The organism is Bacteroides sp. AM37-9, assembly GCF_003603455.1.
Classification (GTDB): Bacteria; Bacteroidota; Bacteroidia; order Bacteroidales; family Bacteroidaceae; genus Bacteroides; species Bacteroides xylanisolvens.
The window spans coordinates 38,417-79,113 of record NZ_QTNF01000030.1; the positions used below are offsets into that span (position 1 = coordinate 38,417).

Consider the following 40,697-nt stretch of genomic DNA (forward strand, 5'->3'; position numbering starts at 1 on the left):
ATTGGACTGCTTTTCGATATGAACAACTATTGGGAAATGGAGTTCCAGCGTCAGACAGACCAGTGGCGGACGATGCCACACATACATAAGTATTACAACCTGCTAAAGTCCTTCGCCGCTCCCGTCGATGTGATCTCGGAGAAGGAGGATTTTTCAGATTATCCCTTCCTGATTGCGCCGGCTTATCAGTTGCTTGATAACAATTTGGTAAAACGTTGGACTGAATACGTGAAGAATGGGGGACATCTGATTCTGACCTGCCGTACCGGTCAGAAAGACCGTGACGCCAAATTGTGGGAGGCTCCTTTAGCGGCTCCTATTCATCAACTGGCCGGAATAAACAGCTTGTACTATGACCATCTGCCTCACAGTCTCTACGGAAAAGTAGATTTCGGCAGTGAGGAATACGCCTGGAACAATTGGGCGGACGTACTAACCCCGGCTGCCGGAACAGATGTGTGGGCTGTCTATACAGACCAGTTTTATAAGGGAGCTGCTTCCGTGATACACCGTAGGCTGGGTAAAGGAACGGTCACCTATATCGGAACGGATACCGATGACGGCAAATTGGAGAAAGAAGTAGTACGTCGTGTATATACGGAAGCCGGCGTACCAACTGAAGATTTACTGTACGGAGTGGTGAAGGAATGGCGTGACGGTTTTTACATCGCCTTGAATTATACGTCGGACATTCAGGAAATAGTCATTCCCGATGAGGCAGAAGTACTGATTGGCAGTGCACGCCTTGAACCTGCGGGAGTAGTGGTGTGGAAAGAAAAATCGGACAACAAGTATAAATAACCCAATAACAAGAAAAATGAAGATAAGAAATCTTATATCTTGCGCCCTTTGCGGGCTTACTCTCTTTGCCTGCTCACCATCCGGGGGAGGGAAAGATAGGGAAATGGACCGTTTCATTACCGACTTAATGGACCGGATGACTCTCCGTGAGAAACTCGGACAATTAAACCTGCCTTCGGGCGGTGATCTCGTGACAGGTTCGGTGATAAACGGTGAACTTAGCGATATGATTCGCAAACAGGAAATAGGCGGCTTCTTCAATGTCAAGGGGATCCAGAAAATTAATGCCCTGCAACACCTTGCGGTAGAAGAAAGCCGGTTGAAAATACCTCTACTTGTAGGTGCAGACGTTATCCACGGTTACGAAACTATTTTTCCAATCCCATTGGCACTGTCCTGTAGTTGGGATACGCTGGCCGTCGAACGTATGGCACGCATCTCCGCCATTGAGGCCAGCGCAGACGGTATTAACTGGACATTCAGCCCGATGGTCGATATTTGTCGTGATGCCCGTTGGGGACGTATCGCAGAAGGGAACGGAGAAGATCCTTACCTGGGTTCTTTAATGGCAAAAGCGTATGTGCGTGGTTATCAGGGAAACAATATGCAAGGCAACGATGAAATACTTGCCTGCGTGAAACATTTCGCACTTTATGGGGCGTCCGAATCGGGACGCGATTACAATACAGTGGATATGAGCCGACTACGTATGTATAACGAATATCTGGCTCCTTATAAAGCTGCCGTTGACGCTGGTGTAGGCAGCATCATGAGCTCGTTTAATATCGTTGACGGTATTCCAGCCACAGCCAACAAATGGTTACTGACCGACCTGCTCCGGAATGAATGGGGCTTCGGAGGACTATTGGTAACAGATTACAATTCGATAGCCGAAATGTCCTCCCATGGTGTCGCCCCTCTGAAGGAAGCATCCATTCGCGCTTTACAGGCAGGAACGGATATGGATATGGTTTCATGCGGGTTCCTCAATACATTGGAGGAATCCCTGAAAGAAGCGAAGGTAACGGAAGAGCAGATTAATATGGCTTGTCGCCGTGTATTGGAAGCCAAATATAAACTGGGACTGTTCTCCAATCCGTATAAATATTGCGATGCCCTGCGTGCCAAAGAGAAACTTTATACGCCTGAACACCGTTCTGCTGCACGTGCGATTGCAGCTGAAACATTTGTTCTGTTGAAGAATGACAACAACCTGCTTCCACTTGAACAAAAAGGCAGGATTGCCCTGATCGGTCCAATGGCAGACGCACGTAATAATATGTGCGGTATGTGGAGCATGACATGTACGCCGTCTCGTCACAGAACATTGTTGGAAGGAATTCGTGCGGCAGCGGGTGACAAGGCTGAAATTCTATATGCGAAAGGCAGCAACATATATTATGATGCGGAAACAGAAAAAGCAGCTACGGGCATTCGCCCGCTGGAACGTGGAGACAACCGGGAACTGTTGGACGAGGCTTTACGCATGGCTTCCCGTTCAGACATCATTGTTGCCGCTTTGGGTGAATGTGCGGAAATGAGCGGTGAATCGGCTTCACGCACCAGTCTTGAGATACCCGATGCACAACAGGATTTATTGAAGGCTTTAGTGAAGACGGGCAAACCTGTCGTACTTCTTCTGTTCACGGGACGTCCTTTAGTCTTAAACTGGGAGGATGCGAATGTTCATTCCATATTGAATGTCTGGTTTGGCGGTAGCGAAACAGGGGACGCGGTTGCCGATGTATTGTTTGGCAAGATCACTCCAAGTGGCAAACTGACAACTACCTTCCCGCGTTCGGTGGGACAGCTGCCGTTATTCTACAATCATTTGAATACGGGTCGTCCTGATCCCGACAGTCATATATTCAACCGCTATGCCAGCAATTATCTGGATGAGAGCAATGAGCCTCTGTATCCGTTCGGATATGGTTTGAGTTATACGGACTTTGTTTATGGTGAGTTGCAGATTAGCTCGGAAACCTTGCCTAAAAATGGTGAGTTGACTGTGTCTGTCACTGTAACAAACAAGGGGAACTATGATGGTTATGAAACGGTACAACTGTACCTTCGTGATATTTACGCGGAGGTCGCCCGTCCAATGAAAGAGTTGAAAGGTTTTGAACGCATTTTCCTGAAAAGCGGGGAAAGTCGTGATGTTAAGTTTGTTATTACGAAAGATGACTTGAAATTCTATAATTCCGAATTACACTATGTTTACGAACCCGGAGAATTTGATGTTATGGTAGGGCCGAACTCCCGTGATGTACAAACTAAAAGTTTCCAAGCAGAATAAAGTAACACCTGATAAAAGTTGTATTGTAGGGAGTACTTATTATAATCGCACGAGCTTGCACTCATGACATAGTACAAGCCGAAGATATTGTTGCCGACACTATGATTTTGTTATGAGGAAAGTTCTGCAACTCGGAAGAAATCAGCGCGACGTTACCTTTAAATGAAATCAAGGTGTACCTTCTACTTTAATGAACAGATTAAATTATTCACTATTTAAAATAAAAAAAGATATGCATTATTTAAGAACACTGACTTATTTATGGAGTTTACTTACTCTTCTTTTAATGGTTGCTATCACAACAATCTGCTCCTGTGTCTCTACACCCCAAAGAAGCGGACAGTTGAAAGAACAAGATGAATATGATGTGGCAGCTTATATTTGGCCGTCGTGTCACAATGATCCGATGGGACGCGACACACTGTGGAGTGAAGGTACAGGCGAATGGGAAATTATCAAAAAAGGTAATCCCCGTTTCGAAGGACACTATCAGCCAAAGGTTCCTTTGTGGGGATACGAAATGGACGATGACACGCAGGTGATGGAGAAATGGATTGACGTGGCAACCGCTCACGGCATCAATACGTTTATCTTCGATTGGTACTGGTTCAACGGACAGCCTTTTTTAGAAAGCACCGTAAACAATGGATTTCTGAAAGCCAAGAATAATAAAAAAATGAAGTTTTACCTGATGTGGGCCAACCATAACGTGGCACACAACTATTGGAATGTACACCGTTACAAGGACAACAACTCGCGTCTGTGGACCGGTGTGGTAGACTGGGCCAACTTTAAAATCATTGTAGAACGAGTGATACGCCAATACTTTCACAAGCCCAACTATTACAAGATAGACAATTGTCCGGTATTTTCCATATTTGGTTTTCATGAACTGTTGGAAAGTTTCGGTAATGCAGACGGTGTGAAGAAGGCTATGGATTATTTCCGTAGCGAAGTGAAAAAGGCAGGATTCCCTGATTTGCACTTGCAACTCATCGGTGACGGGTCTCCCACCGACAAGTTTATAGAACTTGTTGTAAAGGCAGAAGTAAACAGTGTGACAAAATACAATTGGGGATGGCCATACGAAGAAGATTATCTGGCATGGGGTACAAAAGCCATGCAACGTCGCGATCAATGGACAGCGAAACTGGATTCATTGGGTGTGCCATTCTTCCCAAATGCATCAATAGGATGGGATGACACCCCGCGTTTCCCGAATAAAACAGCCAAAGAAGTGGTTCATTACAATGACTCGCCAGAAAGTTTTGCAGCTTTCTTGCAGAAGACGAAAGAATATGTAGACCAACGCCCCGACCGCCCCAAACTGATTACAATCAACTCGTGGAACGAATGGGTGGAAGGAAGTTATCTCTTGCCCGATATGAAGCATGGTTATGGTTACTTGAATGCCGTAAAACGGGTAATGAATGGTGAATATGATTACAAGCCCTAAAAATGCGAATTACTAAATAATGGAAAAATTGATGCTGTATAAAAAATGTCAGATAATAGTACTCATTCCTATTTTTCTATTCCATGTTGTCACATCATTTGCTCAACAACGTGATAGCCGTGTACGGGAGTATCTTTCTCCGATACGCATTGTTTGGCAACAGGAGAGTCAACTAATACAAGGAGCAGAATATTTACTCCGATCAGGGCATGGACAAGCAAATCTTGTGAATAATGAACTCTGTAAACTTTCGAGTACCGGGCAGCAACATCCTGCTATTCTTTTCGATTTCGGAAAGGAATTGCAAGGCGGCTTACAAATTGTCACCGGTATGCCAGCCTCACATGCTCCTGTTACTATTCGTGTTCGCTTAGGAGAGTCGGTAAGCGAAGCTATGTGTGACATAGACGAAGTGAATGGAGCGACAAACGATCATGCTATGCGTGATTTTGTTATTAGTGTACCTTGGCTTGGGGTCTTGGAAGTCGGGAATTCCGGTTTCCGGTTTGCCCGGATTGACCTTTTGGACGATTCTGCAGAATTGCACCTCAAAGAGATACGGGCTATTTCTATTTTTCAAGATATCCCTTACAAAGGTTCGTTCCGATGTAATGACGAACGCTTGAATCAGATATGGCAAACTGGAGCTTATACGGTGCATTTGAATATGCAAGATTATATCTGGGATGGGATAAAACGTGACCGCTTGGTTTGGATTAGAGACTTGCATCCCGAAGTGATGACAGTCAATACGGTTTTTGGGTATAATGAAGTGATCCCCAAAAGCCTCGACTTGATCCGTGACTCTACACCACTTCCCCAATGGATGACAATGTGTACGTATTCTCTTTGGTGGATATTGATTCAGAGAGACTGGTATCTTTATCAAGGCAACTTGGATTATTTGAAAGAACAAAAAGGCCATCTATGTGACTTGTTGCAACTTATAATGACGAGAATTGGAGAAGACGGACTTGAAAAATTCAATGATAATGAAGGTCGCTTTCTTGATTGGCCTTCATGTGAGAATCCACTTTATACAAAAAGTTTCCATTAGTAAACATAGAAAACACGTAATTTGCTATTATGATAATTATTAACAAAAGAAATCTGTTTTTCCTAATTTCCGTCTGGCTGTTGTCTACACTTCTGTCAGCGCAGAATGTCACCATATCTACTCCCCAGACACAGTTGCTCCTCTCGGTACCAAACGGCGGTACACCGGAACAACTGTATTACGGCTCACGCACCTCCGATGCGGATATCCGAAGCATTTGTGAAACAGCATGCAGAAGAAATGCTTATCCCGTCTATGGAATGGGGTATCCATGCGAAACGGCATTGTCTGTCCGCCATGCCGACGGCAACCTGACACTTCAAATGGCAGTCATAGGCGTAAAAGAAACACGCCTTACAAAAGAAAATGCCACTTTGACGGTGATAGAACTGAAAGACAAAGTGTATCCTTTCTTCGTCAACATCTGCTACAAAGCATGGCAGGATGCGGATGTCATCGAGACATGGACTGAAATCCGTCACGAAGAGAAGAAGCCTGTCCAACTTCAGCAGTTTGCTTCTGCCTACTTGCCTGTCCGCCGCGGCAATGTCTGGCTGTCACATCTTTCCGGTGCCTGGGCAAACGAAGGACAACTCTGCCAGGAAGCGTTGCAACCGGGTATGAAAGTCATCAAAAACACGGACGGGGTACGCAACTCCCAATCGGCACATGCAGAAGTGATGTTCTCGCTCGACGGCAAACCGCAGGAGAACACGGGACGCGTCATCGGCGCAGCGCTTTGCTACAGCGGCAACTACAAACTGCGTATTGACACGCAAGAAGACGACTGGCACCATTTCCTCGCCGGCATCAACGAAGAAAACTCCTGGTACAACCTGAAAAAAGAAGAAGTGTTCCGCACCCCCGCATTGGCACTAACCTACAGCGATGAAGGGATGAGCGGATGCAGCCGGAAATTCCACCAATGGGCACGCCTGCATAAACTCGCCAACGGGAACACTCCCCGCAAAATTCTGCTGAACAGTTGGGAAGGCGTCTATTTCGACATCAACGAACAGGGCATGGACCAGATGATGGGTGACATCGCTGCCATGGGAGGCGAACTGTTTGTAATGGACGACGGTTGGTTCGGCGACAAATATCCACGCAAAAACGACTCTTATGCCTTAGGCGACTGGACCGTAGACAAGACCAAACTCCCCGGCGGACTGCAATCATTACTTGACAACGCCCGGAAACACGGCATACGGTTCGGCATCTGGCTGGAACCGGAAATGGCTAATACCAAAAGCGAACTGTACGAAAAGCACCCCGAATGGATTATCAAGGCACCCGAACGGGAAGTGGTATGCGCCCGCGGCGGCACACAAGTCGTGCTCGACCTCTCCAACCCGCAAGTGCAGGATTTTATCGTACAGACGGTGGACGAACTGATGAATTCCTATCCCGACATTGATTATATCAAGTGGGACGCCAATATGTCCATCATCACCCAAGGTTCGCAATACCTGACCAAAGACAATCAAAGCCACCTGAACATCGAATACCACCGGGGTTTTGAGAACGTGTGCCGACGCATTCGCGCCAGCTATCCGCAACTGACGATACAAGCTTGCGCCAGCGGCGGCGGACGTGTCAACTACGGCGTACTTCCCTACTTCGACGAATTCTGGACAAGCGACAATACGGATGCACTTCAGCGTATCTACATCCAATGGGGAACTTCCTATTTCTTCCCCGCCATCGGCATGGGGGCGCATATCAGCGCAAGCCCTAACCATCAGACATCGCGTTCCGTTCCATTGAAGTTCCGTATTGATGTAGCGATGAGCGGGCGCTTAGGTATGGAAATACAGCCCAAGGATATGACGGAAGCGGAAAAGGCATTGTGCAGAAACGCCATTACCGAATACAAAACGATACGTCCCGTCGTACAGTTCGGAGATATTTACCGTTTACTTTCTCCGTATGACAAACAGGGCGCAGCTTCGCTGATGTATGTATCGCCGGAAAAGGACAAAGCCGTATTCTACTGGTGGAAAACGGAACATTTCTGCAACCAGCACTTGCCACGGGTGAAGATGGCAGGGCTTGATCCGGACAAATATTATAAGGTGCATGAGCTGAACCGCATCGACACTGAACCTTTGAAATTTGAAGGTAAAAGTTTCAGCGGTGCATATCTGAATGACAACGGACTGGAAATTCCCTCTACCCACAGAGTGGAATCTTCGAAACAAAACGAATATGCCAGCCGCGTGCTTTATCTGGAAGAAGTAACTCCCTCATTTTCCGACAACCGGATAGAACAACGCCCTCCGTTACGTGTTCTTTGCTTAGGCAACTCTATCACCCGCCACGAATATAAAGCGGACATCGAATGGTTCTCCGAATGGGGCATGGCAGCATCCAAAGAAGAAAACGACTATTGCCATCAATTGGAGAAGATGCTCTCGCAAAACCGTCCCGGCACAGTGGTTACCCCGCTGAACATCGCTTATTGGGAACGTAACCTGAATTGCAATATCGACTCGCTGATTGGCACTCATGTTACGGACAAGGATGTGATTGTTATCCGCTTGGGAGAAAACGTACAAGATAAGGAAGCATTCAAATCAGGTATCCTCCGATTGGTGGAATATTGCAAGCGGAAAGCAGACAAAGTAGTCATCACCGGTTGTTTCTGGAAGGATGAGGAAAAAGAACGTGCCATCATCAACGCTGCGCATATGCATGGACTCACTTTCATTCCGATTGACTGGATAGACCGCTTGTATGATTCACGTCCGAAAGTCGGAGACACTCTTTATGACATACACGGAAAGCCATATACTGTAACCAAGGATTTCATCATCGCACATCCCGACGACGAAGGCATGAAGAAGATAGCGGAAGCAATATATAGGGTTCTCTAATGCCCCCGGTGCTTCATTCTTCCATTATTTACAACTGTATAGTTTCCAATTAATGAGAAACTACAGTTGTATGAATAAAGAATTTCAGTTTAAACCCAAAATGGAGAGAACGCCTTGGCTTACCTCCAGAAGAGTCATGGAAAAACGTTCTGGAAAAACTCGCTCCTCTCCCCATGGAAAAAGGAGTATATGTGACTTATGAAGGAATACCTGAAATGTGGAAAAAATAGTCAGTTGCCCGTCATTGATAAACCTCACATCAATGGCGGGTTTCCTTTCAAAGAAACAGTATGCAGCGATAGCCGACAAGGAATTTGCAATAAAAAAGGAGAAAAGACTTACCAAGTCTTAGAATTCCTTTTACCAATATTCTTGAGGAGAAACAAAGATATGGAACTTTAGACAAATAAACTACACCATCAAAGAGTATAAAACACCAGTGCGACAAACAAATTTCTATTGTTTATCGCACTGATATTTAACTATTTAGCTTATCTGTGGATGTTAGTACTCCTCCTCGTTGAAGAAGAAATCCTCCTTACTAGGATAATCCGGCCAAATATCTTCGATACTCTCATAGATTTCGCCCTCATCTTCCATCTCTTGGAGGTTCTCAATAACTTCAAGAGGAGCACCCGAACGCATGGCATAATCAATCAATTCATCCTTGGTTGCCGGCCAGGGAGCATCTTCAAGTTTTGATGCTAGTTCCAATGTCCAATACATAATCTTGAGTATTTAAAATGAATACTAAATTTGTCTCTTTTTCTATTTTTCGGCAAAAGTATAATAAAATCTATCATTTCCAACTATTATCCCAAAATATTTCATTATTTTGTTCATCAAAATTAATTTTTCGGGATAATACAAACAAATAATCTGATAATCTGTTGACAAAAGCTAATACTTCAGGAGAAATTGTACAAGTTTCGGACAAAGCCAGAATGCGTCTTTCAGCTCTCCGACAAATCGTACGGCAAACATGGCAAACGGCTGCTCCACGACTTCCGCCGGGAATGATGAAAGCGCAAAGTTCGGGTAATTGCTCGTCCAGCTTATCAATCTCCCGCTCAATACTTTCCACATGTTCGGGGGTAATGATGCTGGCGGGTTTCAGTTGTGTTTTCTCCTGGTCGGTGGCCAGGTGTGAACCGATGGCGAATAACTTATGTTGAATACTCAAGATAAAATCCCGGTCGGACTCCTCCTGCAGATAAGTGTGCAGCCATCCCAGGTGAGAATTTAATTCATCCACCGTTCCGTAAGCTTCCAGGCGGATATGAGTTTTTGGAACGCGACTTCCGCCGACAAGACTGGTAGTTCCTTTGTCTCCGGTCTTTGTATATACAAGGCTCTTTTTCATAACTTTCTTTTTTACTATTATAGATGGTAAACGTACAAAGGTTCTTAGAAGTTGATGATATACTGCTGTTTTATCTTCGTTTTATCAAAAAATAGTAAACCGACGTCATATAGGTCGAAAGTTATTCCTACCCTTTCGTCAGCCTGCCACTTTTTCCAAAGCGCTTTCATCTCTTTGGAATAGCAGATTCCATGGACTACAAATACACTTTTAGGAGTAGTACGGTGTACGCAAACCCGAAATACTTCTTCCAATAAGTCCGGATTTTGGTAATCGTTCAGATACAGAAAATCGACTGAAGTATCCGCATCCAGAAACAATTCCGACAAGTCGGAAGCAAAGAGATAAGAAGCCGATGGTTTAGCAGACTGTAAGTACAAGGCTGTCGAGGAAGGACGCCCAACCTCAATAATCGTATCAGGCTGTACTCTATTTACCAACCGGAACAAAAAACGGTTTACCTTTTGAGAACCTTTGGTCCACCCACGCTCTCTTACCATCTTTTTTTGTTCTTCTTTCAAAGAAGAATAAGCATAGTAAGGCATCTTCTCATAAATTACATCGGTAATGAGACTGAAAGCAAATGGGGAATGGACACCATATCCGCAACGATGACGAAAGCGGGAAAGCCAGATAAAAGGTCTTTTTATACAGAGTAGAAGATTCATAAAACAATCATTCGTATTTTTATTCTCCCGACAAAGATATATTTTTTTATTGAAAAAGGGTTGGTTCTTTGCAGGAACCAACCCTTATTCATTTATTCCAAGTTACTACTGCAGTCTGAATGACACAGGCACAGTATATTTCACTCGAACTTTCTTACCATTTTGCACTCCGGGAGTCCATTTCGGCATAGAACTTATCACGCGGATAGCTTCTTTATCCAAATAAGGATCAACCCCTCGCACCACTTCAGGATTAGAAATCGTTCCGTCTCTATCTACTACAAACTGAACAATGACTTTTCCTTGTGAGCCAGTTTCTTGCGAAATCGTCGGATATTTGATATTGCTACCTAAATATTTCATTAAAGCAGCTGTACCTCCAGGAAACTCCGGCATGACTTCAACACTTACGTGAATAATGTCTTCAACTACCGTTTCTGTTTCTACCACTGGTGGTATCCAAATAACGTCATGAACTGCATTCATATCCTCTGACACTGTAGAAACGTTATCCGTCACCTCCATATTGTTTTCCACTATTTCGAACAATTCTGTTACCTTAGTTTCGGGAGGAGGAGGCGGTTCCAGTTTCTCTTCAGGGAATGTGATCGGAACTAGCTCTGTTACAAAGATGGATTCATCATCTGGTGATAGTGCTGCAACTCTGACATCATGTTGTGTCCATTCGAACGAAACGAACATGAAGGCTAGCGCAACAACCAAACCCATCAACAACCAAGAACCCCGTTGATTCTCAATTGCAGCCTTTTTTGATTTCTTGGCTTCCATAAAAAATGTGTTTAAGTAATTAATAATAGAAAATATATAGTATATATACTACTTTTCGTTTTTCCTCTTAAGCATTACTTAAAGTGCTCTCTCGCTGCAATAAATATAGTCTTTTTATGGATAGGTTGTTACGACGCCCCTTGTTTATTTTATTCTTTTCTCTTCTTTTCGATAAAATTTATGAATTAATCCTCATATCGGACAACCTGTCCATTCCTGTCAACAATAATCCTTGAATATATGTCTTTCAAAGCACACAAGAATAAATCTTTGCTAAGTACAGTAATGTTATGATAGACGGGAGCAGTAAGAGGCTTTCCTTTTTCATCCATCAGCCCGTAAAGATTGTAACTACCATATCTATAAATTCCGGTAGGCTTCATGATTGTTCCTTCGCCGTCTTCTGCCCTTTCCATCGTATCATAATCCAGTGAAGTCACATCATGATAAACATTCTTATTTAGTATCCTACCATCATAAGCAATCTGTAACTGAACTCCATCCGGTCTATCTGCCACTAAATAATCATCTAATAATTCAATATCCCTGTATTCTGCAGGAAGAAGTACATGCAAAGAATCATCCAGTACTCCATACATCTTTCCGTCATTGAATACTCTTTTTCCATATTGCGGATTTTGTATATACTCATAGGATGGTTTCAGTACCCATTCTCCCTTTTTATTGATTATGCCACATTTCCCGGTTGCATCATACATACTGCTATACCCATCGTGAAACACAAGCCCAACTTGCTTCTTATTATCCTTAGCATAAGGAAACTGAAAATCAATCACAGTCTTTCCTTGATGATCAATAAATCCAACCTTATTATTCAGTACTACAGCTGCCAAGCCTTCGGAGAAGATCCAGGCATGTGTATATTGTGCCGGTATCACATTCGCTCCCGTATAACGGTCGAAATATCCACGTTTGAAGTTTTTGGAATAAACAACCAACGAATCTGTATATGCATCCGCCGCAAACAGCCAGTCGATGCCGTCAATCGTTGTTTTTCCGGTAGTCATATTGCGTATACTATATTTCTCGTCACTGATAAAAGAACGACACTCGCTACTGTATATATCAGCCAATTGCTCGTCACTCTCATAATGTTCACAAAAACCAATAGTCAACATAATGCTAACCCAAAGCAGGCACAATACAGCAATTGTACCCAAAGCTTTTCCCAAAGTTATCTTTTTCATTTTATCTTTATACTATTTTTCATCATCAAAAAAATTGTCTGCCAAATTATTACAGTTTTTCTCCAGTTTATCAAAGAAGCGCATACGACTGGCACTTTCTTTTGCAAACATTTGATTGGTACCACATGGAGTACTTTCAAAACTCATTACGTTTGTTACGGAGATCGTTGCAGCCACCTTTTCTACATTCTGATTAGCTCCGATATAAGTAAACACCCAACCTTTAGTCTTCAATTCTTCAACCATTTTCTTTATCAGCCTTCCATCATATTCCGAAGAGGAATTTTCTTCCCCGTCTGTTATAATTGTAACCAATACTTTATAATCATCGGTTTCGGATAAAGAATAGCGCAACTTTGTCAATGCCATTCCCATTGCATCATACAAAGGAGTACAGCAATTCGGACGATAGGTCTCATGCGTTAACTCCGACACCACATCTACACTGACTTTATCAAACACAGTCCGGATACTGTCTGAATTAAATACTACCAATGAAACAAAATGTCGTTGTCCTTCATGCTTCCTTTGCGCAGCAGAAATCGTTTGAATCGTTTCATTAAAACCTGAAATAGTTTGTTTCTCAATGCTGCTCATTGATCCACTCTCATCCAAAATAATTAAATTATAAACTCGTTGACTCATGTTGTTTTTATATTTTTAGTTTATCAAAAAAAATCTACAATCATTTTATCTATAATCCTACATACAAACTTTTCTCCTCTCTTAAAAGAGAATTGTCTCCTTATCTGATTAGGAGTCCCAACAAAGCAACTTGTTGACATTCTTCCCTCATCTTTAAACCCGATCTCCACATATACCAGACAGCACTGGTCATCTTTCACCCCTCTGATGTATTGAAATGAAAGAGAGTCATAACAATCACTTACTTTTTCATTCTCCTCCAACAACTTGACTTCCTTATCTGTTATAGTCCCTTTTATATCTTGCACTACCACCTCCAGTAGCTTACTATTCAGCCGGGATATAAGTCCACAAAGATGTGAGTAATCAAAATCGCTTTTACTTCTACGCTGTTCTTCCTGATTACGCTCCCATTCCTTCCTCTCTTTTTCCCGTTCAGGAGTCAGTTCCACTATCCAATAGGTATCTCTCAACTCTTCACACTGATCTAATACAGATTTCTCACTAGCTTCCAACGCTTTACCGGCTTTTTCCCGAGTTTTAAAAGTACCTACCAAATAACTTTCCCGGGCAAAAGTATCTTCGCCCCATACCTCATACATTACCTTGTTCATAATTCCTCCCTGCTATTAAATACTTGGATATTTTTCTTTCAGTTTTCTCATAAAAGGCTTGGTTATCTGTAAATTATCCACCTCATCAAACGGTGGAAGAAACACGCAATTATTATCCTTAATCAAGATCAGGTATCTTACATTAATGATGAATGACTGGCTAACCTGCACCAAGTGAGGATGATAACTCAGTATCTTTTGCGAATTTGTATTTCTTTTCAACATCAGAGAATGTTTATCACACAAAACTGCTTCCCATTGCTTACATTTGGAGTTATAGCGAAAATAACCAATGTGTTCCAAACGGATCAGTTGCAAATTTCCAGTCATAGTGGCAGATAAAAAGATATTATCCTGATCTCCGGCAATACCAATATTCTTCCAATTGTCCATGTTCAGTTCATTTTAATTCGGTTATATGTACTTATATTACCATTGTAAATACTCAAAAACTCCTTGATAGCCCGATGTTTAATATTATAAATATTATCTATCGTTTTATTCCATTTTCGGGCAACCTCCTCAGGTGTATATCCTTCAATAATCATTAATCTTAGGATATCCGCATAACGCTTGTTTTTCATCAAAGACATTACCCGTTTCACATCTATATCTACTTCAAGGTTCAGTTCTGTATTATAAGTATTCCTACAGGAATTTATCAATTCCTCTTCAGAATCCTTCTCCATCAGCACCATCTTCTTTTTGACGAAAAAATGCCATGATACAACAGAAAGCCACGTTTTCAGATGACAATCATTTATTCCTAAAAAAGAATCCAGTCTTTTCCTGTTTCCAGCATTGAGTTCCAGATATAGTTCGTTCACAAGTTCATCATATCCGACTTTACCATTGTAAAGTGAATACTTGATTTCATTCAATAAAAAATAGCATTCTTTATAAAAGAATTGATGAGTTACCCTGTTATCCAGATTTTTAAGGCCATGGATATAGTCATTATCACTCAATAAAGGGCTTTTAGTAGCATACGATTTCATAATGGTAAACCTTTAATTTACCACTTAATGTATTTTAGTCCTTCAAAGTAACCCTACTTTGGAAGAAAAATGTATTATTTCCTATTTTTTAGTGTCAGTCCAGCATAATAAAGCCTGCCCAGTAGAAAGGTTCAGGATAAGTTTGACGTATGAATGCTTTTGCATCTTCAAAAGCCTTTCTCTTATTCCAGCCGTTTTCTGTCAGATTTCTGTAAAAATGCACCATAAATTCTTTGGTAGTCCAATCACTCACTCCCCATAAACTCATCACTAAAGTTTGTACACCGGCCTTCTTAAAAGCACGCTGTAGGCCAAAAACTCCTTCAGAATTGATACTACCTAATCCTGTGTCACAAGCAGATAGTACGACTAAATCCGCACCTTTCAAATTCAGACGGGAAATATCATCTGCCGTCATAATGCCATCTAAAACACCTTCCGGTAGCATGGTTCCCTTCCACCCTGCATTACCACCGGACATGATCACACCGGATAACAACATTGCATTCTGATATCCTGCCAACCTTGATACATTCTCCGCATCCGTCGGAGTATAGTAGAAGCCATGTGTAGCCAAATGAATAATTTGAGGTGCCTGCCCATCCAAATGAAAGAAAGATTCCTCAGTACCCTGAGTTCCAGTATAAATAGTCGCATCTATCCGGCAGTCTCCCAGCAAATCAGCAATACTATTTACCTCCTCTTGGGTCATAGGAAGATAGCGATAAACAGAATCACTGACCATGGCTCCACCACGCAATGCAAAAAGTCGGGATATATCATATTTCTTACTTTCCGCATCCATAACGGACAAATCGACATCATAATATAACCCTCCGTACAAAACCGCACTTGTATGTCCAGTTTGTTGTAATTCTTGCCTGCAGATTTCTCTGGTAGAAGACAATCGTATAAAATGATACTGATCTCCCAATATAGAATCAGAGGTAACAGCTACAGATTCAAGAGATAGCTGATGTAAAGTACCAGCCGGAACATAATAAACGGTCTCACCCAGATGAATATAATGAGACAGTGATTCCCAACAAAGCTTCAACAAAGATTGAGAATAAGGGAAATGATAAAGACGGTCTGTTATATTATTTACAGTGTTATATAATGAGTCCAATTGATTCTGATTAAAAAGCGGAACCAATAAGGGATATTCCCACTCTTTCCTTAAAACATAAGCTGCATAACAATGAACGGAATCTAATTTAAAATCCGTAAAGTCAATGGCAACCTCACCTTCTTTCAAAGCATTTTTTATATCCTTATATTGCGTATTCAAGAACTGAGTATAGTTTCCATAAAAAGAGCACTTGCTTGCCAACTGTTTATCAATCTGATCAATCTGAGAATAAAGTTCATTGGCATTCTCTGTCCCCTTACCTGTAGCTCGCTCTACTTCGGTCAATCGACTTTGTAACAGTAGCATTTTATTATACAGTGCCAAGTCTTCTTCCGTGCCACTCTGCCGTAGTAAATTCCTCATAGACCTTTCAGACTCCAATAACAATCCTTTCGAAAAGACCAATGCATTATATGCATCGCAGGCAAAAGGCTCCTGCTTTACTCCTATTTTTACAGCATAAGCAGTCATATTCCATAATATATCAGAAAGATCATTCCAGTATTTAGTTCTGGCGTTCGTTGGCAAATATCTTAATTGCTTTTTAATAAGCTCTTTCAATAAAATTGCAGCCTGCCTGTAATCTTTGCATCCAACTTGCTTTTCATTGGTGAATCCTTCAATGTTGGCTAAATAGTAAAGTGAATTTGCATACTCCATAGACTGATCTCCATATTTAGATTTACACAAAACTGAATAATGGGAATAATTCTTTTTAGCGACAGCAAAATCTTTTTTATGATACCAACAATTGGCCATAGCCAGCAAAATATGCATTCTGCTATTACTATCTTCCGGATAACGGACAGACAGCAGACTGTCTGCATATTTATAATCAGCTATTGCCAAGCCGTATTCATCAAAGTTTGCATATAATAAACCTCTCTGTACATAATGACCGGCAACCGTTTCCATAGACACCGACTTCAGCTGATGACTCAGGAATAAGGAATCCATACAGCAAAAAGCACTATCCTTTAATCCCATTTTCTGATAAATATATGCACGGTTCCGGTAAGGAGAATAACGATTAGCTGACGCAAGACCAAACTCTGAAGCATAACAAGACAAACAACAGGTGTTATATTTTAATGCGTCATCATATTTTTTCTGTGCTATCTTCAGATCGCACAAGCGTAAACTGGTAATAAATAACTGGCTATTTCTTACCTCTTCCTGCAAATTGGGAATCAGACTTAAATTCTTTAAATAAAATGATTCTGCTAGTGCATCATTTCCCCACAAATTTTGTGCATTGTCCCCTCTTTCATAATTCAGTTCCATCTGAATATTGACATCGCCAACATTTGACATTAAAGAATCTAGCCTAAGTGACAATTGCAGATATTCCTCCCACTCTCCAAGCTCCTTCAATACACCACTTTGTCCTTTCAAGGCATCAGTCCACATAAGTGTATCAGGTATCTGCCGGGCAATGTTCACCACCTCGTTATACCTTTTCATAGCCTCATCAGCCGAATAGAATCTTTTTTCTATCTCAGCCATTTGCTTTAATACGGACATCTCATCTCCCTTATCAGAAATCTCCTGAAAAGATTTACGTGCTTCTATAAAACATCGGTATGCTTCTTTATTCTTATTCTGCAGTTTAAGAACACAACCTTCAAAGTACCAGCTCAATCCTATTTTCTGTATGCTTTTTATGCGCATCTCGCCTGTAGCAAACGTCAAACCTTGATGCAATACACTTCTCGCCTTTTCATAATCACGCTTTAATATCAGCTCCAAGGCACGTGAGTAGTAAGTCGAGTCCGGCTGCGTTTCGGTATACTGCCGGGCATTTACTTCGACAGTCGCCATTATGAATAATATATAAGTCACCCAACGTCTCATCTTAGCATCTTTTATCTAAGCAACATCCATAATGAATCCGCCTTATCGCGATAATCGCCTTCTTGTAATCTATACTGTTCTAACGATTCACGGACTTCATTATATTTTTTTTGCCCGATTAATGATTGAATACGTAACCACTCTAACTGATAAAGAACAATAGAGTCACATTCATGTACATAAACATCTTCCTCTGTCTTTATCTTTTTAGCTAGTACCAGAGAGTCTTCACTCCTATATACAATTCTCAAAGAATCTACTAAAATCAAAGCTTCATCATATTGGCTATCATTCAATAACTTCACGACATTCTGAGTATGTGTTCCCCCCCGTTGGTACATCCCCAAGTCTGATGGGATAGACACAGGGATAGACAAATGATCATCTCCTACATGAAAAAAGAAAACAACCAATACTAAACAAGCAGCCAAAACAGATACGATTCTTCCAATCTTGTAAACCTTGTTTCGCCTGGACCGTACTACATCCAGTGCTACCAAATGCTCTTTCATTGCACGTGTTTCAACTGCATCTATTATATCTTTCATCAATTCTACACGCTGGCGTAAAGCATCATCTCCTGCCAATATATTCTCAAAGGCATTCTTCTCACGATCCGTCATCTCTCCACGTAGGTAGCGATCTATTTTATTTAAAGTTTCCTCTTTCATGTAGATAAGGTTTCAAGTTATACATATTAAACTTTTCTTCAATACGCTTTTGCAATTGTTCCATACATTTATATTTCCGTGTTTTCAATGCATCCTTACTTGTATAATTATCTGACATCTCCATGATTTCATCGTAATTCTTTTGCTCGTAATAGAAAAGTGAAATAATCTTGTAGCAAGAATCGGGCAGGTTCATTACACATTCTGAAACAATTTTCGATTTCAAATCTTCCGTATGAGTAGTAACGTCTGCCTCACTCATCTTACTACTCAAAAGCTGTTCCATATCCCGTGCACTTACTTCTTTTTTTCTGAGATATTGGTTATAATCATTTTTGGTGATATCTATCAGATATGTCCGCAAACTGCATTTTAACAGATTTATCTCTCCAGCAGCATTTCTCTTGTAAATTTGATTATTTTGTACAAAAATAGAACAACGCCGGATCTCTTTCCAAAGTTTCACAAATGACTCCTGAAAAAAATCATCTTCCAGATTTTCTTCCTGAAACAGCTTCTTATAAGTTTTACGAAAATAATCTCTACAGTAAGTATGAAAATGATTAATCACTTTCATGTTTTCTTTTTGAATTTCCAGGATGTAAAATTCATCCGTATATAATTTAAATCCCCACATCAACTATTTTCCTCCAAATACATTAAAGACTTTATATCCGGATTGCCCAGTCAACACAGGAGTCTGCGGCAAGCTTCTCCGATTCTCATCCATAAATGATTTTATTAATTGGATTAATTGATCATTAGACAGTCTACCCAATGATTCTTTATATTTATACAAGCCATAACTCAATTTTCCATATCCATCCGGTAATTCTGTATTAGACTGATAATTCTTGCAAGCACTCAGCGTCAGCCAATACTCCGGAGTCTTTTCTTTTTTGACGACAAGAGCAGGATCAATGGGAATCACAAACTTCCTCTCCGTACCTCTTACACACTCCTTGCTTATATCTCTCGAAGAATCTCCACTATGGCATGCATCTACTGCTAGCAACAGATGTCCCGACGTTCCTATTCTATTATGTATATTTGTCAATAGCAAGCCGATCTCATCATCTACCAGATGTTTCTCTCCACGATCTTTATTACTATATTGCAAATATCCGTCATAAGGAATCCAAGCCTCATCCAAACCATCCTCTTCATCTCCGTCTATATCCGTCATTCGTTGCCCATGTCCGGAGAAATGAATATAGACAATATCACCAGCTAAACATCGTTTTGCCAGTTTTTGAAATTCAGAGACTATTTGTTTCTTGGTAGCTTGCTTATTCACCAACGTCTTTACATCATTATATTTATAGTATTTCAGCATTTCCACGATAATAGGAACATCCTTATCACCATGAACAGCAGACCAACTAGTATCTTCATATTCACCCAAGCCTATTACTAATGCTCTCTTATTCTGCGCTTGCAAATACAAAGAAAAGAATATGATAAATGTCACTACTAAAGATTTCTGATTCATAGTCTAAATATCAATGTCTAATTCATTTTCCAGCCTTTATTTCTAAATACAGATTTATATGAAGGACAAAAATCATCCTAAGCAAACAGTAATGTAAAAGCTAACATACTTAGAAAAGCCTGTTTCATCATATTATACTTTTCAATTTCTATTATAAGCCTTTTTTAAAGCATCTCTAGCCCACTCCAATCTAGTTTTAGCTTTATCTTTGGCGTCTTTTGCCCATCTTTGACGTGTTTTGGCTTTATCCACTGCATCTTTCGCCCATCTTTGACGGGTAGCTACCTTGTCCAAATTATTTCTATCTGCATAATATTCAGCGTCCTTCAAATACTTTTGCGCCTGATTATTATAATATTTTGCCTCCCGTTCATAACCTTCCGCCTGATTAAAATAGTACTTAGCTTCACGTTGATAACTCTCAGCCTGTTTCAAATAGTAATCGTTACTTTGGGAAAAAGCAGGCAATACAATCCATAATCCAACCACAAAAAAAATAAATAATCGTTTCATGTTAGTTCTATTTAAAAATATCCTCTTTATACTATTGAGCCATTCAATCTATTATTTCTAACATGAAGTATGAAAAATATTCCATTATTAAACAATCAACAATGATAATTCCAGGAGCGTGCGATAATTCTGCTGACTCCTGGAATTTTATATACCCCAAACGCCCGAATGCTAATACACAACAATCACATTATGCGTCAACTATATTGTCAATCGTATTCTGTGCTTCATGTGCCTGATTGATAAATAGCTGGGCTGTCACTGGTGAACCACTATCCATTGCATCCTGAGCATATCGCATACAATCATCATAATTGTTCTCCAATGATTGAATCGAATGTTGCACTGTCGGATTATTCAAATCATATCCAAAGGAATCATAATTGAAGCTAGACGGATTGAATGGTGAATTCATAGAAAATAATGAAGCATCTATAGGTGGTAATCCAACAGATGCAATCGCATCATCAAAAGTCAAATAAGGTGCTGTCGGCATCGTATCGAAAGCATTATACAATAATGTCATAGGATCTGTCGCTGCCATCCATGTAGAGGCATCTGGAAGATAATGACTATAATTGTGAAACATATCGAATGTACCATATTCTACTCCTGCTACAACAGGCAAATGATAGTCTTCACCCATACTTTGAAATGCTTCTACAGCGTTTGGAGTGGGAATATCCGTTGAAACCATAAAATGCTTTGAATCAGACCACGCATCCATAAACTGATCCATTGGATATGCCTGGGATTCTTGCCCTGTTCCAGGATCAGTCAATATGACCATTGGATTATTAGGGTCGGCCATATCTATTCCAGCCACAATTAGTGCATGATCAGGTGTATCACCATGGAAGAAATCATTCCACCACCCTAATAGTTTATTATCCCATAACTCACCACTATCAACCCCCACAATAACCTTATGCCCCTGTGCCAGTTCATTTGCTAAGTCAAAGACATTTGCATTCACCGTTTGAGTACATGGGATACCAGCTTCTGCCAGCAGTTTACCAACATCTCCCATTTGAGTACCTGTTCCATCACCTGAATACCACCCGTGTTCAATAGAATATTGCACCAGCTGATCTTCAGAAACTGGAACTCCGAAATCATTTAAAATAAGTTGCTGGGATTTAATAGCACAGGTATCAGCATATTCCTGTTGAATTGAATTGTTTTCTAAAGCTGCCATAATACAATTTTATTTTTTAATTAATACCATATTCATTTAACTTAGTCCCCCAATAACTATCACCAACTGAAGCTGCTACAATTGCCGTTGACCAAGCTCCCATATCATCTTGTGTATACCATGTTCCATTGGGAAATATCTTGAAGTTGTCTGCCGAGTATCCTGATGCATAATCCCCTTGCGGATGATAACAGTTAATGATAGAAGAACCATCTGTATAGTTGGTAAGCGTAGCTCCTTCTGTTATCCATAATAAACCAAGTTGTGGATGAACATATTTAACCTTTACTAATCCCGAGAAATCGGTCATAATAACAATTAATGCCCGATAAGTTATATAACTAGCATCAGTCCATTGCACTTCTACCATCCTATAAATAGATGGGGAGGATTCAGAAGTGGAAGATGACGATGAAGTATCATCACTTTCCGATGAATCATCCGCCGTAATATCCACATCAGTGTCATCATACGTATCAGTATTGTCATAACCATCATTCGCCGCAGTTTCAGCAGCAGAACTTGATGGTCTAACAGTCGCTGCAGGTGCTGTATATGTGTAATCCGAACTTGAAGATTCTGAAATAGCATAGCCACATATTCCAAGAATTATAACTGCTACAATAGACAAAACGACCTTCCAAATACCCAAATCACCAGATGCATCCAAATTGACGCCACATCCTCTACAAAACTTTGCTTCGTTAGGATTAGTAACCTTACATTTTTTACATATTTTCATCTCCATTTTTTTAACCATTCTTAAGAACCCTCTTTCACAACTTCAACTGAATCCATATTTGTATCTTTTCTTCCTGCAAGAGAATCTTGCAATTGTTCAATTATTTGGTTATACTCATTTCTCTGATTGATTATCAGTCGGTTTTTTATTTTCAGCTGCTCTTAAAACAAATGAATTGTCTCTCTTTGATTGATCAGTTCTACGTTTCGAGAACATAAAAGTGCCACTGATAAAATCAAACAAAGCATAAACAAGCCCACTATAATCCAAACACTTCCCAATACATAAGTTTTTTTTTTAATTTTTATTCCCCCAATATTGATGTATTCTTCAGAATTATTATGAGATGCAGATGAAAAATAATCACATGACTTTTTGTATGCGGTACTATTTTCGTCCAAAGAAGGTATGGTTACTTTTTGTTGTTCAACATGCTCTGTTTGCACAGATGTAGTACAGCTATTTTTACCATCTTTTACTAACGGAGCACCACACGTCGGGCAATAATAAATAGTTTTTTTTGTTGATGGACTTTGTTCATCTTGACGGAGCTGTAGGAATATAGCAGAATAGTTATCATGCGATTTTTCATCACACCTTTTTTTCAATCGCGAAGTACGTTCTTCAAATATTCCTTCGTTCAAAACAAGTTCTATTTCATTATCACGAAGTGCATCGTTCACTCCATCAGTACATAATAATAAGTAATCACCACCTGCTACATCCACAAGTGTATCTATCGTCATTTCGATTTTTTCATCTTTGCCAGCCTGAACACTACGTGTGAGAATATTCTTCTTAGGACTATTAAAAGCTTCTTCTTCTGTCAATATTTGATTTTCTACCGCTTCCGCAACCATAGAATGATCTCTAGTACGGAATTTGATATTGCAACGATTATCTAACCAATAGCATCGACTATCCCCAACGTGCCCCACTAACACATTATAACGGTTCAATGCCACCACAACGAGAGTTGTACCCATACGACGTTCATCGTGATAAGTATCAGCGTTGTTCAATTGTTTGACAGCAAAATCAAGTGCTCCTTGAAGTACATCGGGGGTATATTCATCTATTTGTAATTTTTTAAGATAATCAAATACGCTCGTTCCAACAATTTCACTGGCAATTTCCCCATGCCCATGACCTCCCATGCCATCACAAAGCACAAAAATCCGATCCTGATTACAACAAGGGTAAATGAAGTCCTCATTTCCTTTGCGATATTTTCCTATTTCAGAAAAACTTGCACAATTTATAACTTGTACCATAATTCATTTTATTAATATTAATGCTATAATGATCTAAGAACTTTTCCATATTTCACGCAGAACGCCACCCACTCCCACTATCACTCCCGTCTTTCCAACCATGTTAAACACATATATCAGATATATTGCCAATGCAATTATAACAATAGAAAAGACTACTTTTGCAACCGTACCAGTTCTTTCTGATTGTATTCCAGATGGAGAAGATTCTTTCACTTTGGGGCCGCCAGATTGTATCAACAACATCCTACACCATCTGCAATATTTCGCATCAATGGGATTATCCGTATTGCATTTACTGCATCTTTTCACCATAATACTACGCTTCTACGTAAGCTATCTCTTTTGATCCGCAATAACAGCAATAATTGTTCTTGTTATCATTAAACTCTGAAGGCAGAGAACGGTAACAACTTTTACATTTCCAACGTTTAGATACCGAAGAAGTAAATATGTATCCACAATAACAGGAGGAATTCCCGAGCGGACTTTCCCTTCCACATTTAGGGCATTTCTTTGTTACTTCGGATATTGCTATTTGCTCCTTTCCGCAATATGGACAGTATCGAACATTCTCTGCAATTTTTTGATGGCAAGCAGGATTAATACAAACCCTCTCCTTTTTATTACCTATTCCTTCCAATGCCAATTTCAATTGATTAAAACTAGCAAACCTTTTGTTGGGATTCTGTTCTGTGCATTTATCAATAATAGTAGCAAAAGGTTCCACTGTTACTTCAACAGAAGGATCATCTGTACCTGTCAATAAAAAGTGCAACGTTTTACCAAAAGAATAGATGTCAGAAGCTACTGTCAGTTTGCCACCTACTTGTTGTTCAGGGGAAGCATAAGCGAGCGTCCCTTTAAATGTAGACTCTCCTGTTTCTGTTTTGGTAGTGTACATCTCTGCACCTTCTACAATGTCTGCATTCTCGCCTATAATTTTGGCTATACCAAAATCTATTATTTTAATATATCCGTCTCTGGTACGAAATAGATTATTAGGTTTTATATCTAAATGCAAAATATGTTTATCATGAGCATATTGCAAACCTTCTATTACTTGATAACATATCTTTTTCACTGAGTCCGGAAGAATTCCATTAGGAGTTTTTTCTTTAACAAATTTCTCTAAATCCATTCCATCAAGCCAATCCATCTCAAGAACGGTATACGTTTCTCCAGTCTCATCATCAACATAAGTGAAAGCATTCAATGCTTTGATTATATTCGGATGATCCAGACTCTTAAGTATTTGAATACCCTTCAGGAAGCGTTGACAAAGTGCCGGATTGTTTACCGCCTTATCTGGACGGACTACTTTAAAAGCACGACAAAAACCTGAACTATTCATTCCTTTATATACTACGGCCATTCCACCTTGTGCCTTTTCTACAATTCTATATCCATTTATTTCCTTTGGCATAATCTTTGGTTTTTAATATTATTATAGAGTTATTTTTATTATTATTTCTATCACTTACCAATAAAAAATATTCATTTACCGTTTTTCGACAATAATAAAGTTCAAAAGAAAACAGATATTGTTCACTTTTTAAACTGAAATCTTGTTACACCTGCTTGGATGGTGGCTCCATCCACTAATGCTATATTTCTAGGTGCAAAAGGTACATTCAAGTTCAAAGCCAACCTATCATTAATTATAGTAGCCTTTTTTTGACTCATTGTAGTTACCAAATATTCATAATGTCCTGACGAGTTTCTGGATACATCAATAGTAAAGTGTTCCCGACTCATAGCCGGGTCGCTAAAACTAAAATCCTGCTCACTACTCCGTCCGAAAGTATTCACGCCTTCTTTTAATTGACAGACCTCATTCCCACAAATCAATATTCCAATCTGTTCTTCCGCCATAGAAGGCTGTTCTTGTTTATCCAGCAACCTTTCTATATAGGCAATTCCCCCCAAGCATACAGCATAGTTATGATTATATTCCCCATTAATTCCGGTCATACTACGAATGATACGCACCTCGGAAGCATTATGGGAGGCAAGATGTTGTCGAAGCTTTTCACTGACTAAAGGAATTGATGTGGATCCACCTACCAATAAAACTTGATTTATATGCGTCCATTCTTTATGAGCCGTTTTCAACATTGAATCACAAGCACTTAATGTGAGATCCAGTTTCTCTCCAATCAAAGCATTCAGCCCTTCCCTATTAAGTGAGAAAAATTCATCATTTGAAAGCATGATAGTCCCACTGGGTGATGCTGATAAGCTCTCTTTCAATTTTTTACAAGCCTCATAGTCATTCCATCGTTTCTCCCGGACTAGAGGTTTATCCATGTCCTTTGCTTCTTTCTGAGCCTTTTTATAAACAGCTGCATCGAAATATTGTCCACCACATTTCACTCCACTATTACATCCCAAAAAAGTTGGGTTGTCTACTTCTCCCATATCCATCAATGCAGGATCGAAAGTGCCGCCTCCAAGATCATAAATTAATGATAAACCTGCCGAATGACTATCATTGATGTAAGCATAGTGCCAAGCAGCGGCTTGCGGTTCCCGCAAAAACTCCACCGTCGTAAAACCAGCATCTAAGGCGGCCAACCTCATGATATCTTTACGCGAATCTTGCTCTGTATATATAGCCGGAATCGTAAGAATTACTCTATCCAAACGTGCTCCATTATTTTCTACTTCAGAGCATCCTTTGATGTATCTAAGTATTTCAGCTACCACCTTTTGGTAATCCACCCCGTTACAATCCGGTGAATTAGCTATATCCAGCTTAAACTCCTGCAAGAAACTTTCAGGATAATGTGTTTTAAAGCTCTCCGCATTTTGGCATACCACTATTTTATCCCTTGACAGTACACATGCAACTGTAGGGAAAAAAGGAACATTGTTAGGCGATACCAATTTCGGCCTACCATCTATTTCAATAGCAGCTGCTGAATTACATGTTCCAAAATCTATGCAGACCCAATTACCCATATACTTTCTATCAAAAATCAGTCATTTATTATGTTCATAAACTAACACTTACACTACATCGATATCATAATAGCCCAAATGGATATAAAGACAGCAAAAATCATCAGTATAATCCATATCCACTCATAATTTCGCTTCAGAATTTGCCCACAATAACGGCAGTACTTTGCATCTACAGGATTATCTGTGTGACAATGTATACATTCCATATCAATACTATTTTAGCTCATTTCCATAAATATCCATAATATATTGACGTCCGTTTTGCCGTACGTTCAGAATCTGTCCTTCAATTTTCCATGATAACCAATCATAAATTGCCGGAAGTTGTATCTCATACCGCCGAACACTATATACACCAAACTTTTTATTCTTCACTATAAAAGCATAATCATCATTCACAAAATCCAATTGTATGTAATCCGCTTCTTTAAGAAGTCTACTCTTGACGTATCGGTTGGGGAATGATTTATCAAAGAGTTTGTATTTAAAAGAAACATAAGCAATGACAAAACTGCAAACAAAACCGCCTAATCCAAAAAAAACTTGGACAGATAGTGGCTGAACAAAAAACACAATAATTCCTCCAATAGCCATAAAACAGCCGATAACAAAAAGAAACTCTAATAAATATAATAAAAGAGTAGCCCCTAACGAGCTTTTTAACGTTATCATAGTAGTGGGCATAAAACCAAGCTCTGATAATCTTTCAAAAAAACTTTCTAATTGTAGAACATTACCACATACGCGACAATATTTTGCATCATCCGGATTATCACATCCACAGTTATTACACTTCATAATTATTACTTTTCTATCTATCACATTATTATATCAGAACGAGTTAAAACTCTTTAGCTATTATACAAGAAGGCACGTGCTTGATTATACTGATAATCCATCTCCTGCAATTTTTTACGCAAATGTGCATAAGAAGACAAGATCACACGTTTCCATTCTTTTTCATCAGGATCAAATTCATCATTGAGTTCTTTTCTCCAAAAACCCTCACGCTGGTAAGCATACTTTATCATATCTTGGGCAGACATATTTTCGCCCGAAAAGCCTAAACGTTCAGGAGCAGAAGAACCATGTTCACCACAGAGACGAAAGAATTCTTCAGCGACGTCATCAACAAGTTCTATTTTACGACAATATATCTTATTCAATAATTCGTATTCATTATGTTCATAAACCAACGCTGAAAAGATATCTGCTATACGTTGTTCTATGCGATTCAAAAGCTGGCGTTCTATTTGTCCGCCATCAGACGCTCTTTCTTCATGTATGACATGTACTAGATTTTGATAAATGCTCTCGAGCTTGATAAGTTTAGCACGCCCTCCAAAATGATTATGAAGTACTGTCATGAACTCATGTGCACCACTTTCGGTATAAAGTAGTTTCTTTGCCCCCAAAAGATTCGCATCAGGCTCGGTTTGTATATAGCGAACTATCAAATCAATGGCATACAAATCTAGTTTCATCAATAACTCTTTACGCTGCATCATATTAATGGAAACTTCATAATCCGGATCTACAAAATCTGCTGCCGACATCATCAGACAGGGCAATAAATCTTTATCTTTGACAGCTAACTCTCGTACTAATCCAAACTCTTCCTCTGTCATGGTAGAAGCCCGCATAAACAGTAAAGATGAAATAGGATAAATATTAAACAGAGTTTTACGCAACATGGGATTATTTGCCAAAGTATTAGCTGCCATACGTTGCCCTATTTGTAATGCCGTCCAGCTATGCTCTGCATCTTCCATCCATAAAATGTCTATTTTGGAAAGAATCCCGATTGCATTAAGTGGATTGAAATTCCCTCCCCGATTGAAATCCTGAACAACCTTAAGAGTATTTTCCGCCACAGAATTAGTAAACAACATAATCACCGCATCAGGACGGACATGCTTTAAGAAGTCGAGTGTATTTTGAGAATCCTGCCCACGAACAGCATCCAACCCGGGAGTATCTATGATATTTATCTCACGTAATATTTCAGCATCGTCAAACGTTTCAATGTAACTTACATTATTCAGTAATTCCTTCCGCCCGTCACTTTCTATTGTCCATCGGAGGAATTCCTCCGGTTTTCTATAAGAATCCGGAGAACCATCTTTATGATGAATAATAATATCAGATTCCGGTGCTCCATATTTCAGCCAACCAACATTATAAGTCACCTCCATTTGTCCCGTTGCCATCACTCCATCTTTTCCTAAAATCGCATTTACAAGAGTAGACTTGGATGAACTGATCTTACCAATAATTGCCAATTGCATAGGTTCATGCAGTTTTTTTATGGAACGTTCCAGCGTTTCATGTAAAATAGGTAACGACCCGGACGGAATGGTCTTAAACAACTCATTCAGTTCTATTTCTATAGCATTTATATTATAACCTTCTTCCATAAATCACTAACAAATAGTCTCATTTGGATCCTGACGCAGTTTTTCTTCCTTATTTTCATGTGCCTGAAACGGATTAGAAAGGATTAGATCAATCATGTGTTTTTGAGTGACTAAAGGATTCATCAGCCGTTCCAGTTCCATTTTACGAGATAAAATCGTTTTTTGATTTTGTGAAAGTTTATTCAAATCAGCCATTAATGTTTGTAGGGTTGTTTGCACTTCCTGCACACGTTGTGACACTACCTTAATCCAAACCTGCTGAAATTCAGTAAAACGACTTTCAACAAAAGTACGCAACTGTTGCATAGCCACAGTTATTTGAGGTTGGTATTGCTCTCGCAATTCCGCTACTTTAGATGCACGGACCGTATCAGAGTGGCTCTTTGCAGCGATGCCCAGCCCCACGGCAATAGGGATAAAAAGAGGAAGGCCGAATCCAAAAACACCAGCTAAGGAGCCCACAACCAAATTAGTTGCAAAACCAGCACCCATACCAGGAACAAGAGACATCAAACGTCTGTGAATAGGTACCTCATTTTCTGCATTTACTTCCATTATTGAGTAAGAAAAATCTTTCACTTGATATTTCAACATTCCCTGAAATTCTTCTATTCGAGATATGCGATCGAAAGCATGTCGAAGTTCTAACACTATTTCGGCACCAAGTGATTCCAACGCCAAGTTCAACTGTTGTCCAATCCACTTACCACCGTTCTCTTTAGTCGCCTGCTCGCTCTGCAATAGTTTATTTAATCCATTGGAAGAGAATAGTATACTTTGCTCATTCAAATGATTGATTACTTCTTCACGAACTTCTGTAATTTTCTGTTGAATTTTAATCCGGAATTCAGATGACGGGTTATTCAAGTCATATAACTGTTTTTGAATAATTGTTTCCTTTTGCTTAAGCTCCGTCAGAACTTTCGGATCCGGCATTTTTATCTGGGTTAGCTGAATCTTTATCGGCTCAATGACTTGCTCTAGTAAATCTGAAAAGTCATCACGAATATTCCTTATTATATCTTCTTTATAAGCAACCATCAGACGCTGAAGCTCCGAATCGATCAAACTAAAATGTGATTTCTCGTACATCTTCTCCACATGAGTTTGATTAAATGCCTGTTTAAACTTTGAAGACACTGCTATCACATTCGGCTCTTTAGAAGTGGAAGCATGATTCTGAATCTTTTGCACAGTATCTTGTTGTACTTCAACAACCTGCTCCGGAGTTTTCAAATCACATTTATTGATAATAATCGCACTATGTTTAGCATAACGGGTTACCTTCTGATTGTAAAAATCAAGTTCTGTAGTTGTCAAAGGTTCATTGACGTCTGTCATAAAAAGAGTTATATCCGCTTGTGGCAAAAAATAAGTCGTCAAGAAAGCATGTCGTGGGTCCAATCCTCCAACCCCTGGAGTATCAATCAAAACCAGTCCATTTTTCAGGCATTCCAATGGAAGTTCTATTTCCAAATAAAGTGTATTTTGTACTTGTTCAGCACGTCCCACAGTATACTTTTGAATGTCAGCATAAGGAATTTCCGCCTTTTGAACATGAGACAAGTCACCAAAATATCGTATTACCCGTTCTGCATCTCCATATCGAATGATAGAGACCACCGAAGTACATATATCTTGGTCTACGGGACAAATATTACGCCCAATCAACGCATTTACAAAGGAAGATTTGCCCCGTTTAAACTCCCCGCAAATAAGAACTTTTACTTCTGTATTCTGAATCTGCCTGATCCGTTCTTGAATCTTGGCAAGTGAATCTTTTCTATTTAGTCGCTCCAAAATTGGAGTAACAGCGGTAATTACACCAGTTATTTTTCTTATATCTTCTTCAACCATAATTTATAAATTTCAACTATTTATTATACTGTCGGCCCTCCATATTCATTATAAAAATGATCCCCTTTCGTACAAAGCAGAACAATATTATAGATTGGTATCAATATGTACCAACCGCTTACTCCGACATCATGCATTCGTCTCACTGCGACAGCCAAGGATGGAATAAGTACAGCCAAAGAATAAATAGTTCCGACAAATGGTATAATCGAAAGAAAAATATTAACTAAAAAGAAAGACCAATATTCTTTTCTACTGGCCCGTCCCTCAAATATCGCATATTTCTTCATAGCATATGCATAATATTCAAATACATCTTTTTCCTTGGATACACTTGATTGAATACTATGGCCGCAATAACGACAAAAATGCGCGTCTCCTGGATTTTCTATTCCACATTTAATACATTTCATTATTCATTTACATTTACTCCAACTACATAAATCAATCATCATAGGGAAAATAAGGAGCCGAACTGTCATATTCATCACCCGCATCATTGCTATCCAAGCAAAACAAATATAACAAATACAGAGAACCTATAATTGGAACTAGGCCTGCGAGAAGCATCCATCCTGATTTTCCGACATCGTGTAATCTTCTCACCGCTACAGCCACACTAGGCACAATAACAAGAATTACATATATCACAGACAATATACCCGCCGAAACCAATGCCAATATTAAGGTCACTAAAAAATTGAAAAGAATAAAATTCCAATACTCTTTCCGGCTTGCACGCCCCTCAAAATTTCCATAATTCTTCCAAACATGAAAATACCAATTGTAATCTACATTATTATCCATAAATCGTAATATTAGAATTAAACATTTATATAATAACTTATTAAAAGCCCACAAATAGGTAATAATTAACCCTCTACAGCATTTCACTAGTTAAAAAATTAGTTATCAACAGAAAAACAGATTACCTATATATAAGGTAATTATCAGTTCTTCTTTTTAATATAAGAGACGATAACTCTAAAATTCTATCAGTTCATCTTTCTCATTTATCACTCTCCTAAATCGTCAAAATTAAAGTAGTAATCATCAATACAATATTTATATTCGTATGTTGGATGATTATGATTATAAAAAACATTGGCTTTAACTTCCAATTCTTTCTCATCATCTGTTTTTCCTTGTGATCGATAGACAGCTATATAAGAATTGTCTTTACAGTATATATCATAATAGAATATTGTTTGGATAGATGTCCATTCCAATAAATATTTATCATATCGCAAACATACAGGTTGAATTGTAGCCACAAAACGGCCATGGTCAGGAGTACATGATATTGACACCAATACCACAATTACTACTAACATAGATTTTAATGTTCTTCTTATAGTATTCATTCTTCTAAGATTTTAAATTCTAAACACACTGCCATCTTTCTCAAATATACTATGACGATTTTAATTGTTCATAAATAGCTATGGCAACTATTATTGAAATGATAACGGCTATAGTTATGTTAACTCCTGAAGATGCAAACTTATTAAAGACCACCCATCCTGCTCCAATACAGAAAACAAGTATCAAAACAATACCCCATCCTGAAATTTTTTCATTCATACTCATATACAATTCAATTTTTAAATACCATTCAGCGAAATATAAACGCAAAAAGCGCAGACCCAATCGTCATCCGTCCCCAGGTATCGCCAAACACCCACTGCACAAATGAACAAATTTGTCTACGCTTCGTTATATTATAAGAAGAGTCATACCACCCAACTTTTATCCACGCAAGATAAAAGAGAGATGTTTAGATATTCAGGTTATAATAATAGAAGTTACAGACCGTTTGACTTCATTCTGGCAGTTCTTTCAATTGGCGATTTCAGGGAACCGGAACTAGCTTACGCTCGATAACTAATATTTCATTTAAACACAGATAAGTCTCTTTAGACTTATCATCATTCGCAAAGATAATGCGAAAAAATAATTATGCAAATAAATTCTTCATTTATCTGATAAAATAAGAAAGCAGCACGATAATCAGTATTAGCTTTTAACAGATACAAATATCATGCTGCTAAAATGTTGTCCTTGTGCAGTCCTTTCATTGGCGATTTCAGAGACCAGGACAAACATATTTTCCATATTCTAGTTCACTGCATCATCTTTACAAGTCTCAAATATAACGAATAATATAGCAGGGAAAAATTACAAAAGTCCCAATCATGCCTAAACAACCCAAAAGCGGTACTATTGATTCGAAAAACATGTCTATCATGACATTTTTTATTTTGCAAATTATAACAACAAAAAGATAGCATTCGTTACAAATATATTATTTACATCTTTCATCTTTCACCTTAAGTCATAAAACATCCTATTTATCGCACTTTCAAACCATTGACAGTTCTTTTTCAATCTATCACCCAATCTTTCATCTTTCACCACTTATCACTTTCAAAGGAACAGCTATTTCTTTCCTGAACTATTAATAGATAAGTTCCTTTTCATTAAATATAAACTTCCTTTTCATTAATAGAAAACTTATTCCTCACCTGATTCAAACTATAAATGCAAGTTCCGTTTTTATAAATGAAACTTGCGTTTATAAAAACAGAACTTGCATTTATATAATCAAAGCTTTCATTTATAGATTGCAAACAGCCAAAAGAAACTTCTCTATTAGACGAAAGAAACTTTGCATAGGAAAGAAAGGAAGTTTTCTATTAATAGCCAATGCAAGAGATAGTACATAAGAAGAGTCCAATAAAGAGTAGATTATATATTTGGAGAGTCCAATAATAAAACATACCTTTACTCGCCTTTTAAATAAAGAGACATAAACAAAAACACATCTATCATGAAACTTACTTTGATGCGGGACAACGGAGAAACGACAACCATGCGAACGTTGGACATAAACATACAAATAGAAACGATGAAGCATGAAACGAAAGCCCAGCCAGTCAGCAACCTACGCACGAGCATCCGTTACGCATCACCGGACAGCAAACTGGACGACGTCAAGAAATTGGCCAAAGTTGTCCCGGCTGCCACTTTTCGTAAAACAGTCAACGGTATACAGATGACCGGATATAACGGCATTATACAAATAGAAGTGAATCATCTCGCCAACCGGATGGAAGTAAACCGGGTGAAGCAGGAAGCGGCCGAACTTTCACATACATTCGCAGCCTTTATGGGTTCCGGAGGACATTCCGTAAAAATATGGATACGATTCACACGTCCCGATAAGTCACTTCCTCAAAAACGGGAAGAAGCGGAAATATTTCAGGCAAATGCCTACAGAAAAGCGGTCAGCCTATACCAGCCCGCCCTTTCCTATGCTATCGAACTGAAGAATCCTGCTCTGGAACAGTTCTGCCGACAGACTTATGACCCGGAACTTTATTACAACCCTGAATCTACCGTGATTTATATGCGGCAGCCATTGGAAATGCCTTCGGAAACAACTTACAAGGAAGCTGTGCAAGCAGAAGCATCTCCATTCAAACGGTTGATTCCGGGATATGACAGTTTCGACACATTATCCGCTCTCTTCGAAGCTGCTTTAAACAAGGCATATCAATCACTAAGCGAATTACAGCCAAGGATCCATATTCATTCCGATGAAGACCTGAAGCCTTTGCTGGTTCAGGTAGCGAAGAACTGTTTTCAGGCAGGAATACCGGAAGAAGAGACGATCCGTTGGTCCACCGCCCATTTCTATACAAAGAATAAAGAATTCCTGATCCGGCAAACCATACAGAATGTATATACGTGCGAAAAAGGTTTCGGAAAGAAATCTCCCTTATCAGCAGAACAGGAACTGGAATTTCGGACGGAAGAATTCATGCAACGCCGATATGAATTTCGCTACAATACGATGACGACAGTTACGGAATACCGCGAACGAAACACGTTTTGTTTCTGTTTCCGCCCCATCAGTAACCGTATACGGAACAGCATCGCAATGAACGCACGCCTGGAAGGGCTTAACCTATGGGACAGAGACGTCGTCCGGTATCTGGACTCCGACCGTATCCCTATTTTCAATCCTATTGAAGATTTCCTTTTCAGGCTGGACATCCATTGGGACGGACGTGACCGGATTCGGGAACTGGCAACCCGGGTTCCTTGCAACAACACCCACTGGCCTGACTTGTTTTACCGCTGGTTTCTGAATATGGTAGCCCACTGGCGTCAGACAGACCGGAAGTACGCCAATTGTACTGTACCGTTACTGGTCGGTCCGCAGGCATACCGAAAATCCACCTTTTGCCGAAGTCTGCTTCCACCTGAATTACAGGCTTATTATACCGACCGCATTGATTTCAGCAATAAGCGGGATGCCGAACTTTCTCTAAATAGATTCGCACTCATCAATATGGATGAATTTGATCAGAACCGAGTGAGCCAGCAGGCATTTCTGAAACATATTCTTCAAAAACCGGTTGTCAACGTCCGGCGTCCGCATGGCACCGCTACTCAAGAGATGCGCCGATACGCATCTTTCATTGGGACAAGCAATCACAAGGACCTACTGACTGATACTTCCGGCAGCCGACGCTACATCGTCATTAACGTGACCGGTCCCATCGACTGCTCCCCCATTGATTATGAGCAGCTTTATGCACAAGCCATGCACGACTTATATAGAGGAGAGCGATATTGGTTCAACACGGAAGATGAAAATGTCATGACGGAGAATAATCAGGAATTTCAAGTCATGCCGGTTGCCGAACAGTTGTTTCACGAATATTTCCGAGGGGCAAAAGAAGGAGAAGAATGCGAGCAACTCCTTGCCATTGAAATACTGCAACAACTACAACATGACAGCAAGATTCATGTATCTATCTGCAGTATTGTCCAGTTCGGAAGAATATTACAAAAGAACAAAATACCTTCTTTGCATACGAAACGCGGTAATTTCTACAAAGTAATACGAATCAAGCCGGGAAGAGGATAAGTTTGCAATAAAAAATATCCAGTGAAAGATGACAGATCAGTGACAGATCATTTTACATCTATCACCAACGTACAACTACTATAGACAGGGAGTTTCAGCAGAAGGTGAAAGATTGAAAGATAAAAGCATAAAGAAAAGCTTTAGTGGAGGGAGTATAGATATAAGACGAAACATCGTCTAACAAATTTTCGTTCTACTTAAATTGAGAAATAGACTCATTTAAATGGAGCCTGCATTCAACTTTAGTAGAACGAAAATGGTCATGTAGATTAAATAAATTATTTATGAAAGAACCGAAAATAAGTATAGCGTCATAACAGATTACCTTTTACGATTCTCCGTTTGACAGGTTTAGACTAAACGAATAGTACTTATTTTGCTTTTTTCTTTTTCTTCGCGTTATCCTTCTTACGCATATCCTGGTATTTCTTATATTGTTCATCGGTCAGAATGCTTTTTATTTTAGCATCTATTTCCTGCCTTTTCTTTTGCATTTCTTCCCGCGTAGGTCTTTCATTCGATTTATTTTTCGCAGGTCTCATTTCTTCCATTGCAGCTTTGAAATCTTTGGCCTGTTTTTCATTCAAGCCCAGATCGGCAACAATCTGTTCCATACGTTTCTCTCTATCAGCCTTTCCATTCTGACGATTTTGAGCCATACATACAGTTGAGCCAATCAATAACGCAACTGCCAAACTTAAAATTTGCTTTCTCATCATTTTAATTCTCATATTAAATAAGTTATGTATGTTAGACCTCACAAATGGGTGAAAGTTAATTCGATGATGAGGTTAAAACTGTTTTTTCACATTATTTATCAAAGGGCAGCTAGTATCACATCGAAAAACGAATAAACGTTTTCTTATCCGGTAAAAAAACAGCAGCATCCAGTTTATCGGTTTAGAAATATTATTTTTATATTTGCAGGAAACAGATCAAAAGCTTGACATACCCTTATGCAAACCTATTACAAAACCGATTAATAATTAAAACGATGAGAACACTTTTCTTTATTCTGCCATTTATCTTTATCACTACGGGATGTATTAAACAGAATACAGAAAAAAGTGATATTTTGACAAAAGAGGATATAGCCAAATTTGACAGTTTATTTAATGCCTGGGAAAAAGAAATACACAACAATCCCAAAGTACAATTAAGTTCAAGTACCCGTGCTTACACCATTTTACCCCAATTCAAAGAGCTAAAAGCTATGGGTAAGAAAATTATCCCATGTATCATAGAACAGTTTGAAAAGGACAATAACACTTTTTTTGCTTTACCTCTTTATGACGAATTACAAGATAATGACAGCCTAAAATCTCACAGAGAAACAAGCGAACAAGATAAAGTGAGCGAGATTGTGCAGAAATTCAGAGAACAGGAAAAAAGAAAGATGTGGGAAGAAGCTAATAGCTACAAGACGTCTATAACCGACACTACTTTCCTGAAGACAAGAGGGACGATGTCGTATGCTGCAATAGATTTATTCACGGGACGAGGTTTCAATAAAGATTACGCATTTAATCAGGTTGTCTATTTGAAAGCCTTACAAAGAGCCCAGAAACATCTGTCTGTCGTAAATGGTCAGTTGGCATGCGACTTAAAGTCAGGTACAGAAATATATATTTCCGAAGATTTATACCTATTTATCACCGACCTTTTTAAGGATTGGAATACGTGGCTGGAATCGGGAAAATATGAGATAATAAAAGACGAACAAGGGCTTTATACAGTGTTACCTAAGAAAACCAACCAATCATCGCAAACGAACTCCGTCACATTGCGACCTATTCCCCGTGACATTCCGACTGGAGAGGACATAAGTCCCGCTTCGCTTTCTATAGAAACAGAACACGATCATTATCCGCTATCAACTACAGAAGTAAAAATAACCATCACCAACCACTCTCACTATGAATATGAGTGCGAATTTCGGTATGACCAACGAGTTACGAGGAGTAGAAAAGAAAAACGGAGAGAGTATTTCTACTTTCTCCGCTTCAGTACCCAGACCCGGTACAAGTCATAGAAATCATAGGAAAACAAAAGAATTTATTTTCCTTATTATCAGTTATTTGCATATTTCCTATTTTCTCCATTTTTGCCCTATTTTGCCCGTTTTCTGTTATTCAGTACACTTTTAGTACACTTTGAAATCTCATTTTCTTTTGTATCTTTGCAATATCGGAAAACAAAAGAAAATCAACTATTTAGTGTAATAACTCGGTTACGGTACCTAAATCGGGATAAAACCTCTAAACAATGGCAAAGTTAGAAAATAAAACGAAAGAGAACCCCAAGCTGGAGCAAAATAAGCTCTCGGACGGTAGAATAAGCCTTTACTTAGAGTATTATTTAGGTAGAGAAGAAAAGCCCGTATTAGACGAAAACGGTAATCAAGTATATTACGATAGTGGGAAAATGCAAGGCAAGCCCAAGTTTGCAGTAAAGCATAACAGGCGAAAAGAAAACCTTAGTCTGTATCTGATAGATAAGCCCCGTACTCCTGCGGAACGTCAGCAGAACAAAGAAACGTTGGAGCTTGCCACAAAGATACGGGCAGAGCGTGAACAGGAATTTAAGGAAAGTATGTTGGGGTATCGGTTGAAAAAAGATAGAACAGTCAATTTCTTAGACTATTTCCAAGCTTATATCAACAGTTATACTAAGAAAGATATTCGCATGGTACAAATTGCGCTTAGCCGTTTTAAGGACTTCTTAAAAGAGCAGTACCCTATGAATGAGTTTAGTATCAAACCGGAACTTATCACCAAAGAAATGATGGAGCAGTTTGTAGCCTACCTGCAATCCCGAAGTGTGGGTGAGGGTGCTAAAAGCATTTACCAGCGTTTCAAGAAAGTTATTCGATATGCGATTGACCACGATGTAATGTTGAAAGACCCGTGCAAAAGTGTTACCTGCAAAGTAGATAGTCAAATGCTTCGGAAAGATGTACTTTCTCCCGAAGAAATACAAAAACTGGTGGCTTGCCATTACGATAATGAAAATCCGAATGTCAGACGGGCTTTTGTCTTCTGTCTGTATTGTGGACTGCGTTTCTGCGATGTAAAAGACCTTACTTATAAAAATGTGGACTATGCTAACCGATTATTGAAGTTTGAGCAAAGCAAGACCAAGGGGCATTCTGCCAGTAGCGGTGTAGTTATTCCCTTGAATGATGGTCTATTATCCATTATTGGCGAAGCTCCGGCAGACAAGAATTGTTTGATATTCGATTTGCCTACATACGAAAGCTGCTGCAAATCGGTTAAGCGTTGGGTAAAAAGAGCCGGAATAGACAAGCATATAAGCTGGCATTGTGCCCGACATTCGTTTGCCGTGAATATTCTGAACAATGGAGCAAATATCAAGACCGTAGCCAGTCTTTTAGGACACAGCGGATTGAAGCATACAGAGAAATATACCCGTGCAGTGGATAAATTGAAAGAGGAAGCAATAAACAGCTTACCCGAACTAAAGTTTTAACCATAAAAGACTTATCTTTGTAACTATGAACTTTGAAGCATTAGTAAAACATATCAGTACGATACAGAACACGTTGCAGGCACAAGCCGCACATGCTGTAAACCTTGCCCTTACTTCCCGTAACTGGCTTATGGGTTGCTATATCGTAGAATTTGAGCAGAACGGAGAAGACCGTGCCGCCTACGGTGAACAACTGTTGAAGAAGCTGGAACAACGACTGAAAACAAAAGGTCTGAATGAACGTAGATTCCGTGAATTTAGGCGGTTGTACCTTATTTATCCACAACTAAAAAAACCTGTTACACAATACATTGCATCACAAATTCAAATTCGGCAGTCATTGACCGCCGAATTCACTGAACCAATTCGGCGGTTGGTGACCGCCGAATCTGAAAATGGCGTTTGGAAGCTATCAACAGAATACCCACAAACCGAAACATGGATGATTCCAGCTGATAGATTATTCAACAGATTATCTTCCACCCATTTAAATTCTATATCGGGAATTGAGAACCCGGTAAAACGTGCTTTCTATGAAATGGAAACTATTCGTGGCTGCTGGTCTGTAAAAGAGTTAGAGCGGCAAATCGCATCTTTATATTACGAACGTAGCGGACTATCTAAAAACAAAGAAGCCCTCTCCGCTTTAGTCCAGCAACAAGCAACCTTATTGCAACCCAAAGATGTTATCAACACCCCTGTTACTTTAGAGTTCTTAGGATTGAATGAACGTGCATTAGTGACGGAAAACGATTTGGAACAATCCATTCTTGATAACCTGCAACACTTCTTGTTGGAGATGGGACATGGTTTCTGCTTTGAAGCCCGGCAAAAACGTATCTTGATTGATGAAGATTATTTCTTTGCCGACCTCGTATTCTATCACCGCATTTTGAAGTGCCATATCATTGTGGAATTGAAGATAGACAAATTTCGCCATGAATACGCTTCGCAACTAAATATGTACCTTAACTACTTTAAAGCGGAAGTGATGCAGCCGGACGATAATCCACCTATCGGTATTCTACTTTGTACGGAAAAGGGAGATACATTAGTAAAGTATGCCACTGCCGGATTAGACCCGAACATCTTCGTACAGAAGTACATGATAGAACTTCCAAGCGAAGAAGAAATAAAAGCATTCATTTCTTCCTCAAATTGTTAAAAGTAATACTGGCAAAAAGAAATACCCTTTATTCTTACTCTTTTCGCCAGCACCTATATCTTGCAGTCAACAGAAAATAGTTTAGTACGGTTTGGATATATAGACAAAAAACAGACTAAACTCTAAATCTGGAAATTCAGATATTTTTTATACATTTCTCTTATACCTCAAATCCGCAACTAAGCTCTTCAGCGTCCTTCTTGCGTCTAAACGTCC

At 39.4% G+C, this 40,697-nt stretch carries 36 protein-coding genes and 3 pseudogenes; 9 read left to right on the forward strand and 30 right to left on the reverse strand.

Annotated features, from left to right (window positions below; genetic code table 11):
- The 5 genes and pseudogenes from DW862_RS18595 to DW862_RS18615 form a co-directional block, all read left to right on the forward strand.
- Window positions 1-801: beta-galactosidase trimerization domain-containing protein (locus tag DW862_RS18595; protein ID WP_243636512.1), on the forward strand; the 801-nt coding region annotated here is incomplete at its 5' end.
- A 16-nt stretch (window positions 802-817) separates the two neighbouring features.
- On the forward strand, window positions 818-3,097 hold the full coding sequence (gene bglX, locus DW862_RS18600) for a beta-glucosidase BglX (protein ID WP_118219092.1): 2,280 nt from the start codon (window positions 818-820) through the stop codon (window positions 3,095-3,097).
- 232 nt (window positions 3,098-3,329) lie between these two features.
- Window positions 3,330-4,553, forward strand: coding sequence for a glycoside hydrolase family 99-like domain-containing protein (locus DW862_RS18605; RefSeq protein ID WP_004316150.1), 1,224 nt, complete (start codon window positions 3,330-3,332; stop codon window positions 4,551-4,553).
- 19 nt (window positions 4,554-4,572) lie between these two features.
- Window positions 4,573-5,583: pseudogene (locus DW862_RS18610) on the forward strand (glycoside hydrolase family 78); the annotation flags it as partial.
- Between the two features lie 56 nt (window positions 5,584-5,639).
- Complete coding sequence (locus tag DW862_RS18615; protein ID WP_117683430.1) at window positions 5,640-8,486, forward strand: alpha-galactosidase; 2,847 nt, start codon at window positions 5,640-5,642, stop codon at window positions 8,484-8,486.
- 222 nt (window positions 8,487-8,708) lie between these two features.
- On the opposite strand, the pseudogene DW862_RS26435 reads toward DW862_RS18615, so the two are convergent.
- The 29 genes and pseudogenes from DW862_RS26435 to DW862_RS26005 form a co-directional block, all read right to left on the reverse strand.
- Window positions 8,709-8,819, reverse strand: a pseudogene (locus DW862_RS26435) (IS982 family transposase); the annotation flags it as partial.
- A gap of 171 nt (window positions 8,820-8,990) precedes the next feature.
- Window positions 8,991-9,212, reverse strand: coding sequence for a DUF2795 domain-containing protein (locus DW862_RS18625; protein ID WP_002558131.1), 222 nt, complete (start codon window positions 9,210-9,212; stop codon window positions 8,991-8,993).
- Window positions 9,213-9,285: 73 nt separating this feature from the next.
- Window positions 9,286-9,849: a cob(I)yrinic acid a,c-diamide adenosyltransferase gene (locus tag DW862_RS18630; protein ID WP_004313274.1), complete on the reverse strand. Its 564-nt coding sequence runs from the start codon at window positions 9,847-9,849 to the stop codon at window positions 9,286-9,288.
- Window positions 9,850-9,893: 44 nt separating this feature from the next.
- On the reverse strand, window positions 9,894-10,517 hold the full coding sequence (locus tag DW862_RS18635; protein WP_049701247.1) for a hypothetical protein: 624 nt from the start codon (window positions 10,515-10,517) through the stop codon (window positions 9,894-9,896).
- A 105-nt stretch (window positions 10,518-10,622) separates the two neighbouring features.
- On the reverse strand, window positions 10,623-11,306 hold the full coding sequence (locus DW862_RS18640; RefSeq protein WP_008023080.1) for an energy transducer TonB: 684 nt from the start codon (window positions 11,304-11,306) through the stop codon (window positions 10,623-10,625).
- 185 nt (window positions 11,307-11,491) lie between these two features.
- Window positions 11,492-12,514 (reverse strand): WG repeat-containing protein, encoded by a 1,023-nt coding sequence (locus DW862_RS18645; protein ID WP_117683429.1) that lies wholly within the window; start codon window positions 12,512-12,514, stop codon window positions 11,492-11,494.
- A 12-nt stretch (window positions 12,515-12,526) separates the two neighbouring features.
- The gene (locus tag DW862_RS18650) at window positions 12,527-13,159 is read right to left on the reverse strand and encodes a VWA domain-containing protein (RefSeq protein WP_120069843.1); all 633 of its coding nucleotides are present in this window, start codon (window positions 13,157-13,159) and stop codon (window positions 12,527-12,529) included.
- A gap of 23 nt (window positions 13,160-13,182) precedes the next feature.
- The gene (locus DW862_RS18655; RefSeq protein ID WP_008023086.1) at window positions 13,183-13,773 is read right to left on the reverse strand and encodes a hypothetical protein; all 591 of its coding nucleotides are present in this window, start codon (window positions 13,771-13,773) and stop codon (window positions 13,183-13,185) included.
- 15 nt (window positions 13,774-13,788) lie between these two features.
- On the reverse strand, window positions 13,789-14,166 hold the full coding sequence (locus DW862_RS18660; protein ID WP_008023088.1) for a hypothetical protein: 378 nt from the start codon (window positions 14,164-14,166) through the stop codon (window positions 13,789-13,791).
- Window positions 14,167-14,168: 2 nt separating this feature from the next.
- Complete coding sequence (locus DW862_RS18665; protein ID WP_120069846.1) at window positions 14,169-14,771, reverse strand: sigma-70 family RNA polymerase sigma factor; 603 nt, start codon at window positions 14,769-14,771, stop codon at window positions 14,169-14,171.
- Window positions 14,772-14,865: 94 nt separating this feature from the next.
- Window positions 14,866-17,757, reverse strand: a complete 2,892-nt coding sequence (locus DW862_RS18670; protein WP_120069849.1) for a CHAT domain-containing protein — start codon at window positions 17,755-17,757, stop codon at window positions 14,866-14,868.
- Window positions 17,758-17,768: 11 nt separating this feature from the next.
- Entirely contained in the window at window positions 17,769-18,428 is a 660-nt protein-coding gene (locus tag DW862_RS18675; protein WP_120069852.1) for a hypothetical protein, read from the reverse strand.
- Window positions 18,406-19,005, reverse strand: a complete 600-nt coding sequence (locus tag DW862_RS18680) for an RNA polymerase sigma factor (RefSeq protein ID WP_133304332.1) — start codon at window positions 19,003-19,005, stop codon at window positions 18,406-18,408. Before DW862_RS18680 ends, DW862_RS18675 begins: the two co-directional genes overlap by 23 nt.
- A 63-nt stretch (window positions 19,006-19,068) precedes the next feature.
- Window positions 19,069-19,920 (reverse strand): caspase family protein, encoded by an 852-nt coding sequence (locus DW862_RS18685; protein WP_120069861.1) that lies wholly within the window; start codon window positions 19,918-19,920, stop codon window positions 19,069-19,071.
- Window positions 19,921-20,061: 141 nt separating this feature from the next.
- Window positions 20,062-20,433 (reverse strand): hypothetical protein, encoded by a 372-nt coding sequence (locus DW862_RS18690; RefSeq protein WP_008023101.1) that lies wholly within the window; start codon window positions 20,431-20,433, stop codon window positions 20,062-20,064.
- Window positions 20,434-20,623: 190 nt separating this feature from the next.
- Window positions 20,624-21,631, reverse strand: coding sequence for a hypothetical protein (locus DW862_RS18695; protein ID WP_117683422.1), 1,008 nt, complete (start codon window positions 21,629-21,631; stop codon window positions 20,624-20,626).
- A 16-nt stretch (window positions 21,632-21,647) separates the two neighbouring features.
- Window positions 21,648-22,379: a hypothetical protein gene (locus DW862_RS18700; RefSeq protein ID WP_120069864.1), complete on the reverse strand. Its 732-nt coding sequence runs from the start codon at window positions 22,377-22,379 to the stop codon at window positions 21,648-21,650.
- 155 nt (window positions 22,380-22,534) lie between these two features.
- On the reverse strand, window positions 22,535-23,647 hold the full coding sequence (locus tag DW862_RS18705) for a PP2C family serine/threonine-protein phosphatase (RefSeq protein WP_008023108.1): 1,113 nt from the start codon (window positions 23,645-23,647) through the stop codon (window positions 22,535-22,537).
- A 33-nt stretch (window positions 23,648-23,680) separates the two neighbouring features.
- Window positions 23,681-23,962 carry a zinc ribbon domain-containing protein gene (locus DW862_RS18710; RefSeq protein WP_008023110.1) on the reverse strand — a complete coding sequence of 94 codons (282 nt, stop codon included), beginning with the start codon at window positions 23,960-23,962 and terminating at the stop codon, window positions 23,681-23,683.
- 4 nt (window positions 23,963-23,966) lie between these two features.
- Window positions 23,967-25,073, reverse strand: coding sequence for a serine/threonine-protein kinase (locus tag DW862_RS18715; RefSeq protein WP_008023111.1), 1,107 nt, complete (start codon window positions 25,071-25,073; stop codon window positions 23,967-23,969).
- Window positions 25,074-25,195: 122 nt separating this feature from the next.
- A complete protein-coding gene (locus DW862_RS18720) occupies window positions 25,196-26,611 on the reverse strand; it encodes an Hsp70 family protein (RefSeq protein ID WP_087318384.1) in 1,416 nt (471 codons plus the stop codon).
- 53 nt (window positions 26,612-26,664) lie between these two features.
- Window positions 26,665-26,820, reverse strand: coding sequence for a zinc ribbon domain-containing protein (locus DW862_RS26775; protein ID WP_008023113.1), 156 nt, complete (start codon window positions 26,818-26,820; stop codon window positions 26,665-26,667).
- A gap of 7 nt (window positions 26,821-26,827) precedes the next feature.
- The gene (locus DW862_RS18730) at window positions 26,828-27,412 is read right to left on the reverse strand and encodes a zinc ribbon domain-containing protein (protein ID WP_117683421.1); all 585 of its coding nucleotides are present in this window, start codon (window positions 27,410-27,412) and stop codon (window positions 26,828-26,830) included.
- Between the two features lie 53 nt (window positions 27,413-27,465).
- Window positions 27,466-29,031, reverse strand: a complete 1,566-nt coding sequence (locus DW862_RS18735) for a dynamin family protein (protein ID WP_120069868.1) — start codon at window positions 29,029-29,031, stop codon at window positions 27,466-27,468.
- A gap of 6 nt (window positions 29,032-29,037) precedes the next feature.
- Window positions 29,038-30,888 carry a dynamin family protein gene (locus DW862_RS18740; RefSeq protein WP_120069872.1) on the reverse strand — a complete coding sequence of 617 codons (1,851 nt, stop codon included), beginning with the start codon at window positions 30,886-30,888 and terminating at the stop codon, window positions 29,038-29,040.
- 23 nt (window positions 30,889-30,911) lie between these two features.
- Window positions 30,912-31,301, reverse strand: coding sequence for a DUF805 domain-containing protein (locus DW862_RS18745; protein WP_008023117.1), 390 nt, complete (start codon window positions 31,299-31,301; stop codon window positions 30,912-30,914).
- 31 nt (window positions 31,302-31,332) lie between these two features.
- Entirely contained in the window at window positions 31,333-31,695 is a 363-nt protein-coding gene (locus DW862_RS18750) for a DUF805 domain-containing protein (RefSeq protein ID WP_008023119.1), read from the reverse strand.
- Between the two features lie 209 nt (window positions 31,696-31,904).
- Window positions 31,905-32,252 carry a hypothetical protein gene (locus DW862_RS18755; protein WP_133304333.1) on the reverse strand — a complete coding sequence of 116 codons (348 nt, stop codon included), beginning with the start codon at window positions 32,250-32,252 and terminating at the stop codon, window positions 31,905-31,907.
- A gap of 49 nt (window positions 32,253-32,301) precedes the next feature.
- On the reverse strand, window positions 32,302-32,478 hold the full coding sequence (locus tag DW862_RS26005) for a hypothetical protein (protein WP_165861948.1): 177 nt from the start codon (window positions 32,476-32,478) through the stop codon (window positions 32,302-32,304).
- Between the two features lie 1,240 nt (window positions 32,479-33,718).
- Here DW862_RS26005 and DW862_RS18760 point away from each other — a divergent pair.
- Window positions 33,719-35,827, forward strand: a complete 2,109-nt coding sequence (locus tag DW862_RS18760; RefSeq protein WP_008023125.1) for a BT4734/BF3469 family protein — start codon at window positions 33,719-33,721, stop codon at window positions 35,825-35,827.
- A 371-nt stretch (window positions 35,828-36,198) separates the two neighbouring features.
- Here the strand turns inward: DW862_RS18760 and DW862_RS18765 are convergent, their stop codons facing one another.
- The gene (locus DW862_RS18765; RefSeq protein ID WP_008776923.1) at window positions 36,199-36,543 is read right to left on the reverse strand and encodes a hypothetical protein; all 345 of its coding nucleotides are present in this window, start codon (window positions 36,541-36,543) and stop codon (window positions 36,199-36,201) included.
- Between the two features lie 278 nt (window positions 36,544-36,821).
- On the opposite strand from DW862_RS18765, the pseudogene DW862_RS18770 reads away from it, so the two are divergent.
- From DW862_RS18770 to DW862_RS18790, 3 genes and pseudogenes are all read left to right on the forward strand, one after another.
- Window positions 36,822-37,769: pseudogene (locus DW862_RS18770) on the forward strand (hypothetical protein); the annotation flags it as partial.
- A gap of 323 nt (window positions 37,770-38,092) precedes the next feature.
- Entirely contained in the window at window positions 38,093-39,316 is a 1,224-nt protein-coding gene (locus tag DW862_RS18785) for a site-specific integrase (RefSeq protein ID WP_117462323.1), read from the forward strand.
- 25 nt (window positions 39,317-39,341) lie between these two features.
- A complete protein-coding gene (locus DW862_RS18790) occupies window positions 39,342-40,481 on the forward strand; it encodes a YhcG family protein (RefSeq protein ID WP_117462324.1) in 1,140 nt (379 codons plus the stop codon).
- Window positions 40,482-40,697 lie beyond the last annotated feature (216 nt).

Bases quoted from the DNA above. Each gene is read 5' to 3' on its own strand.
- bglX (WP_118219092.1), top strand. From the start codon at position 818: ATGAAGATAAGAAATCTTATATCTTGCGCCCTTTGCGGGCTTACTCTC.
- DW862_RS18605 (WP_004316150.1), top strand. From the start codon at position 3,330: ATGCATTATTTAAGAACACTGACTTATTTATGGAGTTTACTTACTCTT.
- DW862_RS18615 (WP_117683430.1), top strand. From the start codon at position 5,640: ATGATAATTATTAACAAAAGAAATCTGTTTTTCCTAATTTCCGTCTGG.
- DW862_RS18625 (WP_002558131.1), bottom strand. From the start codon at position 9,212: ATGTATTGGACATTGGAACTAGCATCAAAACTTGAAGATGCTCCCTGG.
- DW862_RS18630 (WP_004313274.1), bottom strand. From the start codon at position 9,849: ATGAAAAAGAGCCTTGTATATACAAAGACCGGAGACAAAGGAACTACC.
- DW862_RS18635 (WP_049701247.1), bottom strand. From the start codon at position 10,517: ATGAATCTTCTACTCTGTATAAAAAGACCTTTTATCTGGCTTTCCCGC.
- DW862_RS18640 (WP_008023080.1), bottom strand. From the start codon at position 11,306: ATGGAAGCCAAGAAATCAAAAAAGGCTGCAATTGAGAATCAACGGGGT.
- DW862_RS18645 (WP_117683429.1), bottom strand. From the start codon at position 12,514: ATGAAAAAGATAACTTTGGGAAAAGCTTTGGGTACAATTGCTGTATTG.
- DW862_RS18650 (WP_120069843.1), bottom strand. From the start codon at position 13,159: ATGAGTCAACGAGTTTATAATTTAATTATTTTGGATGAGAGTGGATCA.
- DW862_RS18655 (WP_008023086.1), bottom strand. From the start codon at position 13,773: ATGAACAAGGTAATGTATGAGGTATGGGGCGAAGATACTTTTGCCCGG.
- DW862_RS18660 (WP_008023088.1), bottom strand. From the start codon at position 14,166: ATGGACAATTGGAAGAATATTGGTATTGCCGGAGATCAGGATAATATC.
- DW862_RS18665 (WP_120069846.1), bottom strand. From the start codon at position 14,771: ATGAAATCGTATGCTACTAAAAGCCCTTTATTGAGTGATAATGACTAT.
- DW862_RS18670 (WP_120069849.1), bottom strand. From the start codon at position 17,757: ATGAGACGTTGGGTGACTTATATATTATTCATAATGGCGACTGTCGAA.
- DW862_RS18675 (WP_120069852.1), bottom strand. From the start codon at position 18,428: ATGAAAGAGGAAACTTTAAATAAAATAGATCGCTACCTACGTGGAGAG.
- DW862_RS18680 (WP_133304332.1), bottom strand. From the start codon at position 19,005: ATGAAAGTGATTAATCATTTTCATACTTACTGTAGAGATTATTTTCGT.
- DW862_RS18685 (WP_120069861.1), bottom strand. From the start codon at position 19,920: ATGAATCAGAAATCTTTAGTAGTGACATTTATCATATTCTTTTCTTTG.
- DW862_RS18690 (WP_008023101.1), bottom strand. From the start codon at position 20,433: ATGAAACGATTATTTATTTTTTTTGTGGTTGGATTATGGATTGTATTG.
- DW862_RS18695 (WP_117683422.1), bottom strand. From the start codon at position 21,631: ATGGCAGCTTTAGAAAACAATTCAATTCAACAGGAATATGCTGATACC.
- DW862_RS18700 (WP_120069864.1), bottom strand. From the start codon at position 22,379: ATGGAGATGAAAATATGTAAAAAATGTAAGGTTACTAATCCTAACGAA.
- DW862_RS18705 (WP_008023108.1), bottom strand. From the start codon at position 23,647: ATGGTACAAGTTATAAATTGTGCAAGTTTTTCTGAAATAGGAAAATAT.
- DW862_RS18710 (WP_008023110.1), bottom strand. From the start codon at position 23,962: ATGGTGAAAAGATGCAGTAAATGCAATACGGATAATCCCATTGATGCG.
- DW862_RS18715 (WP_008023111.1), bottom strand. From the start codon at position 25,073: ATGCCAAAGGAAATAAATGGATATAGAATTGTAGAAAAGGCACAAGGT.
- DW862_RS18720 (WP_087318384.1), bottom strand. From the start codon at position 26,611: ATGGGTAATTGGGTCTGCATAGATTTTGGAACATGTAATTCAGCAGCT.
- DW862_RS26775 (WP_008023113.1), bottom strand. From the start codon at position 26,820: ATGGAATGTATACATTGTCACACAGATAATCCTGTAGATGCAAAGTAC.
- DW862_RS18730 (WP_117683421.1), bottom strand. From the start codon at position 27,412: ATGAAGTGTAATAACTGTGGATGTGATAATCCGGATGATGCAAAATAT.
- DW862_RS18735 (WP_120069868.1), bottom strand. From the start codon at position 29,031: ATGGAAGAAGGTTATAATATAAATGCTATAGAAATAGAACTGAATGAG.
- DW862_RS18740 (WP_120069872.1), bottom strand. From the start codon at position 30,888: ATGGTTGAAGAAGATATAAGAAAAATAACTGGTGTAATTACCGCTGTT.
- DW862_RS18745 (WP_008023117.1), bottom strand. From the start codon at position 31,301: ATGAAATGTATTAAATGTGGAATAGAAAATCCAGGAGACGCGCATTTT.
- DW862_RS18750 (WP_008023119.1), bottom strand. From the start codon at position 31,695: ATGGATAATAATGTAGATTACAATTGGTATTTTCATGTTTGGAAGAAT.
- DW862_RS18755 (WP_133304333.1), bottom strand. From the start codon at position 32,252: ATGAATACTATAAGAAGAACATTAAAATCTATGTTAGTAGTAATTGTG.
- DW862_RS26005 (WP_165861948.1), bottom strand. From the start codon at position 32,478: ATGAGTATGAATGAAAAAATTTCAGGATGGGGTATTGTTTTGATACTT.
- DW862_RS18760 (WP_008023125.1), top strand. From the start codon at position 33,719: ATGAAACTTACTTTGATGCGGGACAACGGAGAAACGACAACCATGCGA.
- DW862_RS18765 (WP_008776923.1), bottom strand. From the start codon at position 36,543: ATGAGAAAGCAAATTTTAAGTTTGGCAGTTGCGTTATTGATTGGCTCA.
- DW862_RS18785 (WP_117462323.1), top strand. From the start codon at position 38,093: ATGGCAAAGTTAGAAAATAAAACGAAAGAGAACCCCAAGCTGGAGCAA.
- DW862_RS18790 (WP_117462324.1), top strand. From the start codon at position 39,342: ATGAACTTTGAAGCATTAGTAAAACATATCAGTACGATACAGAACACG.